The organism is Mesorhizobium sp. M0060 (genome assembly GCF_040323155.1).
Lineage (GTDB): Bacteria > Pseudomonadota > Alphaproteobacteria > Rhizobiales > Rhizobiaceae > Mesorhizobium.
Map to the genome: position 1 here is coordinate 1 of NZ_JAMYUP010000026.1, position 54,986 is coordinate 54,986.

Below are 54,986 nucleotides of genomic sequence, written 5' to 3' on the forward strand. Positions count from 1 at the left end.
TCAAGGGTCTCACACCCTATGAGTTCATCTGCAAAATTTGGGCAAAAGAGCCCGAACGGTTCCGACTCGATCCCACCCATCAAACGCCGGGACTAAACACCTAATCAGTCCCATGGCGCAGCGCCAGCGCCGCCGCCACCGGCCCGAGCACGGCGAGGAACAGGGTCAGCGCGGCAAGAATGACGAAAGGTTGCAGAAACGGATCGGGATCCGCCACCGCGCCATAGCTTGCCGATACGCCGAAGATCAGCACCGGAATGGTCAGCGGCAGCACCAGCACCGAGATCAGCAGCCCGCCGCGCGGCAACGCCACCGCTACCGCTGCACCGGCAGCACCGATGAAGGTGATCGCCGGCGTGCCGACCAGAAGCGTCAGCGCCGTGGCGCCGATGCCGACCGGCTCCATGTTCATGAACAGGCCGAGCAAGGGAGCGGCGATGACCAGCGGCAGCACGCTTCCCGCCCAATGCGCCAGGCATTTCATCAGCACGGTCAGGGCCAGCATGTGCCGGTCGTTGCCAAGCACCAGAAGATCGAGCGAGCCGTCCTCGCGGTCGGCTTGGAACAGCCGGTCGAGGCCGAGCAAGCAGGCAAGCAAGGCGGCGATCCACAGGATCGCCGGGCCGATGCGGGCCAGTAGCTTCAGGTCGGGACCGACGCCGAAGGGGATGGTCGCGATGACGGCGAGGAAGAAAATCACGCCGGTCAGCGCCCCGCCACCGGCGCGGACACTCAGGCGGATATCGCGCAGGAAGAGGGACCACATTACCATGCGGTCCCGATGCATGAGTGAAAGCCAAGCAAAGGATGGAGTTCCGTCGCGCCCCCCTCTGTCCTGCCCTCTTTGCCACCACTTGGCATCTCCCCCACAAGGGGGGAGATCGGCCGTCGCCAGGTCTTTCGCCAATCGCCAACGTCACAAGGATGGGTGGAGCGCCGAAGCTGCCAATCTCCCCCCTTGTGGGGGAGATTTCCGGCAGGACAGAGGGGGGCGCCGTGGAGCACCGACATCAAACGGTCTCCCCCATCACCAAAGCCTTTGCCCCGTCCAGCCCAAGCGGCAGATGCGTGGCTGCTACAACGATCCCTCCGCCCTCCAGATGCTTCCGCATCAGCATAGCGAATCGCTCCTCCGAAGCCTTGTCCAGCCCTGCCGTCGGCTCGTCGAGCAGCCACAATGGCCGATGGCTGACCAGCAGTTTTGCGATGGCGGCGCGGCGGCGTTGGCCGGTCGAGAGATAGCCGAACGGCAGATGGCCGATGCCGCCCAGGCCGACGGTTTCCAGCGCCTCTTCAACATCCGCAGAACCTGCGCCCGAAAAATCGCGCCAGAAGCGCATGTTTTCCGTAATGCTCAGCGCCGTCTTCATCGCGTTGAGATGGCCGAGATAGTGGCAGGCCGAGGCGACCGACGGAAAGTCTTCGTCACCGCTTTCGATCCGCACACGGCCTGCCGCCACCGGCAACAGTCCGGCGATGATCCTGAGCAGCGTCGATTTGCCGGCGCCGTTCGGCCCGGTGACGACCAGCGCCTGGCCTTCCCCCAGCGCGAATTCGATGCCGGAAAAGACCGTCTCGCCGCCGCGTTCGCCGCCCAGATTTTCGGCGATCAGCCGCATCCGTTCCCCTTCGCGAAAGTTCAAGCGCGGCTTCGGTGCACCGCAGCAAAAATGGCAATTCCGTGTCTAGAACTATTCCAGAAAATTCTCTATATCCGCATTATCCGTGCCAGCGGTCGGCACGGGAACCGAATTTGCGCCGAACCAGCGCGCGTGCCGCCTTGAACGGCCCGGACGCTTGGGAACGGATAGCGGAAATGGCCGTACCCGCACCTTTGCGCGTGATTTGCATGCCACTGGCGTCCGTTCCCTCCCGGCAACCGACAGTTAGGGATCGCACGTGTCCAAATCACTCGACAGCTTCAATTGCCGCCGCACGCTGACCGCCGGCGGCACCGAGTACATCTACTATGATCTTGTCGAGGCCGAAAAGAACGGCCTCGCCGGCATTGCCCAATTGCCCTATTCGATGAAGGTGCTGCTGGAGAATCTGCTGCGCAACGAGGACGGCCGTTCCGTCACCAAGGAGAGCATCCAGGCGGTCGCCGGCTGGCTGACCGACAGGGGCACCGCCGGCGTCGAGATCGCCTATCGCCCGGCCCGCGTGCTGATGCAGGACTTCACCGGCGTTCCGGCCGTGGTCGACCTCGCCGCCATGCGCGACGCCATGGCTTCGCTCGGCGGTGATCCGCAGAAGATCAATCCGCTGGTCCCGGTAGATCTGGTCATCGACCACTCGGTCATCGTCGATGAATTCGGCACACCGATGGCCTTCGCCCGCAATGTCGAGCTTGAATATCAGCGCAACGAGGAGCGCTACAAATTCTTGAAATGGGGTCAGCAGGCCTTCCGCAGTTTCCGCGTCGTGCCGCCCGGCACCGGCATCTGCCACCAGGTCAATCTCGAATATCTCGGCCAGGTGGTGTGGACCAATAGCGAGGACGGCGAGACCACCGCCTATCCCGATACCTGCGTCGGCACCGATTCGCACACCACCATGATCAACGGCCTTGGCGTGCTCGGCTGGGGCGTCGGCGGCATCGAGGCCGAGGCCGCGATGCTCGGCCAGCCCGTCTCCATGCTGTTGCCCGAAGTCATCGGCTTCCGCCTCACCGGCAGGCTGAAAGAAGGCGTCACCGCCACCGACCTCGTGCTCACCGTCACTCAGATGCTGCGCAAGAAGGGCGTCGTCGGCAAGTTCGTCGAATTCTTCGGTCCGGGCCTGTCCAACATGACGCTGGCCGACCGCGCCACCATCGGCAACATGGCGCCGGAATATGGCGCCACCTGCGGCTTCTTCCCGGTCGACAGCGAAACCATCCGCTACCTCACCATGTCCGGCCGCGACGAAGGCCGCATCGCGCTAGTCGAGGCTTATTCCAAGGCGCAAGGCCTATGGCGCGACGCCGGCTCGGCCGATCCCGTCTTCACCGACCTGCTTGAGCTCGATCTTGGCAGTGTCGTCCCGTCGATGGCCGGCCCCAAGCGGCCGGAAGGCCGGGTCGCGCTGGAAGGCATTCCGGCCGGCTTCGCCAAGGCCATGGAGACCGAATACAAGAAGGCCGCCGAGATCGACAGGCGCTACGCCGTCGAGGGCACGGACTACGACCTTGGCCATGGCGATGTCGTCATTGCCGCCATCACCTCCTGCACCAACACCTCGAATCCCAGCGTGCTGATCGGCGCCGGGCTCCTGGCGCGCAACGCCAACCGGCTCGGCCTCAAGCAGAAACCCTGGGTCAAGACCTCGCTGGCGCCGGGCAGCCAGGTCGTCGCCGAATATCTCGAGAAATCCGGCCTGCAGAAGGAGCTCGACCAGATCGGCTTCAACCTGGTCGGCTTCGGCTGCACCACCTGTATCGGCAATTCCGGTCCGCTGCCGGCGCCGATCTCGAAGGTCATCAACGACAAAGGTCTGATTGCTGCCGCGGTGCTTTCCGGCAACCGCAATTTCGAAGGCCGTGTCTCGCCCGACGTGCAGGCAAACTACCTCGCCTCGCCGCCGCTGGTCGTTGCCCATGCGCTGGCCGGAACCGTGACCAAGGATCTGACCACCGAGCCGCTCGGCGAGGATCGCAACGGCAATCCGGTCTATCTCAAGGATATCTGGCCGAGTTCCGTCGAGATCCAGGAATTCATCGAGAAGAACGTCACGCGCGAATTGTTCGCCCGCAAATATGCCGACGTCTTCAAGGGCGACGAATACTGGCAAAACGTCAAGGCGCCGGTGGGCCAGACCTATGCCTGGGACGACAATTCGACCTATGTGCAGAACCCGCCCTATTTCGCCGGCATGACGTCGGGCTTCGGCCGGATCGGCGATATCAAGGGCGCGCGCGTGCTCGGCCTGTTCGGCGACAAGATCACCACCGACCACATTTCGCCGGCCGGTTCGATCAAGGCGGCCTCGCCGGCCGGCAAGTATCTCACCGAGCACGGCGTCGGCGTCGCCGATTTCAACCAGTACGGCACGCGGCGCGGCAACCATGAAGTGATGATGCGCGGCACCTTCGCCAACATCCGTATCCGCAACCATATGCTGGGCGAGAACGGCCGTGAGGGTGGCTACACAATCCATTACCCGTCGAAGGAAGAGGAATCGATCTACGACGCCGCCATGCACTATAAGAAGGAAGGCGTGCCGCTGGTCATCTTCGCCGGCGTCGAATACGGCAACGGCTCGTCGCGCGACTGGGCGGCCAAGGGCACCAATTTGCTGGGCGTCCGCGCCGTCATCGCCCAGTCCTTCGAACGCATCCACCGCTCCAACCTGGTCGGCATGGGCGTCATCCCCTTCGTCTTCGAGGAAGGCACCTCGTGGGCGTCGCTCAACCTCAAGGGCGACGAACTGGTCGAGATCGACGGACTGAGCAGCATCAAGCCGCGGCAGAAGATGATCGCCAGGGTCACCTATGGCGACGGCAGCGTGAAAGAGGTTCCGATCATCTGCCGCATCGATACGCTGGACGAGCTCGACTACTTCAAGAACGGCGGCATCCTGCAATACGTGCTGCGCGACCTGGCAGCCTAGATCCCGCCAGCTGTCGGAAAGTGCCGAACCGCCGGAGCCAAGCTCCGGCGGTTTCTATTTATACGCGGCTTTAGGCGCACCAAACCGCGCTGTTGCCGCCAATAGCACGCCGAGCATCAGCCCGTTGAGAATGTGCCACAGGAAATGCGTGCCGAGCGGGAAGCTGCCGCAGACCAGCGGATCGATCATCCGGCAGATGACCGACACCGCGAAGATCGCCGAACCGGCCAGATTGTACCAGCCGGCGCGATTGCCGCTGGCCGCGACCATGGCGCCGAAGAAGGCGAGCGCCAGAAATGGCGGCAGATAGCCGGTCGTCCCGTTCGACGCTTGGCGCAGCCAGTCCGGCACGGCAAAGGTCACCAGCCCGGCAACGGCGTAAAAGGCGACGAAGATGACGATCGCCTTGCCCCATTTCATGCCGAGAAAACGTCGCAGATTGAACAGCGTGTAGGCCAGCGTGAACCCTGCAATCGGCAGCACGTCGGCCAGGATCATTCCCCTTGTGGCAAAGGTGTGGAACAGCGACGAGCCGACGCCGATCGCCACCACCCACCAGGCCAGCACTTCGGCGAAGGCACCGGTGCCGCGCTTGCGCACCTGCCAGACACCCCACAGCCCGGCGGCAAAAAAAGCCAGATTGCTCAGCGCATTGAGCGGTTCGGCCCAGAATTCCGGCCCCGTCCGTTCGCAATAGAGGTCGACCGGCGCCAGGAGAGATTGCCACATGCTGATTGCCGCCCGAATCGCTTCTATCGTGAAGTGCAACTCCACCTATTGCGCCCTTGCCAGCGGTTGCAACGGCAAAGTTTCACCGCAACGTGACTTCCCGTTGACTGCCGCTTCTGCCACATATTTCGACAATCAGAACAAAGCCGGCATCACCGGCGGGATCGGAACGGCCATGTCATCTCGAAGACCATTGCGGCTTGCGGCCCTTGCGCTGGCCATCTCGGCGTTTGCCGGAAGTGCCTTTGCCGAGCAAACCGACAAGCCATTAGGCGTCGTCGAGCTCTTCACCAGCCAGGGATGTAATTCCTGTCCGCCGGCCGACGAATTCTTCGCCGAGCTCGCCGCCAAGGAGAACATCGTCGCGCTCGCTTATCATGTCGACTATTGGGATTACCTCGGCTGGCAGGACACGCTGAGCCGCAAGGAAAATACCGAGCGGCAATATGAGTATATGCGCGCCTTCGGCAGCCGTTCCGTCTACACCCCGCAAGCCGTCATAAACGGCCGCAGCCATGTCAACGGCGCCAGCCGCAAGGAAGTCGACGGCGCGCTGGCCCGCATGGAGAGGGTCGGCGAAGGCATGCGGGTCGGCATCAAGGTCAGCCGGACCAGCGATCGCGTCATGATCGATGCCGGCGACGCCGTGACCGGCCCCGCCGACGCGCATGTCGTGATCGTCTATTTCAACCCGCCGCAGACGATAAAGATCGGCAAGGGTGAAAACAACGGCCGCAGCATGACCTACTGGAACGCCGTTTCCAGCATCCAGACCGCCGGCATGTGGCACGGCAAGGCGCAGCGCTACGAACTGCCAATGAGCGAGATCGCCAAGAAGGGCGGCTGCGCCGTGCTGCTGCAGTCGGTCGGCAAGGACGGCTTGCCCGGGCCGATCCTGGGCGCAGCCTTTATCCGCAAGCCTTGAACTGAACGTCGCGCCGCCCCTCATCCGCCTGCCGGCACCTTCTCCCGTATAGCGACGGGGAGAAGGGACTGGCCGCAATCTTGGCGCCCATTCTACAACGTTGGCAGTTGGCGAAACCATTCCATGATGGCGTCTTTCTCCCCGTCACTATACGGGGAGAAATGCCCGGCAGGGCAATGAGGGGCGGCGCCGACCGACGTTGTTAAATGACGACATCAAGTGAAGCAGTCGACGCACCCGGCAGCGCGACACGTTGGGGACCGATCCAGCCCTCCAATAAAAAACCGGCGTCAGCTTGCTTCTGACGCCGGTCATTTAGGTTTTGGGATCGTCGCACCCGATTTCTCCAAGGAAAAACCGAGGTTGGTTCGATCCGACGCAGACCCGTGGGCGGGGGGCTTGGGGTTTACGAGCCGGTGCCGGACCGAACCGTCTCAGGCAACGCCGGTAAATTCGTCGGACATTGGGGCATGAGCACGGATAAAAAAAGGCAGGATTGTGGCAAAGCATCACCAATTCCAACAGGCGTTTCGCAAACGTGACTGGACGCTGCAGAAACGGCGCGGCGCTGCCCTTGCCCGGCCGGGCCTTGCAATTCGGCGACGAAAGCGCCAACTTTGGTCGGCGTATGATTCATTGCGAGGATCCAGGCATGACTGATCGCAGCAGCGGGACGGAGGATGGGGACGCATCCGCAATATTGATCCCGCTGCACGAGGCAAGACGCGAACGCCTCGACCAGCCGGTGCGGTTCGACCGGCGCGAACTGGACCAGATACTCAGGCTCTATGGCCGTATGGTCGCCGCCAATGAATGGCGCGACTATGCCATCGATCACCTCGCCGACCGCGCCGTTTTTTCCGTCTTCCGCCGCACCAGTGAAGTGCCGCTTTTCCAGATCGTCAAGGATCCGAAGCTGGCGCGCCGGCAAGGCGCATTCGCCGTCATCGCCGCCGGCGGGCGCATCCTCAAGCGCGGCCAGGAACTCGGCCGGGTGCTTGGCGTGTTCGACCGAACGCTGACGCTGGTCGACGCGTAACCCCTTATTTTTGTTTGCGGAACTTCCGCTCGGGCAGCGATTGCGGATCGGGCGGGATCGACGCCCCGCCATTGATCGGCAACTGCATGAAAACCGTGTCCAGCCAGCGTCCGTGCTTGTAGCCGGAGCCTTCCAGGCGGCCGGTATCGCGAAAGCCGAGTTTCTCATGCAGCCGCACTGAGGCGCTGTCGGGCCGGCCGTCGCCGATCACCGCGATGATCTGGCGAAAACCCGCCGCCTTGGCCGCCTCGATCAGCCCTTGCATCAGCTTGAGCCCGACGCCCTGCCCCTTGGCGTCGGGCGCGACATAGACGGAATCCTCGACGACGAAGCGATACGCCGGGCGCGGCCGGAAGGCCCCGGCATAGGCGTAGCCGAGCACGGCGCCGGCCTTCTCCGCCACCAGATAGGGAAAGCCGCCGGCCATCAGAGTGTCGAAGCGCATGCCCATCTCGGCGCGGCTCGGCGGTTCGAGTTCGTAGCTCGCCCTGCCGTTTATCACCGCGTCGGCATAGATTTCGGTGATCCGGTCGAGGTCGGCCGGTGTCGCGGCCCGTATCGTGATGCTGCTCATAATTTATGCACGTCAACCACCTGTCGGCCATTTCATCAAAGACCGAGACAAAAGAAAAGGGCGGCCGTTGGGCCGCCCTTTCCAAACTCGCTGGTCCAATCAGACCATGATCCCGAAAAGTGGAAATCGGTTTTCGGAAAAGATCATGGTCAACAAAGAACGCCGTATTAGCGACGGTCGCCCATAAACTGCAGCAGGAACATGAACAGGTTGATGAAGTCGAGATAGAGCCTCAGTGCGCCCATGATCGCCTTGCGGCCGGCGACATCAGTCTCGTCGCCCTCGAAATACATCTCCTTGATGTTCTGCGTGTCGTAGGCGGTGAGGCCTGCGAAGATCAGCACGCCGACCGCCGAAACGGCGAAGGAAAGCGCCGACGACTGCAGGAAGATGTTGATCACCATCGCGATGATCAGACCGACCAGGCCCATGACCAGGAACGAACCGAATGCGGAAAGGTCGCGCTTGGTCGTGTAGCCGTAGAGCGACAGCCCGCCAAAGGCGGCGGCGGTGGCGAAGAAGGTCTGCGAGATACTGGCGGTGGTGTAGACCAGGAAGATTGACGACAGAGACAGACCGACGAGCCCGGCATAGACCCAGAACGTCGTCTGCGCTGCCGAAACGCTCATCGACTGAACACGGAACGACAGGAACATCACCGCTGCCAGCGGGGCAAAGATCACCAGCCATTTAAGCGGCGAGCCAAAGATCGCGTAGCCGAAGGAGGTCAGCATCTCGCCGCTTGGCAATGTCGCGACGGCCGAGGCCGGATCGCTGGTGGTGGCCAGCATGATTGTGCCGACTGCGGCAAGGCCGGTGATGAGAAGACCAAGCCCCATCAGATTGTAGACCTTGATCATGTAGGCGCGCAGGCCCTGGTCGATGGCAGCATCGACGCCGGCGCCGGGCACGGCGCGCGTCTGATAATTGCGAACGGGATCAGCCATGGAAATCCTCATATTGCTTCTGCCCCGTCCGGTGTCAGGTCCATTTGAACCCAGGCGCCGCTGGCGGGGCTCCAGCATGCCTGCGCCGAAATATGATGGTTCTTGGCGTAAAGGACAAGACCGTAACCGGACGTAATGCTCCCGTGAAGTGCCGGAGATCCGGTTTTATTGGCCTTCCCGGCCGAAACATTAACGAGATTTAATCAAAACCGGCTCTCGCTCAAAGATTTCGCAGCACCGGTGCCGCCTTGTGACCGAGCACCCGCCACGTGCCGGCAAGGCCGATGCCGACCGTGACCACCAGCGAAAAGCCGATGGTCGCCACCGCTACCTCGGGCATGAAATGCGATGGCAGCGTCATAATGCGCGCAACGACGAACCATGCAGCCACACCGCCCGCCGCCAGCGCAAAGATCGCCGTGGCAAGGCCGATCAGCATATATTCCAGCGAAAAGGCCGCGATCAGCGTTTTCCTGGTCGCACCCAGCGTCTTCAGCACCACCGCGTCGTGGATGCGGGCACGGTTGCCGGCGGCAAGCGCCCCGGCCAGCACCAGCACCGAGGCGATCAGCGCCACGCCCGCCGCCGCCCTGATCGCGGTGCCGAGCTGTGCCACCAGCCGGTTGACGACGTCGAGCGCGTCCTTGACCCTGACTGTCGTCACCGCGGGAAAGGCCCGGGTAACGGCGTTGAGAAGACGGGCATCGTCGGCTGCCGACGCGTCTTTCTCGGTCAGCGTCGCCAACCAGCCATGCGGCGCCCCGGCGAATGTGCTGGGCGAAAACACCATGACGAAATTGATGCCCATGGTTTCCCATTCGACCTGGCGGAAATTGGCGATCTTCGCCGTGATGTTGCGGCCGAGCACGTTGACGGTGATGGTATCGCCGAGCTTCAGCCCGATCTCTTTGCCTTCTTCGGCGGAAAACGAGACCAGCGGCTCGCCGGCATAGTTCTCCGGCCACCAGCTGCCCTCGATCAGCGTCGCATTCTCCGGCAGCTTTGCGTCATAGGTCAGGCCGCGATCGCCGCGCAGCACCCAGGCGCCCTCGGCCGGAACCTTGACCTTATCGACATCGACGCCGTTGAGCGCCATCACCCGGCCGCGCAGCATCGGCACCTTGATCAGCCTACCCTGCGGCGCTTCTTTGCCGATCAGCGCGGAGAAAGCATCGACGTCGCCGCTCTGGATATCGACGAAGAAGAAGTTCGGCGCCCGCTCCGGCAGGCTGCCGGAAATCTGCCGCCTCAGATTGCCGTCGATCAGCGCCAGCGTCACCAGGAGCGTCAGCCCGAGGCCAAGCGACAGCACCACGGATGGCGTCAAGGCGCCAGGCCGATGGATGTTGCCGATGGCGAGCCTGAGCGCCGTTGAACGCACGCGCGGGCTTTTCTTCGCCGCCCACTGCACCAGCGTACCGACGACACGCAGCACCAGGAACGACAAAACCGTGGCGCCGACGAAGATCGAGGCGATGCGGCGGTCACCGGAAAACAGGACCGCCAGCGCCGCCAGCAGCAGCGCGATGCCGAATGCCGCGGCGATATAGATCGGGCGGGGAAAACCGCGGCCCTCAAAACCCATTTCGCGAAACAGCGCAGTCGCCGGCACGTCGCGGGCACGACCGAGCGGCAGCAAGGCGAAAGCCAGCGTCACCAGCAGCCCGAACAGCGCTGCCATGCCGAGCGCGCCGGGATAGAACCCACCTTCTGCCGGCACCGGAATGACCGACCGGAGTGCCGCGCTCGCCGCGAACGGCATCAGCGCGCCAAGCACAAGGCCCAGCGCGATGCCGAGGGCGGCGATCATCAGGATCTGCACCAGGTAGACGGCAAAGACGAACCCGCCCGAAGCCCCCAGGCTCTTGAAGGTAGCGATGACGCCGCGCTTGCCGTCGAGATAGGCACGTACCGCATTGGCCACACCGACGCCACCGACCACCAGCGCCGTCAGCCCGACCAGCGTCAGGAATTGCGAGAACCGCTCGATGTTCGAGGACAGCGCTGGCGCCGCGTTGCTGCGCGTGCGGATCGACCAGCCGGCCTGCGGAAATTGTTTTGCAGCCTGCTCCTGGATCGCCTTGATCTGTGCCTCGCCGGTGCCATTGGGCAGACGGACCTTGAAGGCGTTCTCGACCAGGCTGCCCGGCTGGATCAGACCGGAAGCCGCAAGCCCGTCGGTCGACACCATCAGCCGCGGTGCAAAGCCGAAGCCGTCCGACACCGCATCCGGCTCGTTGACCAGCCTGGCGCGCAGTTCGAACGTCGCACTGCCCAGTTTCAGCCGGTCGCCGATGCGAAGGTTCAGCCGCTCGAACAAAAGGTCTGGCGCAGCGGCGCCGAAGACGCCGGATTTTTCGCCGAACAAATCCTCTCTCGACAGCACCGGCTCGGTCTCCAGCGCGCCATAGAGCGGATAGGCGCCGTCGACCGCCTTGGCCTCGACCAGCGCCTGGTCGGAACCGTCCTCGAGCCTGGCCATCGAACGCATGTTGGCGCTGTGCGAAACCGTGCCCAGCCGGTCCATGAAGCTGCGTTCGGCTCTGGTCGCGTCGCGCTGGTTGAGCTGGAAGCGCAGATCGCCGCCGAGCAGCGTCTGGCCCTGGTTGGCAACACCGGCGGAAATCGCCTGCGCCACCGAATTGACGCCGCCGATTGCCGCGACGCCGAGCGCGATACAGGCAAGGAAAATCAGGAAGCCGGACAGCCCGCCGCGCATTTCGCGCAGCGAAAACCGGAAGGCGAGCCTCAGCGTTTGCGACAGCGGCATCAGGCTGTCACCTTGCCGGCCTTGGAAGCCGGCTCGGGCGCGTCCTCGATCCGTCCCGACCGCATCGACACCTGGCGCGAGCAGCGCGCCGCGAGCACCGGGTCATGCGTGACCAGCACCAGCGTCATGCCGCGTTCGGCCGCCTTGGCGAACAGCAGGTCGGCGACGTGCCGACCCGTCGCCTGGTCGAGATTGCCGGTCGGCTCGTCGGCGATCAGCATGCGCGGCGACGGCGCCAGCGCCCGGGCGATCGCCACGCGCTGTTGCTCGCCGCCAGACAATTCGCCGGGATAATGGGTGACGCGATCGCTGAGACCGACCGCCGCCAGCTCGCGCGCCGCCACACCGAACGGATCGGCATGGCCGGCAAGCTCCAGCGGGACGGCGACGTTTTCCAGCGCCGTCATGTTGGGGATGAGATGGAAAGACTGGAAGACGATGCCGATATTTCGTCCCCGAAACGATGCGATCCGGTCTTCGCTTTTGCCGTTGAGCAGCTCGCCGGCAATTCGTACCGTTCCCGAATCGACCCTTTCAAGCCCTGCCAAAACCATCAGCAATGTCGACTTTCCCGAACCTGAAGGTCCAACGATCCCTGTCGCTTCGCCGCTCGCTACATCGAGGCTGACGCCCTTCAGCACATGGACCGAGGATGCACCTTCGCCGAGCGTCAGCGATACGTCTTTCAGCGAAATGACGGCTTCTTCCAAAATCAAATCGTCCTATATGGGGAGTGAGGGCTAGAGCATCCGATGCTCGACAAAGATGGAACCTGCCTTCGCCAACAGATGTTCCTGGTCATATGGGGCCTGCCGCATGGCTTTCAAACACACCTTTGCCGCAGCCTTCGCCCTTTTCCTTGCGATTTTCGGCGCCATTTCGTCGGCGCGCGCCGAGCCCTTCACCATCGTCGGCTTCGGCGATAGCCTGATGGCGGGTTTTGGCCTCGGGCCAGGCCAGGGCTTCACCGACAGGCTGCAGGCGGTGCTTCGCGCCAAGGGCTACGATGTCACGGTCGCTAATGCCGGCGTCTCCGGCGATACGACGAGCGGCGGCCTGTCGCGGCTCGACTGGTCGGTGCCGGACGGCACGCAGCTGGTCATCCTGGAGCTCGGTGCCAACGACATGCTGCGCGGCGTTTCGCCCGCCATTGCGGAGAAGAACCTGGACGCCATGCTGGCAAAACTGAAGCAGCGCAAGATCGCCGTGTTGGTGGCCGGCATGCGCGCGGCGCCCAATCTCGGCGCCGATTACCAGAACGCCTTCGACGCGATCTTTCCGAGACTGGCTGAAAAATACGACGTGCCGCTCTATCCTTTCTTTCTCGAAGGCATTGCCGGCCAATCCGTCCTGCAGCTCGAGGACGGCCTTCATCCAAACGCCCGAGGCGTCGACCGCATCGTTGAGGGTATCCTGCCTGGCGTGGAGAAAGCCATCGATGCGGTACGGGGCAGTTCCTGAGGCAAGGCCCTTGCTGAGGCAGGACCCGGCCGCGACACATTCCGCAAGGGAAGCTTTTAGGCAGGCCTGCGACCAACAAACCCCTTGCCCCGTTTGACTATCGATGATTCGCTAGGGCAAGAGTTCGATTCGAGGACAGGAGGCTTCCCATGCCGCGTCTTTTTACCGCCCTCGAAATACCGCGTGATGCCGCTCTTTCGCTGTCGCTGCTCAGGGGCGGCCTGCCCGGAGCCCGCTGGATCGACGTCGAGAATTACCATTTGACGTTGCGCTTCATCGGCGATGTGGAAGGCCACGTCGCCGACGAGATCGCCAATGCGCTTGACCGTGTTCACCGCCCGTCCTTCCCGCTGACGCTGTCCGGCGTCGGCGCCTTCGGCCAGAAGAAGCCACACGCGGTGTGGGCCGGGGTCGCGGCTTCGCCCGATCTTTCCGCACTGCAGGCCGAAATCGAGCGCATCTGCCAGCGGCTCGGCATCCCGGCCGACCCGCGCAAGTTCATGCCGCATGTGACCTTGGCCCGACTGCGCAGTTCGAGCCCGCTCGACGTTGCCCAGTACCTGTCGGCGCGCGGCAATTTTTCGACGCTGCCGTTCCGGGTCGGCCGTTTCGTGCTGATGTCGTCGCGCGACTCGGTCGGCGGCGGGCCCTACATCGTCGAGGAGGCGTGGCCGCTTTCGGGTGCCGACAGCCGGGCCGCCAGCCGTTTGGTCGACGCCCCCGACGCTTCGCGGATCATGCGGTAGACGGATGGCCAGGGAAAAACTTGCAAAAGAGGCGATCAGCGCCGAACTTGCCGGCCTCGACGGCTGGTCGCTGGCCAAGGATGGTGGTTCGATCAGCCGCACCTTCACCTTCAAGAATTTCTCCGAAGCCTTCGCCTTCATGACCCGCGTCGCCCTGGCGGCGGAGAAGATGGACCACCATCCCGACTGGTCGAACGTCTACAAGACGGTAAACGTGACCCTCAACACGCATGACGCCGGCGGCCTGACCGCGCTGGATTTCGAACTGGCCAGAAAGATGAACCGCTATTTCGGCGGCTGACACCTGCCAGCACCTTGCAGCCGGGTTCGGCTTTCACCACATTTTGCATTGCCGTCGTGCGTGAAGCCACGCAGCGGCGGCAAGGAGAGGTTGATGGCGCAAAAATCCGGTTTTGATTTCTTCGGCCTCGGCAGCAAGCCGGGCAATGAGAGCGAAGTGCGCGAAAAGTTCTGGCGCACGGCGAAGAAGGCTGCCCGGCAGATCCCGTTCATGGAAGAGGTGGTCGCCGCCTATTACTGCGCCATGGACAAGAAGACGCCGCTGCGCGCCAAGGGCACATTGCTGGCTGCGCTCGGCTATTTCGTGCTGCCGACGGACGTCATCCCCGATTTCATCTTTGGGCTTGGCTTCACCGACGACATCGCCGTGCTGACCGCCGCGATCACAACCGTCAGCGCCCACATCACGCCCGCACACCGGCTCGCTGCCAAACAGGCGATCGCCGACAAGAGCTGAGCCGGTGCGGCGCAAAAAATGGCGCGAGAACCGACTTTTCCGGCCGTCAAACCCACCGCCGCACCCGCGCCTTGTAGGCGCGATAGGCATCTCCGAACTTCCGCTCGAGATAGCGCTCTTCCGGCGCGATGACGCCGGTATTGATCACCCGCAGCAGCGGGACCACGAGCGCAATAGCCCAAAGACTTCCGGCCGCGACGCCGAGGCCCAGATAGACGAGGGTCGCTCCCAGATAGAACGGGTTCCTGGTCCGCCGATAGATACCGTCGACGACCAGCGCCGTCGTCGGCAAGGTCGGTGGTATGTTGGTGCCAGCGGCCTGAAAGCGGCCCGCCGCCATAAAGATGAACACGAAGCCGCACACCGCGAGCACGGCGCCGGCCAGATAGCGGGCGAGCGCCTGCCCGGCCATGACCGGGAGCGGAACGAGCACCTCGAGGACGGCTGCCGCCACCAGGAAGCAGAGAAAGATCAAAGGCGGCAGCGCAATGACCCCAGCCACGTCGGGCGCGCCCGATCCGCCCGCCGCCTCCCCGGCATCCGACCGGGGCACCGCGCCACCGGCCACCGTCCGCATGGCGACACGAATGCCGAACACAATCGCCAGGACGGCTGTGCCGCCCGCCAGGATCAGGACTGTCTCGGAAATGGCCATGGCCAAATCTCCCGTAGCCGCCAAGGAGGGGTCCCTGGCCGAGCGCCGTGGAGGCGAACGTAGACATGATACCGTCTGGAGGAAAATTCGTCACGTACCTCAGAAAAGCCGGGATGGCTGCAAGACCTAGCTGCTTGAAAAGTCAAACTCTTGCCGTTTTCGTGGCCTCCAAGTCGCGGCAGGGACATTGCGACAGCCGCTTTTTCGAGCGGCAGCGCGAAGACGGCGGCGGTTTCTGGCGTGAACATCCTTTTGTCAGGGAAAATTCACCGTTTGGTAACCCAGATTAAATCAAAATGAAGCGACGGGCAGGACGCCGAGCCGGCCTGCCGCCGCACCAGTTGGAATACGGGAAAAGCGATGCGCGGATTGATTGCTATAGTTTCCAGCCTGGCCCTGGTGGCCTTGACGGCGCCTGCGCTGGCGCAGTCGGCAACCAAGATCGGCCAGCACAATGCCTGGGGCACTTACAGTTACCAGGCATCGGGCGGCGGCAAGGTCTGCTATGTCTTGACCGTGCCGACCGACAAGCAGCCGCCGACGCTCGATCATGGCGACATGTTCTTCTTCGTCAGCCAGCGGCCGGGGCAGCAGGTGTCCTACGAGCCGCAATTCATCGCCGGCTATACCTTCCAGGAAGGTTCCAAGGCCACCGTCACCATCGACAAGAAGTCTTTTTCCATGTTCACGCGCGGCAAGTCGGCCTGGGTCGAGAACGCCGCCGAGGAGCCGGTGCTGATCGCCGCGATGAAGACCGGAACCGATATGAAGGTGTCGGCCAAGTCCGGCCGCGGCAACACCACCACCTACGTTTTTTCGCTGAAGGGCATTTCGGCGGCGCTGGCCTCAATCGCCAAGTGTAAGTAGGCAGGGCGCGATCGGAGGCAGGCTTGAACCGGCCTCTATTTAACGCCGGCGCTGCCCCTCACCTGCCTGCCGGCATCCTCTCCCCGTAAACGGGGCGAGGGACGCTCCCTTCGATGATTTCGCCAATCGCCGGCGTTGCAAGCATGGCGCTGGCGCTGCGGCCGGCCTCTTTCTCCCCGTTCACCGGGAGAAATGCCCGGCAGGGCAATGAGGGGCGGCGCCGAGATCGACAATTGGTCGCCCAGCGCAAATCGGAAAAGCCAGTTTGGTCTCAAGCCTCGCGCACGCTGCATGACTCCGCCGCCAAGCTGTGCTATGCGCCGCGCTTCATTTCGGGCACGATGCTGTAATCGGCCGCAAATCGCTTATATTGGCGCAACAATGACCCTTTCATTCGATCTTACCGCCGAAGGCGCTCGTGACGCGTTGCGCACCCGCACGCTGCCCGAAAAGCCGTCGCTGATTGGCTTGACGCGCGCCGAACTCGGTGCCGCCCTCGTCGCCGCCGGCATCGTGCCGGAGCGCCAGGCAAAAATGCGCGCCCAGCAGCTCTGGCATTGGATCTATGTGCGCGGCGTTTCCAATTTTGCCGGCATGTTCAACATCTCCAAGGATCTGCGCGCCGAGCTCGACAAGCATTTCACCGTTGCCAGGCCCGAGATCGTCGAGGAGCAGATTTCCTCCGACGGCACGCGCAAATGGCTGTTCCGCTTTCCGCCGCGCGGCGCCGGCCGGCCGGTCGAGATCGAGACCGTCTACATTCCGGAAGAGGGCCGCGGCACGCTCTGCATCTCCTCGCAGGTCGGCTGCACGCTGACCTGCTCCTTCTGCCACACCGGCACGCAGAAGCTGGTGCGCAACCTGACCGCCGAGGAAATCCTCGCCCAGCTTTTGACCGCCCGCGACCGGCTCGGCGATTTCCCCGACCGCGATACGCCCGACGGCGCCATCGTTCCGGCCGAGGGCCGCAAAGTGTCCAATGTCGTCATGATGGGCATGGGCGAGCCGCTCTACAATTTCGAGGCGGTGAAGAAGGCGCTGCTGATCGCATCCGACGGCGACGGGCTTTCCCTGTCGAAGAGGCGCATCACCTTGTCGACCTCGGGCGTCGTGCCCGAGATCTTCCGCACCGGTGAGGAGATCGGCGTCATGCTGGCGATCTCGCTGCACGCCACCAATGACGATCTGCGCGACCTTTTGGTGCCGATCAACAAGAAGTATCCGCTGAAGGAGCTGATCGAAGCCTGCCGCGCCTATCCCGGCCTGTCCAACGCCAAGCGGATCACCTTCGAATATGTGATGCTGAAGGACGTCAACGACTCGATCGAGGACGCCAAGGGGCTGATCAAGCTGCTCAAGGGCATCCCGGCCAAGATCAATTTGATCCCGTTCAATCCGTGGCCTGGCACCAACTATCAGTGCTCGGACTGGGAGACGATCGAGAAATTCGCCGACTACATCAACAATGCCGGCTACGCCTCACCGATCCGCACGCCGCGGGGCCGCGACATTCTCGCCGCCTGCGGCCAGCTCAAGTCGGACTCCGAGCGCATGCGCAGGGTCGACCGGCTGGCGCTGGAAGCGATGATGATCGCGGGGCACGGCGAGGCGTGAATCGCGTCGTCGCCTATCTGATTCGCTTCGCCGTCATCCTTGTCGGCTACATCGTCGCCTCGCTGGCCGCCAGCGCCTTCCTCAACATCATGTTCCTCGCGTCGCTCGGCTACACGCCAGAGCAGGCGCAGCCGGCGGCGACTGCCTCGCTGTATTTCTCGATCCCCTTCGTCGCGCTGTTCGTCGCCTATTTCGCCTTCATGCCGGCGGCCATCGCCATCCTCGTCTCCGAAATCCTCGGCCGACGCGACTGGCTGTTCTATGCGCTGGGGGGCGCGGCGGTGGCGGCGGTCTTCCTCGGCTTCGTCCACCAGACGGCCGACGCCAATTTCGAGGTTACCAACACAAGCGTCATGCTGGCGGTGATCGGCTGCGGCATGGTCGGTGGCATTTTCTACTGGCTGAGCGCCGGGCGCTCGGCCGGAAGCTGGCGCCAAGCCGGAACGTCCGGGAATGCGCCTATTTCGCCTGGGCCGTCAGGATCTTGAGCGCGAAGGCCGAAAACACCCCGGCAAACAGATAGTCGACGACACGCGTCACGCGCGGGCTGGCCTTCATCGCCGCCGAGAATTTTTCCGCCGCCAGCACCATCGGCGCCGTCACCGGGATCGACAGCACGACGAACATCGCGCCGAGGAAGAACAGTTTTCCCGGCGCGTCGGGATCGTGCGCGGAGACAAACTGCGGCAGGAAGGTCATGAAGAACAGGATGATCTTCGGGTTGAGCAGGTTGACGCCGAGCCCCGCGGCCCAGCTGCGAACCAGCGAAATCTTCGGCCCGCTCTTCTTCTCCGGCGAAAACGCCGACCCTTTTGTGATCGCCTGCCAGGCCAGGAAGACCAGATAGCCGGCGCCGAAAATCTTCAGCACGAAGAACGCCATCGGCGAGGCCACGATCAGCGCCGAGACGCCGACCACCACCAACGTGGTGTGGATCAGCGTGCCGCACAATGCGCCGGCCATCGAGGCAAAGCCGGTGGCGCGGCCCTGGCTCAGCGTGCGCGACACGAACAGCGTCATGTCCGGTCCAGGCGTGATCGCCAGGATCACCGTGGCGATGGCGAACTGGATCAGGGTTGCATTGTCGGGAATAAATGACATGAGCCAGCTCTGGGCAGTAAGACGCGCAGCCTATAGCGCAGGCGCCTTGCCGGCGCCAGCTTCTGGTCGCCACAGCGTCTGGTCCAGTGCCTGCGGCGACCAGGCGCCTGTTCCTCCCTTGCGCTAGCTGGAAACGCCGTGATACTCGCCCGCGAAGCCCACCGCGTGGAACCGCCCAAATGTCCCAAAACATGTCGAAAGCAAAAGCCGTCAAGAAGGTCGTGCTCGCCTATTCCGGCGGCCTCGACACCTCCATCATCCTGAAATGGCTGCAGACCGAGCTCGGCGCCGAAGTCGTCACCTTCACCGCCGATCTCGGCCAGGGCGGCGAATTGGAGCCGGCGCGGCGCAAGGCCGAGATGATGGGCATCAAGGACATCCGCATCGTCGATGTGCGCGAGGAGTTCGTTGCCGACTTCGTCTTCCCGATGTTCCGCGCCAATGCCGTGTATGAAGGCACCTATCTGCTCGGCACCTCGATCGCCCGGCCGCTGATCTCGAAACATCTTGTCGAGATCGCCAGGGAGACCGGCGCCGACGCGATCGCGCATGGCGCCACCGGCAAGGGTAACGACCAGGTGCGTTTCGAACTTTCGGCCTATGCGCTGAACCCCGACATCAAGGTCATCGCGCCATGGCGCGACTGGTCGTTCAAGTCGCGCACCGATCTCATCAACTTCGCCGAGCAGCATCAGATCCCGGTGCCGAAGGACAAAAAGGGCGATGCACCGTTCTCGGTCGACGCCAACCTGCTGCATTCGTCTTCCGAGGGCAAGGTGCTGGAAGACCCATGGAGCGAGCCACCGGAATTCGTCCACCAGCGCACCATCTCGCCGATGGATGCACCGGATGAGGTCACCGAGGTCGAGATCGAATTCCTGAAGGGCGACCCGGTTGCGCTCAATGGCAAAAAACTGTCGCCGGCGACGATGCTGGCAGCGCTGAACGATCTCGGCCGCGATAACGGCATCGGCCGGCTCGACCTGGTCGAGAACCGCTTCGTCGGCATGAAATCGCGCGGCGTCTACGAGACCCCCGGCGGCACCATCCTGATATCAGCCCACCGGGCGATCGAATCGATCACGCTCGACCGGGGAGCTGCCCACCTCAAGGACGAGTTCATGCCGCGCTATGCCGAGCTGATCTACAACGGCTTCTGGTTCGCGCCCGAGCGGCTGATGCTGCAGGCGATGATCGACAAGAGCCAGGAAGACGTCGAAGGCACGGTGCGGCTGAAGCTCTACAAGGGCAACGTCATGGTCACCGGCCGCAAGTCGAAGAAGACGCTCTATTCCGATGCGCTGGTCACGTTCGAGGACGACCGCGGCGCCTACGACCAGAAGGACGCCGAAGGTTTCATCCGCCTGAACGCGCTGAGGCTGCGGACGCTGGCCGCGCGCAACCGCAAGGGTTGATATTCCAACAGGCCCGTTCCCCTCAATGCTTAGACGAGTTAGGAACCGGGTGAAGACGCCGGGTTTTATTTGGCGTCTCTAATATAATAGAGGCCGCGCTCTCAGATCGTTTCCTGTTTGACCTTTCGATGGTTTGATCTTACTTGTCCTGCGGGTCGGAGGGCTTTGACAGTGAAAAACAGAATTTTTCTTCTGCTTGGGGCGGTGGCCGTCCTTACCGGGTGTCAATCCACGCAAGCCCCGTCGGAGCAAACATCCAAATTCCGTACCTGCAAAAGTTTTGACGGCCCCTTCCAGATTCCCACTTCCCAGCAATGCCCGTTGAGCGGCTACGCGCAGGGTTCCGGAGTCCCGGTAGTCATCGAGGGCAAGCCAAAGGCGGCTACCCCGGCACCGTGACGCTCAAGTTCCGTACCTGCAACGGTGTTGACGGCACCTTCCAGGCTCTCAGAAATGCCCATTGAGCGGCTACGCGCATTATTGAGAGTGATGTGCCCAGGCGCTTGGCCACTCTTGGAACCGGTCTCCTGCCCGCGTTGGCTGTCCTGGCGCACTTGGCTGTCGCCAAAGCCACCGATTATGACCCCGCCTCCCTCGACCTTCCCGCGCTGATCGAGTGCAGGGCTGACGTTCCGACCTATAATGGTTTTGCCCTATGCGCCCGCAAAACTCGGCTGGAAGGATGTTCCTGCCGGCAATCCTTTCCTTAGGCAATTCGAGCTGCCGGCCACGGTCGGCGTGTTCGGGCGTGAAACGGCATCCGTCGTCCTTACCGCGACCGGGCCGATGGCGGTGTTTGACGATGTTTCCGCGCCGGAGCTCGCCCGCGAGCTCGGCATCTCACCCGAAGTCGCGACGGCGGGAAAATTCCTCGGCGAGAAGATGCTCGTCGAAAGCGGCCAGGAAGCCGACGGCATGACATTTTCCACGCGCATTGCCCTCAATGTCTCAACCGTCGATTCACATCCCGGCAAGGTGCTCGCCGGTTGCTCCTACGCGCTCGACGTGAAATAGAAAGCCCGGCGCATGGCCGGGCTTTCTATCGAACAGAGATTTCTATCAGTCAGCATCGATCGCTGTGGCGATGCGGACGATGGCCTGCTGATAGACGCTCGCGGAATTCCAGCCGGCAATTGCGCCGATATTCGATTGCGCGCTCGCGCCGGCCTGCCAACCATGACCCTTGAGGAAGTTGGCGGTGGAAGCCAACGCCGTGGCCTTGTCGCGCAGATTTTTGTTGCCGACTCCATAGCTCAAAACATTTCCGGGCAGGAACTGGGTGTGGCCAATCTCGCCATGCGCGGCACCGACCGACGAAGCGCTCAACGCTCCGCGATCAACCAGCTTCAGGGCCGCAATGGCATGCGGGTAGAAGAACTCTGGACGGCGGCAATCATAGGCCAGCGTTAAAATAGCAGAGACCGTATTCTGGTTGCCCATGGCGGAACCGAAGCCGGTCTCCATACCCCAGATGGCGAGCAACACGCCCGGCGATACGCCGTAGGTCCGTTCGATCTTGTCGAACAGCGCCGCATTCGCCTTCTTCAGCGCACGGCCCCTGGCAATGATCGCGGACGCGCCACGGCGCTTCATGAAAGCTTCCACCGAGCCGCTGAAAGCCTTATGGATGGCGCGGTCGACGGCGATCGTCTTTGTTGCGTAGGTTGCGCGATCCAGAGCGGCTAGACCCTTCGAGCCTACACCGTCGGCCCTCGCCTCCGCGGCAAACTCCGGCTTCCACGCATCGAAGCCGGCGCTGTTTTTGCCACAGCTGGCCGCCGCCTGCGCGCCCGTCGCCAACGCAAGCACCGCCACCACCGTAGCCGTTACAAACATCTTCCCCTTGGCAAGAAATGCCATGCTGCTCTCCTGATTGCCTGAATCACGTTCCCAATTGCGAACTTGCCAGCGAAACACCTGCTTGTCACTGTCCCGGCGCTGCGCCGATGCACTCAATACAGCAGGAACTTCAAATCCACCACACTGGCGGATGCCCGGGAATTTGCCTACGATCAAGTAATTATTGTGGCGGGGACAGAACAAGCATGGAAGACGTTGATGTCGTGATCATCGGCGCCGGCTCGGCTGGACTTTCGGCTGCCAAGACCCTGCGTGCCGCCGGTTTTTCCTTCAAATTGTTAGAAGCGATGAACCGCATCGGCGGCCGCGCCTGGACCAGCGACCAGCATTTCGGCGTGCCGTTCGACATCGGCTGCGCCTGGCTGCATGCCGCAGACCGCAATCCCTACTTTCCCGAGGCGAAAGCCGCCGCCTGGACACTTCATCACCACGACATGAATGTCGATCATCTCTACTACCGCGAGCGAAAGGCAAGCGAAGCCGAAGAGGCCGCGATGAAGGTGGCCGACACAAGGCTGTTCGAACTGGTGGCGGCGCATCAGGTGAGGGAAGGTGACGATGACCGTCTGTCGGCATTGCTCGCCAAGGGACACGCGCCGCGCGCCGCCGCAACCTTCGCCGGGCCGATGGATTTCGGCGCCGACGAGGACGAGATATCGATCCGCGACTTTCAGGCCGCCGCCGATCTCGATCCGAACTATTTCACCAAGGAAGGCTTCGGTACGCTGGTTGCCCGCTTCGGCGCCGATGTGCCGGTGGAACTGTCGACGCCGGTGCGCAAGATCCTCTGGGATGTGCCCGGCGTCGCCTGTGTGACGGACCGCGGCACCATCCGCGCCAAGGCGGTCATCGTCACCGCCTCGCCGGCAGTGCTCGCCTTCGAGGAGATTGCGTTCTCGCCGGTACTCCCCGATGCGCATTTCGCCGCCTTCTTCGACCTGCCGATGGGCATGCTGACCAAGCTGCCTGTCGAAATATCCGGCACAAGGCTCGGCTTGGAGCCGTTCGACGATTTGCTGATCGAGCGGCTGGCCCGGCACGACATCTACTTCCTTTGCTTTCCCTTCGACCTCGATCTGATGGTCGGTTTCGTCGGCGGCGATTTCGCCTGGGAGATGTCGGCGGCGGGCGAGGCGGCCGGCATCGACTTCGTCGTCGACCGGCTCTGCGGCATCTTTGGCGGCGACGTGCGAAAACATGTCGGACGCGCGATAATGACAAATTGGGGCGCAGAGCGGTTCGTGCGCGGCGCCTACGCGACGGCGCGACCCGGCCGTTCGCAGGCGCGCGCCACGCTGATGCAGCCGGTGGCGGAAAAGATCTTCTTCGCCGGCGAGCATTTGGCCGGTCCGCTGATGCAGACTTGCGGCGGCGCCAGACTATCGGGCGAGGCAGTGGCCAGGGAGGTGGTCACACTCCTTGCGGCAAAATAGCGTCAACCGGCGGGAACGCGGGCAGGTGACAGGCGTTTGGCGTTCTCCTGCTCGCATCGTCCTCCGCATTCCGAATGGATTTGAGACGCCAATGAAGCTTTTCGACTGCCCGCATTGCGGCCACCGTCTTTATTTCGAGAACGCGCAATGCCTGAACTGCGCCAGCCTCGTGCTCTATAATGCCGAGGATGCGCGCTTTGTGCTGTCCGGCGCCAACGTCTTCCACTGCACCAATGCCGACGAATGCGCCTGCAACTGGATGGCGGAGCCTGGCCAACCCTTCTGTCGCGCCTGCGTGCTGAACCAGTTGATCCCAGATCTGTCGGTCGACGGCAACCGCCGCCGCTGGATCCGTGTCGAGGCGGCAAAGAAGCGTGCCGTCTATTCGCTGCTCGCCTTCGGTCTGCCGGTCACACCCAAGCAGAACCCCGGCGACGAGATCGGCCTCGCTTTCGACTTTCTTGCCGATCCGATCGGTGGCGGTCCCGGCGGTGAGCGCATCCTGACCGGCCATGACAACGGCCGGATCACGCTCAATGTCGCCGAGGCGGACTCGGCCGAGCGCGAGCGGCGGCGCGTCGAGATGGGTGAGAACTACCGCACGCTGCTCGGCCATTTCCGCCATGAGCTCGGCCATTATTACTGGGACCGCCTGATCCGCGACGATCCGCAAAAGCTTGCCGGCTTTCGCGCTTTATTCGGCGACGACCGTGCCGACTATGAACAGGCGTTGAAGGCCTATTATGCCGATGGCGCGCCACCCGACTGGCAGCAGCGCCATATCTCGGCCTATGCGACGTCGCACCCATGGGAGGACTGGGCCGAGACCTGGGCGCATCACATGCATATCACGGACACGCTGGAGATGGTGCATGCTCTGAATTTACCGCTCGGCCGGCTGGAGACCGTTGAAGCCAACGAGCTGTCGCGTGCTGACACCGGCGGCGAGCAGCAGCCGGCACCATCGGAACCCGCCGCCAGGCCAGAGCCTTTCGAGAATATCCTCGCGCGCTGGCTGGTGCTGTCGGAAGCTTCCAACTCGATCAACCGCTGCATGGGCCTGCCCGACCTGTATCCCTTCGTAATCTCGGACGTGGCGGCGCAAAAACTTGCTTTTGTTCACGAGCTTTTGACCGACCTGCCGAAAATTATTGGAACAAATCGTGAGCCGGCGGAGGCTTTTTAGCCGGAACGCATGCGGCTTTGCTTCGTTTTCGGTCCCGAGGGACTGTGCAAACGGAGAGAAGATCATGAAACGCATATTGTTTCCGGCGGTGGCCGGCGCGCTCACAGCGATGTCGGGCTCTGCTTTGGCCGACACCGCCGTCTCGGCCATCACCGATCTCAATGTACGCGCCGGCCCCGGCCCGCAATATCCGGTTATCGGCGTGCTCGCCGCCGGCCAGTCTGCGACGCTCGATGGCTGCATTGCCAATAGCAAATGGTGCACCATCGCCGAAGCCAACGGCCAGGGCTGGGTCTATTCCGACTATGTGACGGCGGATTTCGGCGGCAGCCGCGTGGTCCTGACGCAGCGTCCGGCCAGCGCCGACATTGCCGTCGTGACAGCGCCCGCCGATAGCGTCGAATATTCCGACAACTATACCGGAGCAATCGTTGCCGGCGAGGCGATCGAGCCCATCCGGCGACCGCCGGCCGAGGTTCGCACGTATGTCGAAACGAATCGACTCGATCCGGTCTATCTCGAGGGCGAGGTGGTTACCGGCGCGACCTTGCCCGACACCGTCGAGCTGCGCGAGATTCCGGACTATAATTACCGCTACGTCTATGTGAACGGCCAGCCGGCGCTGGTCGATCCGGACACAAGGCGCATCATGTACGTCGTGCGCTGACGTCGCCAACAGAGCGGTCGCCCTGTAGTGGCGGCCGCTCAGACTCCCGACATTGCCACAGCCGGCATTGCTGCTGCAAAACCGGTTTTCACTTTTGCGTCCGATGCTCTAGACCATGCGAGCCGAAGCACCAGCCAGCGAGCCCGCGTGACCATCGATCCAACTGCCTTCCAACAGTACCGGCACACCGCCAACAACAAGACCACCCTGCCTCGCCTCCTGCTCGGGACGGCGATCGTCGTCCTGTTCTGGGTCGCAACAACCGTCGCCGTGCTGTTCGGCGGCACCTATGCCTTTACCGTCTGGCAGGCGTCGTCAGGCACCTCCCCGCCAGCTGGAGGGGCGGTGCAGGATTTCATGGCATCGCCCGCGGGCATCCTCGCGGCGCTGGCTTCCTTTGCCGGAATCTGGCTCGGCCTTTGGGCTGCCATGCGCTGGATCCATCGCGAGAAGCTGACGGCCCTGATCGGCATCAGCCGGCGCATTTCGTGGTCGGGGTTCCTGAAAGGGTTGGCCGCGGTGCTGATCACTTCGCTGCTTTCCGAGATCCTGCTTTATGGCCTGCAGCCCGATATTGCGCGCGGTACGATCGGCCTGTCGTCCTGGCTTTTGTTCCTGATCCCGATCGCTGCATTGACCTTTCTGCAGACCTCGTCGGAGGAGATGCTGTTCCGCGGCTATCTGCTCAGGGGTCTGGCGAGCCGGTTCCAAAATCCATTTATCTGGGCGCTGCTGCCGGGACTGCTGTTCACCTCCCTGCATTGGAGCCCGAGCTCGACGACCGCCATCAACGCCTGCGTGCTGGCCTCGATCGCCGCCTTTGCACTGTTGCTGACGCTTCTGGTCTATGCCACCGGCAATCTGGGTGCTGGCTTCGGCGCCCATCTCGGCAACAATCTGACCGGCTTCTTGCTGATTTCGCATCAGCAAAGCTATAATTCCTTCGCCCTGTTCAACGCCAAGCCGCTCGAAGCCGCCGGCTGGACGGCTTTAGACGCCGTCCTCATCGCCGCGATCGGCATCGTCAGCAGCCTGTTGACCGTTCTGCTGCTTTTGCATCCGCGCTCACCGCTGAAAGTGGAACCGGATATGACGCGCGCCGGCGGCGTGCGCTGATGCGCGTTGCCTGGTCGCCCTGAGCATATCTGGCACAACGCTGACCAAAGCTTGACTCTGCGGCCGATTTCCTGTCTACACGCCGCAAATTCCGCGACGAGTATTCCTCCGAGCAAACCGACCGGGACGCCGAAACCTCTTTGAGGTGAAGTGCTGTAAATCGATCCCGGAGGCCAACACCCGGCAGCGCTGTGCGCCCCCGGGTGCTTTTTGGCTTTGGGCTTTTGCCCGGACCGGCTTTTGCTTGGACAGTCGGCGCGAACGCATTACCTCTCGGGCATCATCCGGGTGCCAGGGAAAAGGAAAAAGAATGTTTGAATCGCTACAGGAACGCACAAGAGGCGTGGAGGGCCGCAGGCCCGACGGGGATCAGCATGAATCCAAGGCGCTCTCGCACGGCGGTTTGACCAATGTTTGAGTCCCTGCAAGAGCGCCTTGGTTCGATCCTGAACGGCCTCACCGGCCGCGGCGCGCTGTCGGAGGCGGATGTCTCGGCGGCGCTGCGCGAGGTGCGCCGTGCGCTGCTCGAGGCCGACGTGGCGTTGGAAGTGGTGCGTTCCTTCACCGACAAGGTGCGCGAGAAGGCCGTCGGCGCCGCCGTGGTCAAGTCGATCAAGCCCGGCCAGATGGTCGTCAAGATCGTCCATGACGAGCTGGTCGAGATGCTCGGCGCCGAGGGCGTCGCCATCGACCTCAATGCACCGGCTCCGGTCGTCATCATGATGGTCGGCCTGCAGGGCTCCGGCAAGACGACGACCTCGGCCAAGATCGCCAAGCGCCTGGCCGAGCGCCAGAACAAGAAGGTCTTGATGGCATCGCTCGACACGCGGCGTCCCGCCGCGCAGGAGCAGCTCCGTCAACTCGGCGAGCAGGTCAAGGTCGCCACGCTGCCGATCGTCGCCGGCCAGACGCCGGTCGATATCGCCCGCCGCGCCGTGCAGGCGGCAAAGCTCGGCGGCCATGACGTCGTCATCCTCGATACCGCCGGCCGCACCCATATTGACGAGCCGCTGATGATCGAGATGGCCGACATCAAGAAGGTGTCGTCGCCGCACGAGATCCTGCTGGTCGCCGATTCGCTGACCGGCCAGGACGCCGTCAATCTGGCGAAAAGCTTCGATGAGCGCGTCGGCATCACCGGCCTCGTGCTGACCCGTATGGACGGCGACGGCCGCGGTGGCGCAGCACTCTCGATGCGCGCCGTCACCGGCAAGCCGATCAAGCTGATCGGCACCGGCGAAAAAATGGACGGGCTGGAGGAATTCCACCCCAAGCGCATCGCCGACCGCATCCTCGGCATGGGCGACATCGTCAGCCTCGTCGAAAAGGCGGCCGAGAACATTGACGCCGAGCAGGCGGCGGCGATGGCCAGGAAGATGCAGTCGGGCAAGTTCGACCTGAACGACCTCGCCGGCCAGCTTCAGCAAATGTCGAAAATGGGCGGCATGGGCGGCATCATGGGCATGATGCCTGGCATGGGCAAGATGAAGGACCAGATGGCCGCCGCCGGTCTCGACGACAAGATGTTCGGCCGCCAGCTCGCCATCATCTCGTCGATGACCAAGGCCGAGCGCGCCAATCCCGATATTCTGAAGCACTCGCGCAAGAAGCGCATCGCCGCCGGCTCCGGCACCGACGCGGCCGAAATCAACAAGCTGTTGAAGATGCATCGCGGCATGGCCGACATGATGAAGGCGATGGGCGGCAAGGGCAAAGGCGGCGGCCTGATGCGCGGCATGATGGGCGGGCTTGCTTCCAAGATGGGGCTCGGTGGCATGATGCCGGGCGGCCCCGGCGGCATGATGGGCGGCGGCATGCCGGACCTCTCCAAGATGGATCCCAAGCAGCTCGAAGCCTTGCAGAAGCAGGCACAGGCGGCCGGGCTCGGCGGCATGAAGGGCCTTCCCGGCGGCTTTCCCGGTGGCGGTGGTCTGCCTGGGCTGCCCGGCGGCATGAAGCTTCCTGGTTTGCCGGGATCTGGCGGCGGCCTACCCGGCCTCGGCAAGAAGAAATGAGGGCGCCATGAACGAAGAAAAGGACATGGCCGACGCGCGTGCGGCGCTAGTCAATTATCGCGCCTCGATCGACAACATCGACGCGGCGCTGATCCACATGCTGGCCGAGCGCTTCCGCTGCACCAAAGCGGTCGGCGTGCTGAAGGCGGAACATGGGCTGCCGCCGGCCGATCCGGCACGCGAGCAGGAGCAGATCGCCCGCCTTCGCCAACTGGCGAAGGACGCCCATCTCGACCCGGATTTCGCGGAGAAATTCCTGAACTTCGTCGTCCGCGAAGTGATCCGCCATCACGAGCAGATCGCCGCTTCCAACGGCGTGACGAAAACCGGCTGAGGACCAGCCACCAACCGATCAACCAAATCAGAGCTTTTTAGGAGAAAAGAAATGCCACTGAAAATCCGACTGGCCCGTGCGGGCTCGAAGAAGCGTCCCTATTACCACGTCGTCGTCGCCGATGCCCGTTCGCCGCGCGACGGCCGTTTCATCGAGTCGCTCGGCTCGTGGAACCCGCTGCTGCCCAAGGACGGCGAACGCGTCAAGGTCGACGCCGAGCGCGTCAAGCATTGGCTGTCGCACGGCGCCCAGCCGACCGACCGTGTGCTGCGCTTCCTCGACGAAGCCGGCATCGCCAAGCGCGAAGCCCGCTCCAACCCGAAGAAGGCCGAGCCCGGCAAAAAGACGCAGGAGCGCGCAGCGCTGCTGAAGAAGGCGCAGGAAGATGCCGCCGCCGCTGTTGCCGCCGCAACCGCCGCCCCGGCCGAGGCGGAAGCCGCCAGCGCCGAATAATTCATCCATCCCCAGTCGCAGAACGGCGGGCCTCTGCCCGCCGTTTTGCTGTTGCCAGTTGATCCGTATGACGCGGCCCGATCAATATCCTTGTGGGCAGCTCGCAATGTACACACGACCGTCGCGGCCGCGATAACGGCACTGGCCGCTTTCGCTGGCACGGCCGATCAGCGCACCGGCCAAAGCGCCGGCCGCGCCGCCGATCACCGCGCCCTGGGTCGGGTTGCCGGCCACTGCGGCGCCGACCGCCGCACCGCCCAGGCCGCCGACTGCCGCGCCTTGCTCAGTACGGGAGCAGGCACCGAGCGGTACCAGCAGGGCCATCAAGATCATCACCTTTTTCATTGTCGTTCCTCTCCAACAGGGTACCGTCCTCGCCGCTGCACCCCCTAACTCGCAACCTGGCGATTTGATCCAATGAAGAAGGTCGGCGGCAGACCAAGCGGGTCTCGTGTGATCAAGTGGCCCGCAAAATCATCGCCGCAAAACGCGGGTTCTCGGCAGGGTGATCCGCACAATATCCGGGAGGCATGGCATGGCCGGCGAAACCGATTTGAAGACGCTGCTGGCCGGAATGCAACCGGAGCTGACAGCCGGTGTCTATGTCTTTGCCAGCTTGCCGCCCGGTGCGCCTATTCCCGGCGAGCTTCATCCGCTGATGCTGCTTTACGAGCACGAGGGCTCGACGCTGATCGTGCCTGAGGACGAGGCCAAAGCCGCCGGCCTGCAACCAACATTCCGCTGCCGGATGCTGACGCTGAACGTCCATTCGTCGCTGGAAGCGGTCGGCTTCCTCGCCGCCATCACCGCGCGGCTGGCTACCGCCGGCATGGGCGTCAATCCGGTCTCGGCCTTCTACCACGACTATCTGTTCGTGCCCGCCGACCGGGCGGAGGAGGCGCTGGCGATGTTGGAGAAGCTGGCGGAGGAGAGCCCGCTGTGACGCCCGCACCTGCTGTTTACTTCAGATGCCGGTGCCGCCCGTCATCCCCCTGCCGGGACCTTCTCCTCATGAGCGGGGAGAAGGGAGCTATCGGCCGAAGGCCGAGCCCGCGACTGCGGGCCGCCGGCTTTCCGGCGCTCCCGCGAAGGGCCGGCCGCGAAGCGGCGGTGCGGCCCGTGAGCGAAACTAAACCGGCCGAAGGCCGAGCCAGTGAGCGAAAACTATGCCGCCTTCTTCTTCGGCTGGATCAGCCCGCGCTCGACCAGCAGCTCCGCGATCTGCACCGCATTGAGCGCCGCGCCCTTGCGCAGATTGTCGGAGACAATCCACATCGACAATCCGTTGTCGATGGTCGAATCCTCACGGATGCGCGAGATGAAGGTGGCGTCCTCGCCGGCCGAGTCCAGCGGCGTGATGTAGCCGCCGTCCTCGCGCTTGTCGATCACCTGGCAGCCCGGCGCCTCGCGCAGGATCTCGCGCGCTTCATCGGCGGTGATCGGCTTTTCGAACTCGATATTGACCGCTTCCGAATGGCCGATGAACACCGGCACCCGCACGCAGGTCGCCGTCAGCTTGATCTTGGGGTCGAGCATCTTCTTGGTCTCGGCCACCATCTTCCACTCTTCCTTGGTGAAGCCGTCGTCGAGGAAGACGTCGATGTGCGGGATGACGTTGAAGGCGATACGCTTGGTGAATTTCTTGACGTCGACCTGGTCGGCGACGAACACGGCCCGCGTCTGCGTGAACAATTCGTCCATGCCTTCCTTGCCGGCGCCGGAGACCGACTGGTAGGTGGCGACGACGACGCGCTTGATGGTGGCGAAGTCGTGCAACGGCTTCAGTGCCACAACCAGCTGCGCCGTCGAGCAGTTCGGGTTGGCAATGATGTTCTTGCGTGTGAACAGCGAAATCGCGTCCGGGTTCACTTCCGGAACGATCAGCGGCACGTCCTGGTCGTAGCGGAAGGCCGACGAATTGTCGATGACGACGCAGCCCTGCTTGCCGATCTTCGGCGACCATTCCTTGGAGACGTTGCCGCCGGCCGACATGATGCAGATGTCGGTGTCGGAAAAATCATACTGGTCGAGCGTCCGGACCTTCAGCGTGCGGTCGCCGAACGACACTTCCGTGCCCTGGCTGCGCCGCGAGGCCAGCGCCACCACCTCGCTCACCGGAAAGCCGCGCTCTTCCAGTATGTTGAGCATTTCCCGGCCCACATTGCCCGTGGCACCGACGATCGCAACCTTGAAACTCATCGAAAATCTCCTGTCCCTCTCCGCTCGGTTTCTGGAGAAACCCGCGGCCGATGCGGGTTTCAACCCCCGGGCCGGACCCGGGAGAGGGTGGTTAGGCCAAGGGAATCAGACCGTTTTGGTGGTCGTTTTACCGGTTTTTTTGACCAAGAACGTGGTTTTGCTGGAACGGAAAGACGCGCTAAGGCGTCCAGCCCAATGGTTCGCATTGGGGCCGGGGATATCGAAGGCAAGGAGCGCCATCAAAAGGCCGCGCATCGAAAAACCATTCCCGTTCGGTGCCGGCTTTTACGCAGTTTGCGTCAAGAGTCAATCGCAACCAGGCGGACCACTGCCCTGTACAATGGCCACGGCACGAAGTACGAACGGGCATCGTCTGGCTCGTGGCGCCCGTGCGTGGCGCATGCCGACATTTGACCCGTCGCCGGGTATTGAGAATCCGAATTCCGAAAGAGTGAGATGTCCAACTTCGAAGCTATTGTTCCCGCGCTGGCAAAGGCGCTGGAAAAACGCGGCTATGTCGAGCTGACACCGGTGCAAAAGGCCGTTCTCGAACTTGACCAGGCCGATGCGCTGGTTTCAGCCCAGACCGGCTCCGGCAAGACCGTCGCTTTCGGCCTGGCTTTGGCGCCGACGCTTCTCGATGGTGCCGAGCGCTTTTCCCACGCCGCGGCGCCCCTGGCGCTGGCCGTCGCACCGACGCGGGAGCTGGCGCTGCAGGTGACGCGCGAGCTGGAATGGCTCTACGAGCTGACCGGGGCCACGGTGGCGTCCTGCGTCGGCGGCATGGACATGCGCACCGAACGGCGCACGCTGGAGCGCGGCGCCCATATCGTCGTCGGCACGCCCGGCCGCCTGCGCGACCACATCACCCGCAATTCGCTCGACATGTCGGCGCTCAAGGCAGTTGTGCTCGACGAGGCCGATGAGATGCTCGATCTCGGCTTTCGCGAGGACCTCGAATTCATCCTCGACGCCGCCCCTGCCGAGCGCCGCACGCTGATGTTTTCCGCCACAGTGCCACGCTCTATCGCCACCCTCGCAAAGGGCTACCAGCGCGACGCCGTACGCATCTCGGCTTCCGGCGAGGAGAAGCAGCATCTCGACATCGAGTACCGGGCGCTGAGCGTTGCCCAGGCCGACCGGGAGAACGCCATCATCAACGTGCTGCGCTTTTACGAGGCAAAGAACGCGCTTGTGTTCTGCAACACCCGTGCTGCCGTCAATCACCTGACGGCGCGCTTCAACAACCGCAACTTTTCCGTGGTGGCGCTTTCGGGCGAGCTGAGCCAGAACGAGCGCAGCCATGCGCTGCAAGCGATGCGCGACGGCCGCGCCAAGGTCTGCATCGCCACCGACGTCGCAGCGCGCGGTATCGACCTGCCCAATCTCGAGCTGGTGATCCATGCCGACCTGCCGACCAACCCGGAGACGCTTCTGCACCGGAGCGGACGCACGGGCCGGGCGGGACGCAAAGGCGTCAGCGCGCTGATCGTGCCCAACAGCGCCCGCAAGCGCACCGAACGGCTGCTGCAAAGTGCCGGTCTGGCGGCGACTTGGGCGAGCCCGCCCTCGGCCGACGACGTGATACGCCGCGACGACGAGCGCATTCTCGCGGATCCGGCCTTCGGCGAGCCCATGAAGGAGGACGAGCGCGGCTTCATCCAGGCGCTTCTCGACCAGCACGGGCCAGAACAGATCGCCGCCGCCTTCGTGCGGATGTGCCGCTCCAGCCGTTCGGCGCCCGAGGATCTTCTCGACGTGGCGCCGTTCACGCCGTCGGGCGAAAAATTTGCGCGCCGGGACGAGGCACCGAGCCGCCGCGACGATTTCGGCGACAGCGTCTGGTTCTCGCTGTCGGTCGGACGCCGGCAGAATGCCGAGCCGCGCTGGCTGATCCCGATGCTGTGCCGGACGGGCGGCATCTCCAAGCGCGAGATCGGCGCCATCAAGATGCAGGCGGAAGAAACTTTCGTGCAGATCGCAGCGGACTGGGCCGAGCGTTTCCTGGCGGCGATCGGCCCCGACCGCAAGCTGCAGGGCAATATTGCGGTCAGGCGACTGGACGGCACGCCCGATTTGTCGCGGGCCGGCTATCAGGAGCCACGGCCCGACAAGAAGCCGCATCGCGGCAAGCGCACGTTCGATCAAAACGCGCCCAAATTCGAGAAGCGCGCTCCATCGGCCGACCAGCGCCCGGCATTCGAGGCAAAGCCCTGGGCCGGGAAATCGGCCAAGGCGAAGTTCGAAGGCGGACCGGCGAAACACAAGAAATCGAAGAAACGGCCGGGGTAAATGGCCGGCACCCTCCATTTCGCGCAGGCCCCTTGCGGTCTGCCGCAACTTTGCACAGTCTGGGGCGGGGCAATGGGGTGGCAGGACATGCGCGGCGAAGTTCTTCACTATGACGAGGACCAGGCCTTCGGTTTCATTACCGGAGCCGACGGCAACCGCTACAGCTTCGCGCGAGAGGACTTGCGCCGCGAAGCATCGGTTGCCGGAGGCACGCCCGTCGAATTCGAGCCGGCTGGCGGACGGGCACGCGATGTTTTTTCGATCCGCGCCCAACCTGCCAGTGCACCCACCGACGCCCCCGCTGCAACCGCCGCCCCAACTCAGGCCGGCAATGCGCCCGCGGCACGTCAGCCGCAACATTTCGGCCGCTCCGCTGACAACAGTCCCGCCGGATCCACCGGCCTGTGGAGCTATTTCTGGCTGGGCCTGACCGGGAATTATTTCAACTTCGCCGGCCGTGCCCGCCGCAAGGAATATTGGGGCTATTGCTTGTTCTGGACGATCGCGCTGATCGTGGCGATAGGACTCGGCGTCTTCACCGACGACGCCATGGGCAATCTCGACAACAGTGAATTGCCGGCAGTGACGGTCGGCCTCTTTGGCCTCTTCCTGCTGGCAACAGCCCTGCCGTGGTTCGGCCTCAACGTGCGTCGCCTGCACGATATCGGCCTGACCGGCTGGCTCTTCCTGCTTTTCCTGATCCCGACCTTCGGCACCGTGATCATCCTGATCTTTGCGCTGATCCCGACCCAGCCGCGCGAAAACCAGTGGGGTCCGGTGCCGGCGGGTGTCCAAATTTAACCGCGGGAGTGCCGCCGCATCCTCAGTCGTCGCCCAGCGGACGTCGACCGCCACAGGCTCAGCCCAGGAATTTGGCGATGATCGCGTCGCCCATCTCGGTGGTGCCGACCTCGGTCATCCCCTCGGACAAAATATCCCTGGTGCGCAAGCCCTGGTCGAGCACGGCGGCGATCGCGCCTTCCAGGCGGTCGGCTTCGGCCACCATGCCGAAGGAATAGCGCATGCACATGGCGAAGGAGGCGATCATGGCGATCGGGTTGGCGATGCCCTTGCCTGATATATCGGGCGCCGAGCCGTGCACCGGCTCATAGAGCGCCTTGCGCTTTTTCGTCCTGGCATCGGGGGCGCCGAGCGAGGCCGAAGGCAGCATGCCGATCGAGCCGGTCAGCATGGCGGCGATGTCGGACAGCATGTCGCCGAACAGATTGTCGGTGACGATGACGTCGAACTGCTTGGGCCAGCGCACCAGCTGCATGCCGCCGGCATCGGCGAGCATATGGTCGAGCTTGACGTCGGCATAGCGCGCCTTGTGGGTTTGCGTAACGACCTCGTTCCACAATACGCCTGATTTCATCACATTGCGCTTTTCCATCGAGGTGACGTGGTTCTTGCGCGTGCGTGCCAATTCGAAGGCAACGCCCGAAATGCGTTCGATTTCGAACGTATCGTAGACCTGGGTGTCGATGCCGCGCTTCTGGCCGTTGCCGAGATCGATGATCTGCTTCGGCTCACCGAAATAGACACCGCCGGTGAGCTCGCGCACGATGAGAATATCGAGGCCCTCGACGACTTCCTGCTTGAGCGAGGAGGACGCCGCCAGCGCCGGATAGCAGATAGCGGGTCTGAGATTGGCGAACAGCTCCATGTCCTTGCGCAGGCGCAAAAGACCTGCCTCCGGGCGCACCTCGTAAGGCACCGCATCCCATTTCGGCCCGCCGACGGCGCCGAACAGCACCGCGTCCGCGGCCATCGCCTTGGCCATGTCGGTATCGGAAATCGCCGCGCCATGCGCGTCATAGGCGCAGCCGCCGACAAGGCCCTCATCGGTGACGAAATCACTGCCGAACTTGTCGTTCATGGCGGAAATCAGCTTCTTCACCTCGGCCATCGCCTCGGGGCCGATGCCGTCGCCGGCAAGCAGGAGAAGATTTTTCGAAGCCATGAGAACCGTCCCAATCGTTTAGCGCATGAACGCGGCCTTGCTAAACGCCAAGCGGCCGACGCGCAAGCCTACGGTTCAGAGCATCGGACCCAAAAGTGGAAACCGGTTTTGGGAAAATCCCATGCTCAAGACAAAAACGCCTATAGATGCGAAAGGATGTTGACCAGCCTGCCGAACGGGTCGCGCACGAAGAAGCGCCGCACGCCCCAGGGCTCGTCCGCCGGACCGTATTCGACGGCGAAGCCGGCCTTCCTCATGCTTTCAAGTGCAGCGTCGACATCGTCGACCTCGATCGACAGGTCAGGCACCGGCGTGCCGGAGCCGCCCTCGACGGCAAAGCTGACCTGGACGTTCATTTTTTCTTGCGAGCCGTAGGTCGTGATCCAGCCGTGGTCCATGAGCACGTCGAGACCAAGCACATCCTGATAGAAGCGTTTTCCCGCTGCGATGTCAGGCGTTTCGATGTTGGCAACAATACGCCGGACTTTCATGACCGCGCTCCAACCGTACGCCGCAGCGCCGTCACCTCGATCTCGATCTTCATCTCCGGCTTGTTGAGCTGACACACGATCATCGTCGCCGCCGGCCTGATCTCGCCGAAGATCTCGCCGAGGATCGGGAACACCACATCGACGAAAGCCGCATCGGTGATGTAGTAATGCGCCCGCACCACGTCGGCCATCTCGAAGCCGCCATCCCCGAGCGCCTTGGCGATCGTCGCCAGGCAATTGCGCGTCTGCGCCTCGACCGTCTCCGGCATCGACATGATCGCATAGTCGTAGCCGGTCGTTCCGGACACGAAACACCAGTCGCCCTGCACCACCGCGCGCGAATAGCCGGCGGTCTTCTCGAAGGGCGAGCCGGTGGAGATCAGTTTTCGCATGGCTTCCTCACGATCGTAGCGGCTATCTTGCAGGGAATGAGCCGATCAGGCCATGGGCCAGACGCTGTGGATGGGCTGTGCAACCATTGATGATGGCGGGACAGCACCTGCCGGGGCAGAGGGGGGTGGGAAGAAACTCGGCGGTGCAGAATTCTGGTCCGCCGCCTTCCTGGCGAAGGCCAGGGTATGGATCATCGTCCATGGTGACGAAGACGTGGTGGCAATCGCCGCGCCAAGCGCCTAATTCGCCGAACGCAGTTCCTTGTCCAGCGCTTCCTTGATCTCCGCCGGCCAGGTACTCACCGCCGGCCAGGCGTCCGGCTCTGGCTTGTCGCCGCGCCGGGCGAAATAGAGCTTGTGCTTGGCCGGGTCGACGGCCATGAAGCCGTCATTGCCGCCGCAATCGTGCGGCACGCAGCCACTGGCGAAAAAGGCGCCCGACGCGGTTTTCTCCGTGCCGCCGCCGACCAGCAGGCTGGTTGCCATGTCGGGCATATCCTTGCTGAGCAGCGTCTCGGCCAGCCTGTAGACCGCTTCGTTATGGAAGGCGTCGACGATGTTGTCGTATTTCGATGGATCGATGTCTTTCCAGTCGGTGCCCGGCTCCGGCATGTAGGTGAGATTGCCGGAATTCGTCAGCCCGTCCGTCGGCGACCATCGCAGCGCCGGCTTGGAATCGCCGGGCAAAAGATAGGGTACGAAATAGATGGCGCTGTCGGACACCGCGGCCGGCGGCGCACCGCATTCGTCTTGCTCGACCGTGGTGCTCTGGATGGTACCGCCTTCCGGTTTCCAGACGATCACCTTGGCGGGGCCGCACTGGTTGCCGCCGTCGCCGACATCGACCAGCGCCACGTTGACCCCGCCGACCTTGACGACCTTATCGAAGAACACGTCGTAATTGCTGGCCAGCGGCTTGCCGTCATAGGCCAGCGCCTTCTCGCCATACTCCTCCTGCTGGGTGATGGTCAGCTGCCCACCCTCGAACGGGATCGGTCCTTGGCTGTCATCGTCGGTTAGGGCCGCATTGCTCGACGCGCCCTGGTCGGCGGCCCCGCCGGACGCATCGTCAGCCGGCACGAGCACCATGTCGGTCTGTGCATGCGCGCCAGCCACCGGCATCAGAATCCACGCCAGCGCGCAGGCGCCGGCAACAAGCGAACGTGTCATGACTGTCCTCCGCCACCAAGCCGGCCTGCAGCGGCTGGGCTATCCCGTTCAGATCGTACCGCTCAGGCCCAGGGCCGCAGCTCGGCATTCCTCTTCTCGAACGAGGCGATGGCGCCGGCCTTCTCCATGGTCAGGCCGATATCGTCGAGCCCGTTGAGCAGGCAGTGGCGCTTGAACTCATCGAGGTCGAACTTGACCACGCCGCCGTCCGGCCCGCGGATTTCCTTGGCCTCGAGATCGATCGACAGCGTCGCGTTGGAGCCGCGCGAGGCATCGTCCATCAGCTTCTCCAGGTCTTCCGGGCTGACGGTGATCGGCAGGATGCCGTTCTTGAAGCAGTTGTTGTAGAAAATGTCGGCGAACGAGGTCGAGATGACGCAGCGTATGCCGAAATCGAGCAGCGCCCACGGCGCATGCTCGCGGCTCGAGCCGCAGCCGAAATTGTCGCCGGCGACCAGGATCTGCGCCTTGCGGTAGGCCGGCTTGTTGAGCACGAAGTCCGGGTTTTCCGAACCGTCGTCCTTGTAGCGCATTTCGGCGAACAGCCCGCTGCCGAGCCCGGTGCGCTTGATCGTCTTGAGATAATCCTTGGGAATGATCATGTCGGTGTCGACATTGACGATCGGCATCGGCGCGGCGACGCCAGTGAGCTTGGTGAATTTTTCCATGGTCCTTGCCCGTCTTCTTCTCGTTGCGGGGAATTTGCTTGCGCCCGGTTTACACAAAGCCGCGGGCAAATAAAAGGCGGCTGTTTTTGGACCTTCGTCGTCCATCGAAACACAAGATCGGCACAAAACAGCTTCAAAACCACCGGCCCATGGTGCACTTTTGTCGGCATGACAACACGATCCAAGGTCCTCTACGCCAGCGAACCGGGCCTCGGCACAGCCGAGTTCCGCCGCGTTCTGGTGGAATCCGGCCTCGGCGCGAACCGCCCCGTCGATGACGAATCCCGTTTGAGGGCGATGCTTGCCCGTGCCGGTCTGGTGTTGACCGCGCGCCTCGATGCGCCTGGCAAGCCACTGGTTGGTGTCGCTCGCGGCGTCACCGACTTTTCCTGGGTCTGCTATATCTCCGAGCTCGCTGTTTCCGTATCGGCGCAAGGGCTGGGCATCGGCAAGGGCCTGATGGATGAGGCACGCCGGCAACTCGGGCCTTCCGTTGCCATAAGCCTGCTTTCCATGCCCGACGCCGTCGGCTTTTATGAACGCATCGGCATGACGCGCATGCCGGACGCATTCTGGTTCGGCCGTGAGCGCTGACGGCTGCCGGCAGGCCAGAGGGGGTGGGCGGGAACTCGACAGAACGGCTTATTTCTGAGCGGCTTGCCCGCTTCAAATCACGTTCAACTCCCGAAACGCCCGTCCTTCGGCGACCCGGCTATACCCAAACGCCGAGCAATCCACCGTGCGATAGCCGCCATGCACCAGAAGCTCGGCCAGCGCCTTGCCGACCGCCGGCGCCTGCTGCAGGCCGTGACCGGAAAAACCGTTGGCGAAGAGGAAATTCCCGACCTCGGGATGCGGGCCGATCACCGCGTTCTGGTCGAGCGTGTTGTAGTCGTAATGGCCGACCCAGGCCCGCGTCGGCTTGATCGCCTCGAAGGCCGGAATGCGGGTCGCCAGCACCGGCCAGATCACCTCCTCGAACAGCGGCCAGTCGGGCTCGAAATCGCCGGGGTCGGCTGGTCCTTCGCCCTCTTCCGGCTCGGCGCCGCCGGTGATGTAGACCGAGCCTTCCGGCCGGACATAGATGCCGCTCGGGTCGACCAGCAGCGGCATGTCGTCATATTTCTCGCGCGCCTCGAAGACGAAGACGTTGCGCTTGCGCGGCTCCACCGGCAGTGTCAGCCCGGCCATTGCGGCCACCTTGCCGGCATTCGGCCCGGCGGCGTTGACGACGGTGCCGGCCTCGAGCCGTTCGCCATTGTCGAGAGTCACACCGGTGATGCGCTCGCCTCGCCGCTCAATACCGGTCACCGACGCTGTGATGAAGTCGATGTTCTTCGTCCGTAGCGCCTTGCGGAACAGCATCAGCATCGCGTGCGCGTCGAACCAGCCTTCGCCGCTGCGGCCGTAGGCCCCGGCAGTGATGCCCTCGGCCGACAGCCAGGGAAACCGGCGGACGAGCGCCTCCGCATCCTCGAGCACGATGTCCGCGCCCTCGGCCATCTGCGCCTCGTGGTTGGCCCGCAGAATCGGCAGCCCGTTTTCGCCGGCAAGGATGAGATAACCACCTTCGCGAAAGCCGATATCGGCGTCCGCGCCAAACTCTTCCCTGAGTCGCCGGAACAGTTTCAGTGTGAACTGCGACAGCCGGATGTTTTCCGGGATCGAAAACTGCTGGCGGATGGAGGCACAGGACAGCGTGGTCGCCGCATGGGAAAATTGCGGGTCGCGCTCGATAAGCACAATCGAGCCCGAAAACCCTTCCTCGCGCAGGTAATAGGCGATCGAGGAGCCGACGATGGCTCCGCCGATGATGACGATGTCGTAGCGCACTTTTTTCGCCCTTCCGGTCTGAATCGCCGAGTCACGTCGGCAGGATGATCTCGAAGCGCGTGCCGCTCGCCGAGTCAACCAGCCGGATCGTGCCATCATGCGCTTTCAGGAGGGCCAGCACGATGCCGAGGCCCATGCCGGTGCCGCCGGAATCGCGCCGCGTGGTGAAGAACGGCTCGAAGATGCGCGCCCGGTTGCTGGGCGAAATGCCGGCGCCGTCGTCGTCCACCAGAATGGCGGCCTTGCCGTCCGCGCTTGCTGCCGTGACCGAAACCAGCGTCGCGCCGTGCCGCGCCGAATTGTCGATGAGATTGGCCAGCACGATCGCGGCGTTTTCGGCCGACATGCGCAGACCGATCTCGGCGCCCGCCTCGAGGCGCACCGCCAGCCTGTCGTCGGCCGGGAGAAGCGCCAGCGCAGCAGTGAGCGACGTGCTTTCGCCGCTGGGCTCGAGATTTTCGGCGCGCGCCAGGTCGAGCAAGCGGCGAACCAGGAGGTTAAGCCGGCCGGCATCGGTGACGATGTTGTTGGAAAAGCGCCGCCGCTCGGCCTCGTCCATCGCGCCGCCCGAATCGCGCAGCAGTTCGGCGGCTCCCTGGATCGCCGTCAGCGGCGATTTGAGTTCGTGGGAGACGTGGGTGGCGAAGGTCTGGATGCCGTCGGAGCGTGCGTGCAGCTTTTCGGCCATGTCTAGGAAGGCGGCGGAGAGCGCAGCCATCTCGCGCGTGCCGTGGTGATCGAGCGGCCTGATCGCCTCACGGTCGCCGGCGGCGATGCGCTTCGTGCGCTCGATCAGCGCATAGATCGGCCGGCTGACGGTGCGCAGGAAAACAAGCCCGATGAGCAGCGTGCCGCCAAGGATGGCGATTGCCGCCAGCGCCACCTTGCCGCGCTCGCCATGGAGATGCTTGACGATGTTGTTCGGCGTCCGCGACAGATAGACCACGCCGGCGACCTTGCCGGAGACCGCAACCGGTATGGCGACGAAGACGCGAACCTTGGTGCCGCGGCTGACCGAATAGAGCGGCGGCGACGGCTGGTCGGGAACCCGCAGCCTGAGCGCGCTGGCATAACGGCCGGCAAGCGCTGCGCGAATCTCGTCGACAGCGGCGAGCGACAGGCCGGCCTCCTCACGGCCGGCAATGACCACGCCTCCGGGGTCGAGCAGCCTAAACCCGGCCAGCGTGGTTTTCTGCGTCTCGGCAAGAATGCCCGAAAGGCGTGCGCCGATCGCTGCGAAGGCAGGATCGACGCTGGCCGCAGTGGCCGCGGGCCGGGTCGGCAGGATCCTGTCGGACGCAAGGTCGAGGCGCGGTTCGATCGGCTGGTAGGGAGAAGCCCGATCGCTGGCACCGGGTGAAGGCATGGGTGCGCCGAGCTTTTCCGGGGCAAGACCGGCGCCACGGACCTGTTGCGCATAGATCGCGGCAAGGGCTGCACCTTGCGCGATCAGCTCGGCCTCGGTCTGGCGGATCAGCTGGTTCTCGTAGAGCCGGAAGAAAAACAGGCCGGCTAGCGGCAGCGCCATCACCATGATCAGGATGGCGATGACGACCGTGGCGAGGTGAGGCCGCCATTTCTGCGGGATCACCCCCCGCATCGGCCGAGCCGGAAGCCGACGCCATGCACGGTCTCGATCGCATCGACGCAGCCGACCGCCACCAGCTTGGCGCGGATATTGCGGATATGGCTGTCGACGGTGCGGTCGGCGACGTGGATGTTGGCGGCATAGGCATTGGCCATCACCATGTCGCGGCCGAGCACATGCGCCGGCCGCGCCAAAAACCCTTTCAGGATCGCGAATTCGATGCCTGTCAGCACCAGCGGCTTGCCGTCGAAGCTGGCTGAATGGCTTGCCGGCACCAAGGCCAGTCTGCCATGCGAGAATTGCCGATCGTCGGCTGGTTCGGGCGCAGGCCGGGCGCGGCGCAGGATGACGTTGACGCGGGCGACCAGCTCGCGCGGGCTGAACGGCTTGGTGACATAGTCGTCGCCGCCCATTTCCAGCCCGAGGATGCGGTCGATCTCTTCATCCCGCGCGGACAGGAACAGCACCGGCACGTCGGATGTGTGGCGAAGCCGCCGGCACACTTCCAGCCCGTCCATTTCCGGCATGCCGATGTCGAGCACGACGAGATCGGGCGCGCGGCATTCGATCGCTCGCAGGGCAGCGCCGCCGTCCGGCACCGCCACCGTTTTCATGCCGGCCTTTTCAAGCGCGAAGCAGATGATTTCGCGGATATGCGGATCGTCGTCGGCGACAAGGATGTTATGCGGCATCAAATCAGCTGCCCGGCATGAAGGGTTCGGACATCGGAGGAACCACGAACGGGCCACGCCTGTCGAGGGTGCGGTTGAGCCGCCAGTCACGAAAGCTCCAGGCGCGCCAGTTTTCCTGGCCGGCGCGGAAGCGTGCTTCGTCCTGTGCATACCAGCCGGCGAGTTCGCGAGTGCACGGATCACCGGCGGAAACCGTCCTGCTCTGGTGCTGGACGAAGCGATCGAGCGCCGGCAAGGCGCCGGAGCCGAGCGAGCGCAGATACCAGACGTCGAGCTGGGTGCCCTGGCCGGTCATTTCGAAGGAATGCTCGACATTGTAATTGGCGATCAGTGCTGCAAAGTTGATGAACGAGCAGGCATAGAGCGTCGCCGATAGCGTCAGAAGATTGGCGGAAAGCAGCCATTCGTTGGATTTTCCGAGTGCTATGCGGGCGATGATCAGAACAAGGCCCGCCGCCACCAGCCCCATCCAGACGAAGGCGGCGACACGCCAATAGGTCAGCGCATAGATGCCGATATAGAGATCGAGCCGCAGGATCGACGAGATGACGAGAACGATGTTCTGCGCCACCCAGACATAGACCAGCTGGCGGATGAGCGGATCGCCGGAGGTCGCACTTCCCGGCCGCAGCGCCGCCAGCACGAAGCCGGCGGCCAACAGCGCCGTGACGATCAGCGGGTAGGCGCCGCGATGCGCGTAGGCGGCATAGGTCAGCCCGTCGGGAAGCGCGATGCCGCCCCACAGATAGGTGGCGTCGAGTACGCTCTGCACGGCGAACAGGATGTTGAAGACGACGAGCGCGCGAAGGATGGCGGCTTTGCCGAAGACGATGTCTTCGATGGCTGTGGTGGTCCTGGTGGTTGGCGTCAGCGATGCGCCGGCAGGCAGTGCCATGCGGGGAATACGCCGGAGAAAGCGCGGCAGGCGCGGCCGCAGAAAAGCCCAGACGCCGACGAGCACGAACAGCCAGAAGGCGAGACGCGGCAACTGGATGAGGTTGAGCAGGGCGAAGAGATCAATCAGCGAGAACCAATATTCGATGATCGGATTGGCGGCGCCGAACAGCGCGAGAAACACTGCGCCGAGCGTCAGCGGCATGACCCAGACGGCGATCGTCGCGAAACGGATGCGGCCTTTGCCGAGCCGCTGTGCCGCTTTGCGCCAGCAGAAGAAATCCTGGACGAACCGAAAGGGCGTTGCGAGCAGGAAAAACGCGAGTTGGCCGGCAATGCGGGCAAGCCCATGCCGCAATCGCCCTCCCAGCGAAAGCGCGAAGATGGCTAGCGCCGCCAGCGCGATGGAAACGGACAAAGCACTGACATTTTCTACGAGCGGCAGCAGGGCCACAAGCAGGACAACGGGCTTGAACCAGAACCTGCCATCGCTGAAGACCCCGAGAGGATGGACAGCCATGCTCGCTGCGGCAATCGCAACGCCGAACAGGAAAAGCGTGATGCCGGCCGGTTGGCCATAGAGGGAAAAATCGGCCAGTGCGACGAGCAGGACGGCAACGCCGAAGCGGCTGCAATAGCTCGGCGCTGCCGTGAGGAACGCTGTCATGATCGGGCCTTCTCGGCGACTTTGATGCGGCCGGAATATCTGGGCAGGGCTTTGCGGACGAAGGGGAGGAGGCTTGCCGAAGCCGAGGGCGGATCGACGAGCCACCAGCCCTCGCTGCGAAGCCGGTATGGCAGGGACCAACGAAGTTTCTCGCGCTCTTGCATGCCGCTTTTTGCCAGGTCGACATGTGTCCGGCGGGGCGGAGACGAGGAGATTTTCCGAAATTGCGTGCAGTTTTTATGCACGGCTTGCCTCGGCCGGCTGCAGGCGGCATAGATCGGAGATGACCACCGAAAGCTACCGCCCGCGCCGCTCGGTGCTTTACGTCCCGGCCTCGAACGACAAGGCGTTGGCCAAGATCCCGTCGCTGGCCTGCGATGCCGTCGTCATCGATCTCGAGGACGCCGTCGCCTCGGCCGATAAACTTTCCGCGCGAGAAAAACTCGCGGCGATTTTCGCCGGCCGTTCCAGCCGGCGTTGCGAGATGGTCGTGCGCATCAATGCGCTGTCGAGCGAATGGGGCGCCGACGATCTGCTGGCCGCGGCAAAATGCCAGCCCGACGCCATCTTGCTGCCCAAGGTCGACACGCCGCGCGACATCCTCGAGGCCGGCGACGTGCTCGACGACAATTTTGCGCCGGACGAGGTCAAGCTATGGGCGATGATCGAGACGCCCAAGGCGCTGCTCAACATCGGGCCGATCGCCGAGCTCGGCCGCGATCCGGCCTCCCGTTTGGTCTGTTTCGTTGCCGGAACGAATGACCTGGTCAAGGACACCGGCATACTCGCCACGCCCGACCGGCGCTATCTCGTGCCGTGGCTGATGCAGATGGTGCTGGCGGCGCGCGCCGGCGGCCTCGACCTGCTGGACGGTGTCTTCAATGATTTTCGCGAAATGGACGGGTTTGCGCGCGAGTGCACGGAAGCGGCCGCCATGGGCTTCGACGGCAAGTCGCTGATCCATCCGGCCCAGATCGAGGCCGCGAACCGCGCCTTTGCGCCGTCGCCTGAAGCGATGGCCGAGGCACGCGCGGTCAAGGAAGCCTTCGCGCTTGCCGGAAATGCCGGCGAGGCGGTGATTGCGCTGAACGGAAAAATGGTCGAACGGCTGCATTTGGCGCAGGCCGAAAAACTGCTGGCGAAGGCCGCCGTCATCGGGGCATGATTGGCACTTACGACAGGAATGAAAAATGAAACTCTACCGCTTTTTGTCCGGCCCGGACGATGCCAGCTTCTGCCACAAGGTGACGGCGGCGCTGAACAAGGGCTGGCACCTGTTCGGCTCGCCGACCTATGCCTATGACAAGGAAGCCAAGACCATGCGCTGCGGCCAGGCCGTGGTGAAGGACATCGAGGGCCAGGAATACGGCCCCGACACCAAGCTCAGCGACTGGTAGGGTTCGGCTCTATCCTGTGGGCGCTATGGCCCACTGCCCTAGCTTCAGGTTGAGTTTGCCCATCGCCCGTTCCAGGCCGTTGGCGCCGCCCCTTACCTGCCTACCGGCATCCTCTCCCCGTATAGTGACGGGGAGAGGGGTGCTCTCATCGGCGATTTCGCCAATCACCAACGTTGTAGAACAGCGCCGAGGCTGCGGCCAGCTTCTTTCTCCCCGTCACTATACGGGGAGAAATGCCCGGCAGGGCAATGAGGGGCGGCGTCAACATCGACAATTGATCGTCTCTAACGGACCGGCCGGTCGAATTGGCCGATCGTCATGCCCATTTGATGCCCCCTATTCAGCCGCTTCCTCGATCTTCTCCATATCATCGTCCGACAGGCCGAAATGGTGGCCGATCTCGTGGATCAGCACATGGGTGACGATGTCGCCCAGCGTTTCCTCGTTCTCGGCCCAGTAGTCGAGGATAGCGCGACGGTAGAGCGTGATGCGGTTCGGCCCCTCGCCGGTCTGCGGATTCCAGCGCTCGGCGATGCCGCGCCCCTCGAACAGGCCGAGCAGGTCGAACGGCGTTTCCAGCGACAGGTCGTCCATGATCTCGTCGGTCGGGAATTCGGCGATCTGGATGACGATCTCGCCGGTCAGCTTGCGAAATTCCTCCGGCAGATGGGCATAAGCCTCCAGCGCCAGGAACTCCATTTCCTCCATCGACGGCGAAAGCTGGTCGTGCCAGATGCGGGTTTGGTAGATGCGAGCCATGCGTTGTCCTTTGATCCCGGCATATAGGCTTTCAGGCCGGACTCGGCAAATGGCCGGGCTGGAGCGCCCGTGTCATGTTCCCACTACAGGAATAAATTCCCCATGACTCCGCTTGACTCTTTGGCCGCCCTCTGGAATCTATAGGAACATAACAGGAACAATTGTGAGTGGAAGCTGACCGTCATGGCGACAAGCGCCGTGGCGCGGGAGACTGTTTTTGCCCTGCGCCGCCAGATCGCGAAGATCGAAGGGACCTTGCCCGAGCGCCTGGAGGCGCCGGCCGGTTCGTCGTTTGATGCGGATGTCAGCCCCCAGACTCTGACATTCCCTCGGGATCTGACGCCCCCTCGGAATCTAACTATTGTCCGGCGCGGCCTCGCCGTGGCTTCGCAGGATGCGTTTTTGCGCACCGGTGCCGAGCGCCTCGATGCTGCGCTCAGCGGCGGCCTGCCAAAGGCGGCGCTGAGCGAGTTTCATAGTGCCGCGACCCGCGATGCCGGGGCCGTCGCCGGCTTTGTCCTGTCGCTCGTCAGCCTGATCCTCAGCCAGGGACCGCGATTGCCGGTGCTGTGGATCGGCACATCAGAGATTTTCCGCGAGGCCGGCTTCCCCTACGCCAGGGGGCTTCACGCCTTCTTCGGCATCGAGCCGGAGCAATTGCTGTTTTCCGAGGCGCCAAGGCTCCTCGATGCGTTGTGGGTCGCCGAGGAGGCTGCCCGGATGACGGCGCTTGCCGCGGTCATCCTCGAAATCCGCGGCAACCCGCAGCGGCTTGACCTCACCGCGACGCGGCGGCTGCACGCCCGGGCGCAGAGTGCGGGCCGGCCGCTGTTCCTGCTGCGCCAGGCCGGCGAGCCCGAGCCGACGGCAGCGCCCGTCCGCCTCGTCCTGTCGGCGGCACCCGCGGCAGCGCGCGAGACAATCGCCGGGCCGCTCGCCGGCTCGATCGGCCGACCCGCCTTCACCGTTACCATCGGCAAGAGCCGCACGGCCTTGCCCGGACAATTCACACTGGAGTGGAACCCCGATGAACGCCTATTCGAAGAAAGACGGGGCGAGCAAGGAAGAGCTCAGGAATGGGCAAAGAATCCTGTCCCTGTGGTTTCCGCATCTCGCCGCCGAGAGGATCCTGCGGCAGCGTCTGGGGCGGTCCTGGCGTTCCCGGCCGTCGGATCACCTGCCGCTGGTGATCAGCCATCGCGACAGGAACGCCCAGCGCATCGCCGCCCTCGACGAACGGGCTGAGGCGCTCAATCTGAAGCGCGGCATGGGCATAGCCGACGCACGCGCCATGCATCCGTCGATCGACATAGTGGAGGCCGATCCGGAGGCCGACCGGCGCCTGCTCGAAGGCCTCGCCGACTGGTGCGACCGCTACACGCCGCTGGTGGCGCTCGATGGAACCGATGGCCTCTATCTCGACGTCACCGGCTGCACCCATCTTTTCGGCGGCGAACGCTCGATGCTGGACGACATCCTGTCGCGCTTTTTCCATCAGGGCTTCGATGTCCGCGCCGGGCTTGCCGCCACACCAGGTGCTGCCTGGGCGGCGGCGCGGTTTTCCGGCGACCGCATCGTCGCCGATGGCGAGGAGGAAGCGCTTCTCGCGCCGTTGCCGCTGGCGGCGCTGCGCATCGACCCGGAGGTCCGCGCCAGCCTTGAAAGCGTCGGCCTGCGCACGGCGGGCGCCGTCATGGCAGCACCGCGCGCGCCGCTTGCCCGCCGCTTCGGCGCATCGCTGCTTTTGCGCCTCGACCAGGCGCTCGGCCGCCTCGACGAGGCGGTGTCGCCGCGCCTGCCGGTCGCACCGCTTTCGGTCGAACGCCATCTTGCCGAGCCGATCATGCTGACCGAGGACATCGAGCGGCTGACAGGCATGCTGGCGGCAACGTTGAAGAGGGATCTCGAACGCCGCGGCGAGGGCGCAAGGCGGCTGGCGCTGCTGCTCTTTCGTGTCGATGGCGGCGTCAGCCGCATCGCCGTCGGCACCTCGCGGCCCTTGCGCGAGCCGCTGCTGATCCAGAAATTGTTCCACGAAAGGCTTGCCGCGCTCGAACAGGATATCGACGCCGGCTATGGCTTCGATCTCGTGCGCCTCTCGGTGCTGACCGCCGCCGCCTTCGACATGCAGCAGGCCGACCTTGCCGGCGAAACGAGCGACGACGGCGCCGATATCGCGCTTTTTGCCGACCGCATTCGCGCCCGGCTCGGTGAAGGCGCGGTCTTAAAACCGGTCGCCGTCGAGAGCCATCTGCCGGAGCGCGCCGTCGCCACCATTCCCTTCGCGGAAGCGCCGCAAAGAACTTCGCCGCCGAAGCAGCCGGGCAAGGCGAAGGACGTCCCCACGACTGTCTTCCAGCCGGAACGGCCGATCCGGCTTTTCCGTTCGCCCGAACCGATCGAGGTGCCGGCCACCGAAATGCCGGAAGGTCCGCCTTTGAACTTCCGCTGGCGCCGCGCGCTCTACCGTGTCGCGCGCGCCGAAGGGCCGGAGCGCATCGCGCCTGAATGGTGGCGAGAGGCGGCGGGACAGCACGATGCGCCGACCCGGGATTATTTCCGCATCGAGGATGCCGACGGCCGCCGTTACTGGCTCTACCGCCAGGGCCTCTACGGCGCCTCTCAAGTCCCGCCGCGCTGGTTCATGCATGGGATCTTTGCATGAATGCGCTGACGGCCATTCCCTATGCCGAATTCGGCATCCAGTCGAACTTCTCGTTCCTGCGCGGCGCCTCGAAACCGGAGGAACTGGTGGTCGCGGCAAAGTTCCTGGGATTTTCGGCGATCGGCCTCGCCGACCGCAACACGGTGGCGGGCGTCGTGCGTGCCTGGCAGCAGGCCAAGGTGGAGGGTTTTTCCTATCATCCCGGCTGCCGTCTGGTTTTTTGCGACGGCACGCCGGACATCCTCGCCTATCCGCAAAACCGCAAGGGCTGGGGCCATCTCTGCCGCATGCTGACGCAAGCCAATTTGCGCGACGAAAACGAAAAAGGGGCAACGCTCCTCAAACAGAGCGATCTTCTCGAATGGGGCGATCTCTTGTCGCTAGCCATCCTGCCGGATCTATCGACGGGTGCGGATGGCTTCGACTTGCTTAGCCGGCTCAGGGATCGCTTCGGAGAAACCCTGCGGCTTGCGGTTTCGCCGGATTACCGCGGCAACGACCGCTTTCGGGTCGAGCAGGCGGCGGCAATGGCCGAGCTGGCCGGCATCCCCTTGATGGCGACCAACGACGTTCTCTACCATACGTCGGAGCGGCGCCCGCTGCAGGACGTGCTGACGGCGATCCGCCTCAATATGCCCGTCGCCGAGGTGGGGCTGGAACTGAACGCCAATGCCGAACGTCATTTGAAGCCGCCAATGGAGATGGCGCGGCTTTTCCGCCGGCACCCGCGAGCGCTGGCGGAAACGCTGCGCTTTGCCGGGGAACTGAGCTTCTCGCTCAGCGACCTGCAATACAACTATCCCGACGAGCCGACGGAATCGGGCCTCGGGCCGCAGGCCGAGCTGGAAAGGCTGGCCAGGGAGGGAGCGGTCATCCGCTACCCCTCAGGCGTGCCCGCTTCTGTGACGCAGCGCATCGAGGAGGAGCTCGCCTTGATCGAGCGCCTGAACTATGCGCGCTATTTTCTGACCGTCTACGATATCGTCAAATTCGCCCGCAGCCAGAACATACTCTGCCAGGGGCGCGGCTCCGCGGCTAACTCGGTGGTCTGCTATTGCATCGGCATCACCGAGGTGGGACCCGAGAGGATCGCTACGCTTTTCGAGCGCTTCATTTCCGAGGAAAGAAACGAACCGCCCGACATCGACGTCGATTTCGAGCATGAAAAGCGCGAGGAGGTCATCCAGTACATCTATTCCAAATACAGCGCCAAGCGCACCGCACTGGCCGCTGCCGTCGTCAGCTACCGGGGCCGCTCGGCTATGCGCGAAGTGGCGAAGGCGATGGGCCTGTCGGATGACGTCCGGAGCGCGTTGTCCAGCTCGATATGGGGCTGGTCGACCTCGGAACTCGGTGAAAAGGAAACAAAAGCCGGCGGCCTCGATCAGACCGATCCATCGACAAGGCATGTGATCGAATGCGCCAACGAGATCATGGGCTTTCCCCGTCATTTGTCGCAGCATGTCGGCGGTTTCGTCATCACCCGGGACCGGCTCGACGAGATCGTGCCCATCGTCAAGACGGCGATGGACGAGCGCAAGATGGTCGAGTGGGACAAGGACGACCTCGACGCGGTGAAAATCCTTAAAGTCGACGTTCTCGCGCTCGGCATGTTGACCTGCCTGCAGCGCGCCTTCACGCTGCTCCAGGATCATTATCCGGAGGCGCGGGACGAGTATGGCCAACCCTATGTGTTGGCCACCCTCCCTGCCGAGGACAAACATGTCTACGACATGATCTGCCGTGCCGACACGATCGGCGTCTTCCAGATCGAATCCCGCGCCCAGATGTCGATGCTGCCGCGGCTGCGGCCGAAAAATTTTTACGATCTCGTCATCGAGGTGGCGATCGTGCGACCCGGTCCAATCCAGGGCGACATGGTCCACCCCTATCTGCGCCGCCGCCAGGGCAAGGAAAAGCCCGAATACCCAAAGCCGGAACTGGAAGAAATACTCGGCAGGACGCTGGGCGTGCCGCTGTTCCAGGAGCAGGCGATGAAGATTGCCATCGTCGCCGGCGGCTTCAGGCCGGGCGAGGCCGATGAGTTGCGCCGCGCCATGGCGACGTTCAAGCGCACCGGCACGATCGGCAATTACCGCAAGAGAATGGTCGACGGCATGGTCGCCAAGGGCTACGAAAGGGACTTCGCCGAGCGCTGCTTCAAGCAGATCGAAGGCTTTGGCGAATACGGCTTTCCCGAAAGCCATGCCGCCTCCTTCGCCCTGCTGGTCTATGCCTCCTGCTGGTTCAAGACCTTCTATCCCGACGTGTTCTGCGCCGCGATCCTGAATTCCCAGCCGATGGGTTTTTACCAGCCGGCTCAGCTTGTCCGCGACGCGCATGATCATGGCGTCGAAATCCGCGAGGTCGACGTCAACTTTTCCGGTTGGGATTGCGCATTGGAGAAATCGCCTTTCGACCCGGCCCGCATCCTCGACCGCCATGCCCAGATGCGCGGCGTCATACGGACCAGCCATGCGGTCAGGCTTGGTTTTCGCCAGGTCAAGGGCCTGTCGAAGGAGCGCATGGAGACCTTTGTGCTGAGACGCGGCGACGGCTACGCATCCGTGCGTGACGTCTGGCTGCGCTCGGGCCTCAACGTCGACGAGATCGAGAAACTGGCGCAGGCCGATGCTTTCCGCTCGCTTGGATTGAACCGCCGCGACGCTCTATGGGCGGTCCGCGCGCTCGACGGCAAGAGTGCCGCCGAAAGGCTGCCGCTGTTCGACCAGCCGGCGATCCGCTTGCGCGATCTTGAGCCTGCAACCAGGCTCCCGACAATGCCGCTCGGCGAGCATGTCGTCCACGACTACCGCTCGCTCGGCCTGTCGCTGAAGGCGCACCCGGTCGCCTTCCTGCGTCAAAGGCTGGATCGTTCCGGCGTCACGCCCAATGCACGGCTCGGCCAGGTGCGGGACGGCCGCCGCGTTTCGGTCGCCGGCCTCGTGCTGGTGCGGCAGCGGCCGGGCAATGGCAAGGCGATTTTCCTGACGCTGGAGGACGAGAACGCGGTCGCCAATATCATTTTCTGGGAAAGAACCTTCAACCGCTTCCGTCCCATTGTCATGGGCGCGCGTCTCATCCGCGTCACCGGCAAGCTGCAATCGGAATCGGACGTCATCCATATCGTCGCCGAGAAGGTCGAGGACCTAACGCCGTGGCTGTCCGTGCTGCTTGAGGAAAAGTCCGACGCACATGTCGTGCAAAACGACCGGCAGGATGTCGCGACGTTATCGGGGAAGGCGGAAGGGGTCATGCCCAAGGGGCGCAATTTTCAATAGAGCATGGCGCTGCGGCTCTTGCGAAATGTCGGCGGGACAGCGCCCCCCTCTACCCTGCCGGGCATCTCCCCCACAAGGGGGGGAGATCGGCAGCTTCGTCGTCCCGCCCTCTTTCAGCATTGGAGATTGGCGAAAGCCGAGGCGACATCCAATCTCCCCCCTTGTGGGGGAGATGTCCAGCAGGACAGAGGGGGGCGCGAAGGATCGCTGCAGAGCGGCCTTTATTCTGAGCCACCCAGGCGCGGCGGTGGCGGCATGGCATCGTCTATGGCGATGACGCGCGCCTCCGATGGCAGCATGATTGGAATGCCGTCCCGCACCGGATAGGCAAGCTTTGCCACCCGCGAGATAAGCTCGCCGCGCTCCGGATCCCAAGCAAGCGGCCCCTTGGTCAGCGGGCAGGCCAGCAATTCCAGCAGCTTGGGGTCGACCTTGGCGTTCTTTCCGTCACGCCCATCCGCCATTCGATCCGTCCTTCTCTAGGGCAAATTGCTTCAGGTTCGAACTCGTCCCTCACCCGCCGGGCGTCGGTGCCGCCCCTCACCTTTACCCTCTCCCCGTGAAGAACGGGGAGAGGGGGATCGCCAGCGTTGCAGCCAGCCCCTTTTCCCCGTCCTGCACGGGGAGAAGATGCCGGCAGGCAGATAAGGGGCGGCGCAAACGCTCAGCTATTGGTCTAAAGCGATTGCCCTGTATCCTTCCACTCAACCTACTGCAAACTCGAACCAAAATCCTCATTGTCGCGCGCCAGCGCTATTTCGGTGATGGCGATCAGCGTTTCGGCCCGCACCCTCAGATCGGCCGCTTCGAGCAGCGCCTGTTTCTCGGCCGGCCCGTAGGGCGCCATCATCGACAGCGCGTTGACCAGCATGGCGTTTTCGGCGCGGCTGACGCTTTCCCAGTCGGCCTCCAGATCGTTGGCCTGCAGATAGGCGCGAAACGCTTTGAGCAGCGCCGGCCGGTCGATTTCGGCTTCCGCCTGCTCCTCGTCGAGGTCGGTGAGAAAGGGCGCCAACCGGCACTGGCGAAACGGCGTCTTGACGGTGAGTTCCTGGACAATGCGGAACCGGCACACGCCTTGCAGCGAAATCAGGTAACGGCCGTCGCCGCTCTCGGACAGCGCAATGATGCGCCCGGCGCAGCCGACATTGCAGAGCTCCGGCTCGCCGTCGAGACGCAGCGCACCGTCGAGGCTGGGCTGGATCATACCGATCAGCCGCGGCCCGGCGATCGCCTCGTCGACCATCTGCAGATAGCGCGGCTCGAAGATGTTGAGCGGCATGCGGCCTCCCGGCAGCAGCAATGCGCCCTCAAGCGGAAAAATCGGCATGGTCGACGGCAGATCCGCAGCGAGCCGGTAATGCGCGTTTCCCGCCTGCACCTCAATCCTCCGATCGCTTCGTCAGGAAGCGCACCAAATCCGTCTCCTCCCGGCCGGCACACGGCGCGACACTGGAAACCCGAGATCGAATGCCGTCCGAAAACCTAATCTGGCGCAGCCGCCGCCGACCGCAAGCCCGCGCGACAAAACAGTCTGCGCCGGCTCAGGAAAACAGCAGCGACGACAGTTTGCGCCGTGCCGACAGCGTTGCCTCGTCGGTCATGCCCCATGCCTCAAAAAGCTGCAGCAACTGGGTTCTGGCGCCGTCATCGTTCCACGAGCGGTCGGCCTTGATGATCGCCAGCAGATTGTCGGCCGCCGCCGTGCGATCGCCCTTGGCATTCTGGATCATGGCAAGCTCGAACCGCGCCTGGTGATCGCCAGGATTTTCGGCCAGCCGCCGTTCCAGTTCCGCCGGATTGCCGAGTGCCGCGGCTTGCGCGGCGAGCGCCATCTTGGCGCGCAGCGCGGCGAGCTGGGGCGCATCCTTCTTTGCTTCCGGCGCCCGTGCAAGAACCGCCTCGGCACCGTCGGCATCGCCGGCCTCGAACAGCAGATCGCCCAGCCCGGCGATCGCCTCGATCGTCTCCGGCGCCTGTTCCAGGATGGCATCGTAAATGTCGGCCGCAGTCTGCACATCACCGGCGTCGCGCGCTTCTGCGGCCGCGGCCAGCGCTTCGGCCACTTGCGGCGCACCACCATCCTTGCCGCCGACCTTCTGGATGAATTGCGTGATCTGGCTCTCGGGAATGGCGCCCATGAAGCCGTCGACCGGCTGGCCGTCTTTGAAGGCAATGACCGCCGGAATCGACTGGATGCCGAGCTGGCCGGCAATCGAAGGATGGTCGTCGATGTTCATCTTGACCAGCTTGACCTTGCCGCCGGCGGCTTTCACCGCCTTTTCCAGCAGCGGGGTCAATTGCTTGCAGGGGCCGCACCATGGCGCCCAGAAATCGACCAGCACCGGTTGGCGGCGCGATTCCTGGATCACGTCGGCGGCAAAAGCGGCGGTCGTCGTGTCCTTGATGACATCGGCCGGCGCCTCTGCAAGCGCCACCTTCTCACGCGCGGCATCGGTGCCGCCATATTGCACGGTGGTGGCATACTGACCGCCATTGCTGCCAAATGGGCCGCCAAAGGGGTTGTTGTCGCTCATCTCGTCGCCCTTTCGGTTGCGCCGCCGGCCAAGGGACAGGCGCAACATTCTTCTTCAGAACCCGGTTTCAGTCACCCATGTGGCGATCATGCCGAGACTTTCAAGATAACAGCATCATGTCCGGTTGCCTCGACGAATTTGACCAGGTCCGCGGCCGCGATGGAAGTCGTCGCCTCATTGGTCAGCGGGTGGGCATTGACCACGGCATGGCTCATCAGATCCTCATCGAGAACGACCTTGACCC

Annotated in this window: 57 protein-coding genes and 1 pseudogene (1 of these 58 running past the window's edge); 32 read left to right on the forward strand and 26 right to left on the reverse strand. The window is 63.7% G+C overall.

All coding sequences use genetic code 11. The features are described from left to right. Positions 1 to 104, forward strand: a pseudogene (locus NKJ94_RS22530) (IS481 family transposase); the annotation flags it as partial. Here the strand turns inward: NKJ94_RS22530 and ccmB are convergent. Both ccmB and ccmA read right to left on the reverse strand, forming a co-directional pair. Then, on the reverse strand, positions 101 to 766 hold the full coding sequence (ccmB, locus tag NKJ94_RS22535; protein WP_352527953.1) for a heme exporter protein CcmB: 666 nt from the start codon (positions 764 to 766) through the stop codon (positions 101 to 103). The pseudogene NKJ94_RS22530 and the gene ccmB overlap by 4 nt on opposite strands. 244 nt (positions 767 to 1,010) lie before the next feature. Then, positions 1,011 to 1,619, reverse strand: a complete 609-nt coding sequence (gene ccmA / locus NKJ94_RS22540) for a heme ABC exporter ATP-binding protein CcmA (protein WP_352528095.1) — start codon at positions 1,617 to 1,619, stop codon at positions 1,011 to 1,013. A gap of 280 nt (positions 1,620 to 1,899) precedes the next feature. Between ccmA and acnA the strand changes: the two genes are divergently transcribed. Beyond that, positions 1,900 to 4,590: an aconitate hydratase AcnA gene (gene acnA, locus NKJ94_RS22545; protein WP_352527955.1), complete on the forward strand. Its 2,691-nt coding sequence runs from the start codon at positions 1,900 to 1,902 to the stop codon at positions 4,588 to 4,590. A 54-nt stretch (positions 4,591 to 4,644) separates the two neighbouring features. Here acnA and NKJ94_RS22550 read toward each other — a convergent pair whose 3' ends face one another. Beyond that, positions 4,645 to 5,319, reverse strand: a complete 675-nt coding sequence (locus NKJ94_RS22550; protein WP_352527957.1) for a ceramidase domain-containing protein — start codon at positions 5,317 to 5,319, stop codon at positions 4,645 to 4,647. 175 nt (positions 5,320 to 5,494) lie between these two features. Between NKJ94_RS22550 and NKJ94_RS22555 the strand changes: the two genes are divergently transcribed. Together NKJ94_RS22555 and NKJ94_RS22560 are read left to right on the forward strand one after the other, a co-directional pair. Beyond that, positions 5,495 to 6,244, forward strand: coding sequence for a DUF1223 domain-containing protein (locus NKJ94_RS22555; protein ID WP_352527959.1), 750 nt, complete (start codon positions 5,495 to 5,497; stop codon positions 6,242 to 6,244). Between the two features lie 652 nt (positions 6,245 to 6,896). Then, entirely contained in the window at positions 6,897 to 7,283 is a 387-nt protein-coding gene (locus tag NKJ94_RS22560) for a DUF2794 domain-containing protein (RefSeq protein ID WP_352527961.1), read from the forward strand. Positions 7,284 to 7,287: 4 nt separating this feature from the next. On the opposite strand, the gene NKJ94_RS22565 is transcribed toward NKJ94_RS22560, so the two are convergent. From NKJ94_RS22565 to NKJ94_RS22580, 4 genes are all read right to left on the reverse strand, one after another. Next, a complete protein-coding gene (locus NKJ94_RS22565; protein ID WP_352527963.1) occupies positions 7,288 to 7,857 on the reverse strand; it encodes a GNAT family N-acetyltransferase in 570 nt (189 codons plus the stop codon). Between the two features lie 167 nt (positions 7,858 to 8,024). Further along, on the reverse strand, positions 8,025 to 8,804 hold the full coding sequence (locus tag NKJ94_RS22570; protein ID WP_352527965.1) for a Bax inhibitor-1/YccA family protein: 780 nt from the start codon (positions 8,802 to 8,804) through the stop codon (positions 8,025 to 8,027). 220 nt (positions 8,805 to 9,024) lie between these two features. Next, positions 9,025 to 11,574: an ABC transporter permease gene (locus NKJ94_RS22575; RefSeq protein ID WP_352527967.1), complete on the reverse strand. Its 2,550-nt coding sequence runs from the start codon at positions 11,572 to 11,574 to the stop codon at positions 9,025 to 9,027. Continuing rightward, positions 11,574 to 12,284, reverse strand: coding sequence for an ABC transporter ATP-binding protein (locus tag NKJ94_RS22580; RefSeq protein WP_352527969.1), 711 nt, complete (start codon positions 12,282 to 12,284; stop codon positions 11,574 to 11,576). The genes NKJ94_RS22575 and NKJ94_RS22580 overlap by 1 nt, the downstream gene beginning before the upstream one ends. A 106-nt stretch (positions 12,285 to 12,390) precedes the next feature. Between NKJ94_RS22580 and NKJ94_RS22585 the strand changes: the two genes are divergently transcribed. The 4 genes from NKJ94_RS22585 (at position 12,391) to NKJ94_RS22600 (ending at position 14,538) form a co-directional block, all read left to right on the forward strand. Beyond that, entirely contained in the window at positions 12,391 to 13,035 is a 645-nt protein-coding gene (locus NKJ94_RS22585; protein ID WP_352527971.1) for an arylesterase, read from the forward strand. A 149-nt stretch (positions 13,036 to 13,184) separates the two neighbouring features. Then, positions 13,185 to 13,781 carry an RNA 2',3'-cyclic phosphodiesterase gene (gene thpR, locus NKJ94_RS22590; RefSeq protein WP_352527972.1) on the forward strand — a complete coding sequence of 199 codons (597 nt, stop codon included), beginning with the start codon at positions 13,185 to 13,187 and terminating at the stop codon, positions 13,779 to 13,781. A gap of 4 nt (positions 13,782 to 13,785) precedes the next feature. Next, positions 13,786 to 14,082, forward strand: coding sequence for a 4a-hydroxytetrahydrobiopterin dehydratase (locus NKJ94_RS22595; protein WP_352527974.1), 297 nt, complete (start codon positions 13,786 to 13,788; stop codon positions 14,080 to 14,082). A gap of 93 nt (positions 14,083 to 14,175) precedes the next feature. Next, complete coding sequence (locus NKJ94_RS22600) at positions 14,176 to 14,538, forward strand: YkvA family protein (RefSeq protein ID WP_352527976.1); 363 nt, start codon at positions 14,176 to 14,178, stop codon at positions 14,536 to 14,538. A 46-nt stretch (positions 14,539 to 14,584) separates the two neighbouring features. Here NKJ94_RS22600 and NKJ94_RS22605 read toward each other — a convergent pair whose 3' ends face one another. Then, the gene (locus NKJ94_RS22605; protein WP_352527978.1) at positions 14,585 to 15,193 is read right to left on the reverse strand and encodes a methyltransferase family protein; all 609 of its coding nucleotides are present in this window, start codon (positions 15,191 to 15,193) and stop codon (positions 14,585 to 14,587) included. 360 nt (positions 15,194 to 15,553) lie between these two features. On the opposite strand from NKJ94_RS22605, the gene NKJ94_RS22610 reads away from it, so the two are divergent. The 4 genes from NKJ94_RS22610 to NKJ94_RS22625 all read left to right on the forward strand — a co-directional run bounded on the left by NKJ94_RS22610 (position 15,554) and on the right by NKJ94_RS22625 (position 18,162). After that, positions 15,554 to 16,060 carry an invasion associated locus B family protein gene (locus tag NKJ94_RS22610; RefSeq protein ID WP_023721899.1) on the forward strand — a complete coding sequence of 169 codons (507 nt, stop codon included), beginning with the start codon at positions 15,554 to 15,556 and terminating at the stop codon, positions 16,058 to 16,060. 143 nt (positions 16,061 to 16,203) lie between these two features. Continuing rightward, on the forward strand, positions 16,204 to 16,410 hold the full coding sequence (locus NKJ94_RS22615; protein ID WP_352527980.1) for a hypothetical protein: 207 nt from the start codon (positions 16,204 to 16,206) through the stop codon (positions 16,408 to 16,410). Between the two features lie 31 nt (positions 16,411 to 16,441). Further along, a complete protein-coding gene (gene rlmN, locus NKJ94_RS22620) occupies positions 16,442 to 17,674 on the forward strand; it encodes a dual-specificity RNA methyltransferase RlmN (protein ID WP_352527982.1) in 1,233 nt (410 codons plus the stop codon). Continuing rightward, positions 17,671 to 18,162: a hypothetical protein gene (locus NKJ94_RS22625; protein WP_352527984.1), complete on the forward strand. Its 492-nt coding sequence runs from the start codon at positions 17,671 to 17,673 to the stop codon at positions 18,160 to 18,162. The genes rlmN and NKJ94_RS22625 overlap by 4 nt, the downstream gene beginning before the upstream one ends. Here the strand turns inward: NKJ94_RS22625 and NKJ94_RS22630 are convergent. Then, complete coding sequence (locus NKJ94_RS22630) at positions 18,134 to 18,775, reverse strand: LysE family translocator (protein WP_352527986.1); 642 nt, start codon at positions 18,773 to 18,775, stop codon at positions 18,134 to 18,136. The genes NKJ94_RS22625 and NKJ94_RS22630 overlap by 29 nt on opposite strands. 191 nt (positions 18,776 to 18,966) lie before the next feature. On the opposite strand from NKJ94_RS22630, the gene NKJ94_RS22635 reads away from it, so the two are divergent. The 3 genes from NKJ94_RS22635 (at position 18,967) to NKJ94_RS22645 (ending at position 21,204) form a co-directional block, all read left to right on the forward strand. Next, positions 18,967 to 20,190: an argininosuccinate synthase gene (locus NKJ94_RS22635; protein ID WP_352528097.1), complete on the forward strand. Its 1,224-nt coding sequence runs from the start codon at positions 18,967 to 18,969 to the stop codon at positions 20,188 to 20,190. A 171-nt stretch (positions 20,191 to 20,361) separates the two neighbouring features. Next, positions 20,362 to 20,589, forward strand: coding sequence for a lipoprotein (locus NKJ94_RS22640; protein ID WP_352527988.1), 228 nt, complete (start codon positions 20,362 to 20,364; stop codon positions 20,587 to 20,589). Between the two features lie 243 nt (positions 20,590 to 20,832). Next, positions 20,833 to 21,204 carry a hypothetical protein gene (locus NKJ94_RS22645; protein WP_352527990.1) on the forward strand — a complete coding sequence of 124 codons (372 nt, stop codon included), beginning with the start codon at positions 20,833 to 20,835 and terminating at the stop codon, positions 21,202 to 21,204. Between the two features lie 45 nt (positions 21,205 to 21,249). Here the strand turns inward: NKJ94_RS22645 and NKJ94_RS22650 are convergent, their stop codons facing one another. Then, a complete protein-coding gene (locus tag NKJ94_RS22650; protein ID WP_352528099.1) occupies positions 21,250 to 22,050 on the reverse strand; it encodes a lytic murein transglycosylase in 801 nt (266 codons plus the stop codon). 185 nt (positions 22,051 to 22,235) lie between these two features. Here NKJ94_RS22650 and NKJ94_RS22655 point away from each other — a divergent pair, with 185 nt between their 5' ends. The 7 genes from NKJ94_RS22655 (at position 22,236) to rpsP (ending at position 29,254) form a co-directional block, all read left to right on the forward strand. Then, the gene (locus NKJ94_RS22655) at positions 22,236 to 23,483 is read left to right on the forward strand and encodes a flavin monoamine oxidase family protein (RefSeq protein ID WP_352527992.1); all 1,248 of its coding nucleotides are present in this window, start codon (positions 22,236 to 22,238) and stop codon (positions 23,481 to 23,483) included. A gap of 91 nt (positions 23,484 to 23,574) precedes the next feature. Beyond that, entirely contained in the window at positions 23,575 to 24,669 is a 1,095-nt protein-coding gene (locus NKJ94_RS22660) for a zinc-binding metallopeptidase family protein (RefSeq protein WP_352527994.1), read from the forward strand. Between the two features lie 64 nt (positions 24,670 to 24,733). Then, positions 24,734 to 25,336: a DUF1236 domain-containing protein gene (locus NKJ94_RS22665; protein ID WP_352527996.1), complete on the forward strand. Its 603-nt coding sequence runs from the start codon at positions 24,734 to 24,736 to the stop codon at positions 25,334 to 25,336. A 147-nt stretch (positions 25,337 to 25,483) separates the two neighbouring features. Continuing rightward, the gene (locus NKJ94_RS22670; protein ID WP_352527998.1) at positions 25,484 to 26,452 is read left to right on the forward strand and encodes a CPBP family intramembrane glutamic endopeptidase; all 969 of its coding nucleotides are present in this window, start codon (positions 25,484 to 25,486) and stop codon (positions 26,450 to 26,452) included. 410 nt (positions 26,453 to 26,862) lie between these two features. After that, the gene (ffh, locus tag NKJ94_RS22675; protein WP_352528000.1) at positions 26,863 to 28,467 is read left to right on the forward strand and encodes a signal recognition particle protein; all 1,605 of its coding nucleotides are present in this window, start codon (positions 26,863 to 26,865) and stop codon (positions 28,465 to 28,467) included. 7 nt (positions 28,468 to 28,474) lie between these two features. Continuing rightward, on the forward strand, positions 28,475 to 28,801 hold the full coding sequence (locus NKJ94_RS22680; RefSeq protein ID WP_352528002.1) for a chorismate mutase: 327 nt from the start codon (positions 28,475 to 28,477) through the stop codon (positions 28,799 to 28,801). 51 nt (positions 28,802 to 28,852) lie between these two features. Then, a complete protein-coding gene (rpsP, locus tag NKJ94_RS22685) occupies positions 28,853 to 29,254 on the forward strand; it encodes a 30S ribosomal protein S16 (protein WP_352528003.1) in 402 nt (133 codons plus the stop codon). Between the two features lie 81 nt (positions 29,255 to 29,335). Here the strand turns inward: rpsP and NKJ94_RS22690 are convergent, their stop codons facing one another. Next, positions 29,336 to 29,599: a YMGG-like glycine zipper-containing protein gene (locus NKJ94_RS22690; RefSeq protein WP_352528005.1), complete on the reverse strand. Its 264-nt coding sequence runs from the start codon at positions 29,597 to 29,599 to the stop codon at positions 29,336 to 29,338. Between the two features lie 190 nt (positions 29,600 to 29,789). Here NKJ94_RS22690 and NKJ94_RS22695 point away from each other — a divergent pair, with 190 nt between their 5' ends. Beyond that, positions 29,790 to 30,197, forward strand: coding sequence for an ACT domain-containing protein (locus tag NKJ94_RS22695; protein WP_352528007.1), 408 nt, complete (start codon positions 29,790 to 29,792; stop codon positions 30,195 to 30,197). Between the two features lie 221 nt (positions 30,198 to 30,418). On the opposite strand, the gene NKJ94_RS22700 is transcribed toward NKJ94_RS22695, so the two are convergent. Next, a complete protein-coding gene (locus tag NKJ94_RS22700; protein ID WP_352528009.1) occupies positions 30,419 to 31,453 on the reverse strand; it encodes an aspartate-semialdehyde dehydrogenase in 1,035 nt (344 codons plus the stop codon). Positions 31,454 to 31,909: 456 nt separating this feature from the next. Between NKJ94_RS22700 and NKJ94_RS22705 the strand changes: the two genes are divergently transcribed. Both NKJ94_RS22705 and NKJ94_RS22710 read left to right on the forward strand, forming a co-directional pair. Further along, entirely contained in the window at positions 31,910 to 33,745 is a 1,836-nt protein-coding gene (locus tag NKJ94_RS22705; RefSeq protein WP_352528011.1) for a DEAD/DEAH box helicase, read from the forward strand. Between the two features lie 87 nt (positions 33,746 to 33,832). Next, the gene (locus NKJ94_RS22710; RefSeq protein WP_352528013.1) at positions 33,833 to 34,546 is read left to right on the forward strand and encodes a DUF805 domain-containing protein; all 714 of its coding nucleotides are present in this window, start codon (positions 33,833 to 33,835) and stop codon (positions 34,544 to 34,546) included. A 58-nt stretch (positions 34,547 to 34,604) separates the two neighbouring features. On the opposite strand, the gene leuB is transcribed toward NKJ94_RS22710, so the two are convergent. The 3 genes from leuB to NKJ94_RS22725 form a co-directional block, all read right to left on the reverse strand. Continuing rightward, a complete protein-coding gene (leuB, locus tag NKJ94_RS22715; protein WP_352528015.1) occupies positions 34,605 to 35,708 on the reverse strand; it encodes a 3-isopropylmalate dehydrogenase in 1,104 nt (367 codons plus the stop codon). A 140-nt stretch (positions 35,709 to 35,848) separates the two neighbouring features. Further along, on the reverse strand, positions 35,849 to 36,199 hold the full coding sequence (locus tag NKJ94_RS22720; RefSeq protein ID WP_352528017.1) for a VOC family protein: 351 nt from the start codon (positions 36,197 to 36,199) through the stop codon (positions 35,849 to 35,851). Further along, a complete protein-coding gene (locus tag NKJ94_RS22725) occupies positions 36,196 to 36,591 on the reverse strand; it encodes a RidA family protein (protein WP_352528019.1) in 396 nt (131 codons plus the stop codon). Before NKJ94_RS22725 ends, NKJ94_RS22720 begins: the two co-directional genes overlap by 4 nt. 52 nt (positions 36,592 to 36,643) lie before the next feature. Between NKJ94_RS22725 and NKJ94_RS22730 the strand changes: the two genes are divergently transcribed. Beyond that, a complete protein-coding gene (locus tag NKJ94_RS22730) occupies positions 36,644 to 36,835 on the forward strand; it encodes a hypothetical protein (RefSeq protein WP_352528021.1) in 192 nt (63 codons plus the stop codon). On the opposite strand, the gene NKJ94_RS22735 is transcribed toward NKJ94_RS22730, so the two are convergent. Continuing rightward, positions 36,832 to 37,761: an Ivy family c-type lysozyme inhibitor gene (locus tag NKJ94_RS22735; RefSeq protein ID WP_352528023.1), complete on the reverse strand. Its 930-nt coding sequence runs from the start codon at positions 37,759 to 37,761 to the stop codon at positions 36,832 to 36,834. The genes NKJ94_RS22730 and NKJ94_RS22735 overlap by 4 nt on opposite strands. Before the next feature lie 62 nt (positions 37,762 to 37,823). Then, positions 37,824 to 38,429, reverse strand: coding sequence for a 3-isopropylmalate dehydratase small subunit (leuD, locus tag NKJ94_RS22740; RefSeq protein WP_352528025.1), 606 nt, complete (start codon positions 38,427 to 38,429; stop codon positions 37,824 to 37,826). 168 nt (positions 38,430 to 38,597) lie between these two features. On the opposite strand from leuD, the gene NKJ94_RS22745 reads away from it, so the two are divergent. Continuing rightward, positions 38,598 to 39,023 (forward strand): GNAT family N-acetyltransferase, encoded by a 426-nt coding sequence (locus tag NKJ94_RS22745; RefSeq protein ID WP_352528027.1) that lies wholly within the window; start codon positions 38,598 to 38,600, stop codon positions 39,021 to 39,023. Between the two features lie 72 nt (positions 39,024 to 39,095). Here NKJ94_RS22745 and NKJ94_RS22750 read toward each other — a convergent pair whose 3' ends face one another. Genes NKJ94_RS22750 through NKJ94_RS22765 form a run of 4 tightly spaced genes read right to left on the reverse strand, consistent with a single transcriptional unit; the run spans position 39,096 to position 44,103 of the window. Next, on the reverse strand, positions 39,096 to 40,262 hold the full coding sequence (locus NKJ94_RS22750) for an NAD(P)/FAD-dependent oxidoreductase (protein WP_352528029.1): 1,167 nt from the start codon (positions 40,260 to 40,262) through the stop codon (positions 39,096 to 39,098). A 31-nt stretch (positions 40,263 to 40,293) separates the two neighbouring features. Beyond that, on the reverse strand, positions 40,294 to 41,862 hold the full coding sequence (locus NKJ94_RS22755; protein ID WP_352528031.1) for an ATP-binding protein: 1,569 nt from the start codon (positions 41,860 to 41,862) through the stop codon (positions 40,294 to 40,296). Next, positions 41,850 to 42,542 (reverse strand): response regulator, encoded by a 693-nt coding sequence (locus NKJ94_RS22760; protein WP_352528033.1) that lies wholly within the window; start codon positions 42,540 to 42,542, stop codon positions 41,850 to 41,852. The genes NKJ94_RS22755 and NKJ94_RS22760 overlap by 13 nt, the downstream gene beginning before the upstream one ends. Before the next feature lie 4 nt (positions 42,543 to 42,546). Continuing rightward, positions 42,547 to 44,103: a DUF4153 domain-containing protein gene (locus NKJ94_RS22765; protein ID WP_352528035.1), complete on the reverse strand. Its 1,557-nt coding sequence runs from the start codon at positions 44,101 to 44,103 to the stop codon at positions 42,547 to 42,549. A gap of 283 nt (positions 44,104 to 44,386) precedes the next feature. Between NKJ94_RS22765 and NKJ94_RS22770 the strand changes: the two genes are divergently transcribed. Together NKJ94_RS22770 and NKJ94_RS22775 are read left to right on the forward strand one after the other, a co-directional pair. Continuing rightward, positions 44,387 to 45,268, forward strand: a complete 882-nt coding sequence (locus NKJ94_RS22770; RefSeq protein WP_352528037.1) for an HpcH/HpaI aldolase/citrate lyase family protein — start codon at positions 44,387 to 44,389, stop codon at positions 45,266 to 45,268. A gap of 25 nt (positions 45,269 to 45,293) precedes the next feature. Continuing rightward, a complete protein-coding gene (locus tag NKJ94_RS22775) occupies positions 45,294 to 45,500 on the forward strand; it encodes a DUF1737 domain-containing protein (RefSeq protein WP_352458330.1) in 207 nt (68 codons plus the stop codon). Positions 45,501 to 45,836: 336 nt separating this feature from the next. Here the strand turns inward: NKJ94_RS22775 and NKJ94_RS22780 are convergent, their stop codons facing one another. Beyond that, positions 45,837 to 46,259 carry a metallopeptidase family protein gene (locus NKJ94_RS22780; protein WP_352528039.1) on the reverse strand — a complete coding sequence of 141 codons (423 nt, stop codon included), beginning with the start codon at positions 46,257 to 46,259 and terminating at the stop codon, positions 45,837 to 45,839. Positions 46,260 to 46,442: 183 nt separating this feature from the next. On the opposite strand from NKJ94_RS22780, the gene NKJ94_RS22785 reads away from it, so the two are divergent. From NKJ94_RS22785 to NKJ94_RS22795, 3 genes are read left to right on the forward strand one after another with little or no spacing between them, the layout of a single operon-like run. Beyond that, positions 46,443 to 47,504, forward strand: coding sequence for an ImuA family protein (locus NKJ94_RS22785; RefSeq protein ID WP_352528041.1), 1,062 nt, complete (start codon positions 46,443 to 46,445; stop codon positions 47,502 to 47,504). Beyond that, entirely contained in the window at positions 47,446 to 48,924 is a 1,479-nt protein-coding gene (locus NKJ94_RS22790) for a DUF6504 family protein (RefSeq protein WP_352528043.1), read from the forward strand. The genes NKJ94_RS22785 and NKJ94_RS22790 overlap by 59 nt, the downstream gene beginning before the upstream one ends. Next, positions 48,921 to 52,205, forward strand: coding sequence for an error-prone DNA polymerase (locus NKJ94_RS22795; protein WP_352528045.1), 3,285 nt, complete (start codon positions 48,921 to 48,923; stop codon positions 52,203 to 52,205). The genes NKJ94_RS22790 and NKJ94_RS22795 overlap by 4 nt, the downstream gene beginning before the upstream one ends. A gap of 221 nt (positions 52,206 to 52,426) precedes the next feature. Here the strand turns inward: NKJ94_RS22795 and NKJ94_RS22800 are convergent, their stop codons facing one another. The 4 genes from NKJ94_RS22800 to NKJ94_RS22815 all read right to left on the reverse strand — a co-directional run. Continuing rightward, positions 52,427 to 52,669, reverse strand: coding sequence for a Trm112 family protein (locus tag NKJ94_RS22800; RefSeq protein WP_352528047.1), 243 nt, complete (start codon positions 52,667 to 52,669; stop codon positions 52,427 to 52,429). 245 nt (positions 52,670 to 52,914) lie between these two features. After that, the gene (locus NKJ94_RS22805) at positions 52,915 to 53,586 is read right to left on the reverse strand and encodes an LON peptidase substrate-binding domain-containing protein (RefSeq protein WP_352528049.1); all 672 of its coding nucleotides are present in this window, start codon (positions 53,584 to 53,586) and stop codon (positions 52,915 to 52,917) included. 163 nt (positions 53,587 to 53,749) lie between these two features. Beyond that, a complete protein-coding gene (gene trxA, locus NKJ94_RS22810) occupies positions 53,750 to 54,742 on the reverse strand; it encodes a thioredoxin (RefSeq protein WP_352528051.1) in 993 nt (330 codons plus the stop codon). A gap of 86 nt (positions 54,743 to 54,828) precedes the next feature. Continuing rightward, positions 54,829 to 54,986, reverse strand: partial view of a prolyl-tRNA synthetase associated domain-containing protein gene (locus tag NKJ94_RS22815; protein WP_352528053.1) — the 3' end only. Its footprint extends 340 nt past the window's final position; 158 of the gene's 498 nt are visible here — the last part of the coding sequence; its start codon lies off the right edge, out of view; it ends in the stop codon at positions 54,829 to 54,831.

Bases quoted from the DNA above. Each gene is read 5' to 3' on its own strand.
- NKJ94_RS22665 (WP_352527996.1), top strand. From the start codon at position 24,734: ATGAAACGCATATTGTTTCCGGCGGTGGCCGGCGCGCTCACAGCGATG.
- NKJ94_RS22635 (WP_352528097.1), top strand. From the start codon at position 18,967: ATGTCGAAAGCAAAAGCCGTCAAGAAGGTCGTGCTCGCCTATTCCGGC.
- rpsP (WP_352528003.1), top strand. From the start codon at position 28,853: ATGCCACTGAAAATCCGACTGGCCCGTGCGGGCTCGAAGAAGCGTCCC.
- NKJ94_RS22695 (WP_352528007.1), top strand. From the start codon at position 29,790: ATGGCCGGCGAAACCGATTTGAAGACGCTGCTGGCCGGAATGCAACCG.
- NKJ94_RS22770 (WP_352528037.1), top strand. From the start codon at position 44,387: ATGACCACCGAAAGCTACCGCCCGCGCCGCTCGGTGCTTTACGTCCCG.
- NKJ94_RS22585 (WP_352527971.1), top strand. From the start codon at position 12,391: ATGGCTTTCAAACACACCTTTGCCGCAGCCTTCGCCCTTTTCCTTGCG.
- NKJ94_RS22700 (WP_352528009.1), bottom strand. From the start codon at position 31,453: ATGAGTTTCAAGGTTGCGATCGTCGGTGCCACGGGCAATGTGGGCCGG.
- NKJ94_RS22610 (WP_023721899.1), top strand. From the start codon at position 15,554: ATGCGCGGATTGATTGCTATAGTTTCCAGCCTGGCCCTGGTGGCCTTG.
- NKJ94_RS22645 (WP_352527990.1), top strand. From the start codon at position 20,833: ATGGTTTTGCCCTATGCGCCCGCAAAACTCGGCTGGAAGGATGTTCCT.
- NKJ94_RS22765 (WP_352528035.1), bottom strand. From the start codon at position 44,103: ATGACAGCGTTCCTCACGGCAGCGCCGAGCTATTGCAGCCGCTTCGGC.
- NKJ94_RS22560 (WP_352527961.1), top strand. From the start codon at position 6,897: ATGACTGATCGCAGCAGCGGGACGGAGGATGGGGACGCATCCGCAATA.
- NKJ94_RS22795 (WP_352528045.1), top strand. From the start codon at position 48,921: ATGAATGCGCTGACGGCCATTCCCTATGCCGAATTCGGCATCCAGTCG.
- NKJ94_RS22755 (WP_352528031.1), bottom strand. From the start codon at position 41,862: ATGCGGGGGGTGATCCCGCAGAAATGGCGGCCTCACCTCGCCACGGTC.
- NKJ94_RS22780 (WP_352528039.1), bottom strand. From the start codon at position 46,259: ATGGCTCGCATCTACCAAACCCGCATCTGGCACGACCAGCTTTCGCCG.
- NKJ94_RS22735 (WP_352528023.1), bottom strand. From the start codon at position 37,761: ATGACACGTTCGCTTGTTGCCGGCGCCTGCGCGCTGGCGTGGATTCTG.
- NKJ94_RS22615 (WP_352527980.1), top strand. From the start codon at position 16,204: ATGGCGCTGGCGCTGCGGCCGGCCTCTTTCTCCCCGTTCACCGGGAGA.
- NKJ94_RS22775 (WP_352458330.1), top strand. From the start codon at position 45,294: ATGAAACTCTACCGCTTTTTGTCCGGCCCGGACGATGCCAGCTTCTGC.
- NKJ94_RS22660 (WP_352527994.1), top strand. From the start codon at position 23,575: ATGAAGCTTTTCGACTGCCCGCATTGCGGCCACCGTCTTTATTTCGAG.
- NKJ94_RS22630 (WP_352527986.1), bottom strand. From the start codon at position 18,775: ATGTCATTTATTCCCGACAATGCAACCCTGATCCAGTTCGCCATCGCC.
- NKJ94_RS22800 (WP_352528047.1), bottom strand. From the start codon at position 52,669: ATGGCGGATGGGCGTGACGGAAAGAACGCCAAGGTCGACCCCAAGCTG.
- ccmB (WP_352527953.1), bottom strand. From the start codon at position 766: ATGTGGTCCCTCTTCCTGCGCGATATCCGCCTGAGTGTCCGCGCCGGT.
- NKJ94_RS22655 (WP_352527992.1), top strand. From the start codon at position 22,236: ATGGAAGACGTTGATGTCGTGATCATCGGCGCCGGCTCGGCTGGACTT.
- NKJ94_RS22705 (WP_352528011.1), top strand. From the start codon at position 31,910: ATGTCCAACTTCGAAGCTATTGTTCCCGCGCTGGCAAAGGCGCTGGAA.
- NKJ94_RS22745 (WP_352528027.1), top strand. From the start codon at position 38,598: ATGACAACACGATCCAAGGTCCTCTACGCCAGCGAACCGGGCCTCGGC.
- NKJ94_RS22605 (WP_352527978.1), bottom strand. From the start codon at position 15,193: ATGGCCATTTCCGAGACAGTCCTGATCCTGGCGGGCGGCACAGCCGTC.
- NKJ94_RS22570 (WP_352527965.1), bottom strand. From the start codon at position 8,804: ATGGCTGATCCCGTTCGCAATTATCAGACGCGCGCCGTGCCCGGCGCC.
- NKJ94_RS22760 (WP_352528033.1), bottom strand. From the start codon at position 42,542: ATGCCGCATAACATCCTTGTCGCCGACGACGATCCGCATATCCGCGAA.
- NKJ94_RS22600 (WP_352527976.1), top strand. From the start codon at position 14,176: ATGGCGCAAAAATCCGGTTTTGATTTCTTCGGCCTCGGCAGCAAGCCG.
- NKJ94_RS22575 (WP_352527967.1), bottom strand. From the start codon at position 11,574: ATGCCGCTGTCGCAAACGCTGAGGCTCGCCTTCCGGTTTTCGCTGCGC.
- leuB (WP_352528015.1), bottom strand. From the start codon at position 35,708: ATGGCTTCGAAAAATCTTCTCCTGCTTGCCGGCGACGGCATCGGCCCC.
- NKJ94_RS22565 (WP_352527963.1), bottom strand. From the start codon at position 7,857: ATGAGCAGCATCACGATACGGGCCGCGACACCGGCCGACCTCGACCGG.
- NKJ94_RS22785 (WP_352528041.1), top strand. From the start codon at position 46,443: ATGGCGACAAGCGCCGTGGCGCGGGAGACTGTTTTTGCCCTGCGCCGC.
- NKJ94_RS22650 (WP_352528099.1), bottom strand. From the start codon at position 22,050: ATGGCATTTCTTGCCAAGGGGAAGATGTTTGTAACGGCTACGGTGGTG.
- leuD (WP_352528025.1), bottom strand. From the start codon at position 38,429: ATGGAAAAATTCACCAAGCTCACTGGCGTCGCCGCGCCGATGCCGATC.
- NKJ94_RS22555 (WP_352527959.1), top strand. From the start codon at position 5,495: ATGTCATCTCGAAGACCATTGCGGCTTGCGGCCCTTGCGCTGGCCATC.
- NKJ94_RS22595 (WP_352527974.1), top strand. From the start codon at position 13,786: ATGGCCAGGGAAAAACTTGCAAAAGAGGCGATCAGCGCCGAACTTGCC.
- NKJ94_RS22710 (WP_352528013.1), top strand. From the start codon at position 33,833: ATGCGCGGCGAAGTTCTTCACTATGACGAGGACCAGGCCTTCGGTTTC.
- NKJ94_RS22680 (WP_352528002.1), top strand. From the start codon at position 28,475: ATGAACGAAGAAAAGGACATGGCCGACGCGCGTGCGGCGCTAGTCAAT.
- NKJ94_RS22720 (WP_352528017.1), bottom strand. From the start codon at position 36,199: ATGAAAGTCCGGCGTATTGTTGCCAACATCGAAACGCCTGACATCGCA.
- trxA (WP_352528051.1), bottom strand. From the start codon at position 54,742: ATGAGCGACAACAACCCCTTTGGCGGCCCATTTGGCAGCAATGGCGGT.
- ffh (WP_352528000.1), top strand. From the start codon at position 26,863: ATGTTTGAGTCCCTGCAAGAGCGCCTTGGTTCGATCCTGAACGGCCTC.
- NKJ94_RS22550 (WP_352527957.1), bottom strand. From the start codon at position 5,319: ATGTGGCAATCTCTCCTGGCGCCGGTCGACCTCTATTGCGAACGGACG.
- ccmA (WP_352528095.1), bottom strand. From the start codon at position 1,619: ATGCGGCTGATCGCCGAAAATCTGGGCGGCGAACGCGGCGGCGAGACG.
- NKJ94_RS22725 (WP_352528019.1), bottom strand. From the start codon at position 36,591: ATGCGAAAACTGATCTCCACCGGCTCGCCCTTCGAGAAGACCGCCGGC.
- NKJ94_RS22690 (WP_352528005.1), bottom strand. From the start codon at position 29,599: ATGAAAAAGGTGATGATCTTGATGGCCCTGCTGGTACCGCTCGGTGCC.
- rlmN (WP_352527982.1), top strand. From the start codon at position 16,442: ATGACCCTTTCATTCGATCTTACCGCCGAAGGCGCTCGTGACGCGTTG.
- thpR (WP_352527972.1), top strand. From the start codon at position 13,185: ATGCCGCGTCTTTTTACCGCCCTCGAAATACCGCGTGATGCCGCTCTT.
- NKJ94_RS22730 (WP_352528021.1), top strand. From the start codon at position 36,644: ATGGGCCAGACGCTGTGGATGGGCTGTGCAACCATTGATGATGGCGGG.